Raw genomic sequence first — 57,671 nt, forward strand, 5'->3', positions numbered from 1 at the left:
CGGCGTACGCCAACAGCAGCGTCGCAGCCGGCAGGTAAGGCGAAAGCACGCCGCCCACGGCTTCCCGGACCACGGGCGGCGCAAGCGCCTCGGCGTGGCCGATGATAGGCACGATGCGCTTGCGTGAAGGCGTGGGATCCTGGACGGTGGCGCGCCCAGCCTCGGCTTGCTGAGCGGGCTGCGCCCTCGCATGGCTGGCGCCGGGCTTGATGATTTCATAACTCAGGGTGACCGAGCCCTGCGCCAGCGCGCGGGCGTGGGCATTTTCCACTTCGAAGGCCAAGGTACCGCTGGTTTGCCTCACCTCCTGGGGCCAAGGCCCGGCCGTAGTGGGTCGGCCCTGGGCATCACGGCCCTCCCAGAACAGCCTGACCGTGTCGCCCACGCTCATCCAGAATGCATCCAGCAGCACCATCACCAGCGGGTTGGCCCCGGCCAGTTCATCCACGTCGAGCACATGTTGGTCGTTGGCCTGCTCGATCCACGGCGCCTGGGGCCTGTTGCCTGCTTGCACATCCACGATCTGGGTCGCCGACCACGGTAGGTTATCACCGTCGCGCGACTGGTTTTCCAGCTCATCGGTCACGCTGTAGCGCACCTCCATGCCCGGCTGGTCACCCGCCTGAGCGATGAACTCGCCGGGCACGTGGAACGTCAGTGGCTTGCCGACTTCGTCAGCCTCAACCAAGCGATGCAAGCGGGCAGTGCCCCAGCCCAGGGTGACCATGTCACGCACTCGCATATCGAGGTAGGCCGGCAGGGTCAAGGTCAGGCCGCGCAGCAAGTGGCTGGCATCGATGGGGTCGGGCAGGGGAGGCAGTACCAGCCCCTGGTGCCCAGGCGCGCCCGAAACCGGGTCCCTGCCGCCAGGCCGGGTGCGCTTGACGACCACCTGGATAGGGTCGCTGAGCTCCTCGCCGCCACCGCCTATGCGGGTGACGCCGTGGTGCAGAACCATCACCCCGTCGGTAAGTGCGTTGGCCTGAATGGACAGGCGCACATCATTATCGACCATGGCGGCCGTGACTTCAGCGTTAGCCAGGGCGTTGCCGGTAGCGCTTGCGTAGACCGTCACCTGGTCACCGACCGCCATGTTCAGCCAACTGCCGGCCACTACCTGCAGAAGGCCGTCCTGAATCATCTCGATATTCACGCCAGCGTTGGCCAGGGTGACGTTATCGGGCAGCAATACGCGGATGGTATTGCCCATGGGGACGGCAAGGCGCTGCAGAGCTTGAGGCGCTGTGTCCTGCGGATTGATGGGCAGGGTGGGCATGGTGGTGCTCCGGGAAGGGGACTGGAGACTAGTAGAGCGCGGTGGTGGGACCGGCGAAACTGGTAGTTATGAAAGTGTCGCCGCTAATGGATGCAGTAAAAATCTTGAGATTCAACGGAAAACACTGATAGCACGTTGCCCACTGTCAGGTGTAACAGTTTCGCTGTCCGGCCTTTCAGGCGTCTCATGCAAGCCTCTCCCTTTGCCGAGAACGCGACCATGGCCCGTTTTCCCATCACCTATATCCACCCCCAGCCAGTGCCTCGGGTGCTGCCTGCCATCCCTGACACCAAGCTGCGCATCCTGGTCGGCGACACGTTCAAGGTGCTGGTGCAAGACCCCAACGGCGACTGGATTCCCGGCGATGCCGGCATCAACCACGACATGATCGTGCCGGACCTGGGCCTGCCCGTGGAGCTTAATTACGACCGCAAGCGCGAAGGCGACGTGGTGGCCGTCCGCTGGAAGAACGGGCCCGCCAGTGGCGACCCCAGCGAATACATCCGCGTCCACAGCTACATCGTCAAAGCCAGCGACGTCAATATGGACGATGAGGTCCTCAACAACGCCCATCCCCTGGTGCTGTACCTCACCGAAGGGGTGCCGCAGCCTGCCCAGGCGGCGTTCTTCTTCGAAGTCACGCGGCCGGGTGACAACGAGACGCCGTCGGCAATAGCCACCGCGCTGATCAAGCTGTCGCGCCCGGGGGGCACTGATGAGGACCCGCTGCCGGGCCACCAGAACCTGAAGGCACCGGTCGTGCCCAAGCCCGTGTTCGACAAGCTCGAAGACGTTGTGCTGCAGATCGAGGCCTACCCGCACATTCGCGTGCGCGATGTGGTCGTGATCACCTGGGGCGGCGTGCCAACCGAATTCACCCTCACCGCCGAACAGGCCCAGCCGGGGGGCACGTTGACGTTCGTGATTCCCAAGGACGTCCTGGAACTGGCCGGCGACGCCGAGCGCCTGGAGGTGGTCTACCGGGTGCGCGACGAGGTGTACAACCACTCCGAGGACAGCAACGGCCGGCGTTGGTCGATGCCGACCTGGGTGGAGGTAGACGCCAACGACAACCCGCTGTCTGCACTGTGGATCGAGGAAGCCGAGAGCGGCCAGCCTGGGGAATTTCGCTTGCACCTGGACTGGCTGGGGGGTAATCCCGCCACGGCGGGGATCATGGTCGACGGCGTGTACGTCCGGCTGGGTGACACGATCGAACTCACCTTGCGGGGCACCACCCGCGATGGGGCAGCGGTCCTCGAACACTACTACGATGACGTCAAAGTCGTTGGCCGGCCCCTGACGTTCAAGATCCCTTACGAGGTGCTGGCGCGTCTGGCGCAAAGCAGCGCCGCGGTGTATTACACCGTGGTGGCGCGCGTCCCGGGCCAGCGCGGCAGGGTCCGCAAGGCCTGGCGGGCCTGGATGGCCGCGCTGGCCGACGACGTGCCGCCGATTCGCTCCAAGCGCATCACGTTACGGGTGGACGGTGAGGTGGTGGACCTGGCCGCGCCCGTGGTGGTCGACGCCCCTGGCGGCCAGCTGCCCATTGATGCCCCGGCGCGCATCGATGTCCTGCCCTATGTGCCCATGCACGAAGGCGACCTGGTCATGCTGACCTGGACCGGGACCTCGGCCAGCGGCCAGCCGGTGCTGCGGCAGATCGAACACACCCTGAGCAAGAACGAAGAAAACACCGTTCTGCGCTTCGAGGTGGAAACGCTCTACGTCAACCAACTGGATGGCCGCCTGGCGACCGTGAGCTACACGGTGACTGCCGGCGGCGCCCGGCGGCAGTCGGACGTGGCCGTGGTCAGGGTCGGCACCTGGCAAGCGCTGTACCCCGCGCCGACCTTGCCAGAGGCCCAGGACGGCGTGCTGTTGCCGGAAAACGTGCCGGCCGAAGGCGCGCTGCTGGTGTTGCCGGCGGCGGTGCAGGTGGTGCCCGGGGACGTGGTGTACTACCACTGGCAGGGTAGCATCGCCGGGGTGTATGGCGATCGGAAGATCGTCGACGAGACGGCGGAGAAGCCTGAGTTCAGGATTGCGAAGGCGCAGGTCGAGGCCAACCTGGGCGGCACCGCGACAGTGAACTACAGCATCCAGCGGGGGGCGACGTTCATCGGCTTGTCTGCCGACCTGAGCGTCCAGGTGGGCAAGCAAACGGCGATCGAGCTGCCACCGCCGCGGGTGGAACACCTTAGCGCCAACGGCGAGCTCAAACCCGGCGATGTGCCGCGCGGTACCCAGGTGACGGTGGCGTTTGACGACATGCTATTGGACGACCAGATCGCCCTGTTCTGGACGGGCACCGAGGGTGATGGCACCCCACCTTTGCCTTGGCAGTCGGGTAATGAGGCGAAGACAGTGGTGTTCCAGATCTCGGCGAAAGCGATCGCCGCCAACCTCAACCACGGGGTGCAGGTGATGTATGCGCTGATCCGGGGCTCGACGGTGATCAACTCACCGGTCGTTGCCGTGCGGGTGCTGGATTTCGCCCCAGGTGACCTGCCTACGCCGCTGATGCCCGATGCCGTGGGGGATGTGCTGGATGTGCTGGGGCTGACGGCCGACGCCGACGTCCGGATTCCGGTCTGGCCGCTGATCGGCGTGGGGCAAAAGGTCTGGCTCAAGCTGGTGGGGCAAAACCTGGATGGCTCGGCGCTGACCCTCACTCTGGCCACGGGCGCGGCAGTGAGTGCCAGTGAAACCACGGCCGGGTTTGTGCGCACAGCGTCGCGGACCCAGCTGCAACAACTCAAGGACGGTACGACGTTGCGGGTCGAAGCCAAGGTGAGTGTCGACACCAGCGCCAATGCCAACGAAGCAGAAGCCAAAGTGCTGCCGGTCAAAAGCTATACCGTGAAAACGATCGCGCTGATCCAACCGCTTATCACCTCGGTCAAGGACCCTGCCAATAACGAAATCCCTCAGAACGGCGCGACCTTTGCCACGAGCGTCACGGTGACGGGCACGGCCACGGCCAGCCAGCAGGTGGAAGTTTTCGACCAGGGGGTGAACAAGGGGGCGGCGCCCGTCAATGCCGCAGGCATCTGGAGCCGGGAGGTCAGCGCGTTGGCGACCGGCACACATGTGCTGACGGCGGTGGCCAGCTATGACTCCAGTTTGGTTTCCCCTGCCAGGACATTTACCACACTGGCGGATGTCAGGCCGACTATCACCAGTGTGCAAGGGGCGAGTGGTAATGTTGGCAACGGTGGCACGACCACGGATACGGCGTTGACACTTCGCGGTAATGCTGCCCCGAATTTGCAGGTGCGGGTTGAGGACAATGGCGTGAACCAAGGCACCGTAACCGTTGGTGCGAACGGGGTGTGGAGCCGTCAAGTATCCCCGCTGGCGTTAGGGCAGCATTCGTTTAAGGTGATGGCACTGTACGGCTCGGGCCAGCAATCGGCGGCATGGAGCGTGACGGTGGCCAAACCGCAGCCCGTGGTGGTCTACGAATGGGATTTTCGCAATGGCGCAGGCGGCTGGATCGGCCCGGACTGGAACCCAGTACGCATAGGGTCCAACGGTTCAACCTCTTTCGCCTATGTGGCCACGAATGTGCAGCTCCAGGCTGCGGCCATCTGGCACCCGGATCTCGGTTTACCTGCTGGGGAATATACGCTGGAATGCCAGGCTGGAGGTGATAAACAATTTGTTGTAAGGATAGGATCACTTAGCGTTACTTGTCCTGCGGCCCAATTGACCCCTGTACGCCTGTCAGGCGTTACCACGTCTGGAATAAGCACGCTTGTGCACCTCCCTTCCAGCCCTATCGTTGCGGGTGAGACGGTTCGACTGGCAAACATCAGAATAAGCCGGGGCGTTTGAAACTATCAACCCGCATGCGCTGGCGCCTGCCAGCGCCCGGGCGCCCGGTAGGCGACAAGCGATTGCATCGATTCAGGCACAGGAGTCCGAGCTGCAAAGCCTGGCTGGGCGGGGGGCCATGGCCCCCGTCAGCCATTGCGCCCAACACCAAGCATTGACGCGCAGGCCTGACCGAGAAGCCGCCGCTGCCCGGCACTGTCAGATATTACAGTTTCGCTGCCCCTCACTCTGCCGTGTAATACCCCGACGCGCCCCTCCCCGCGCACCAACGGGTGACACCATGCCCTACCACACCGAATACGACTCCACCCGCCGCCTGCTGTGCGGTTGGCTGACCGCCCAAGCCGAGCCCAGTTTCACCCCGGCGATACTGACCGCGGCCAACCAGTACGACGCCGACCTGCCCGTGGACACGCAGCGGCAGCTGCATACTCCCGACCGCTGGCCGGTGGACTGTTACCTGTGGGCCTCAGCGCACCCCCTGGCGTTCAGCCTGGGCGGTGACCTGGGCCATTTCGTCCGCTGTATCGAACAGCGTGAGTGGGAAGCCTTGATGAACTATGCCCGCCAGTGCGTGAACATCGTCTACCGGCGCCTGAACCACTATGGGGCCAGCGGCCTGCTCACCATCACCCTGGTCCAGGGTGCGGCACTAGGGGGTGGCCTGGAAGCAGCGCTGGCCAGTGACGTGATCATCGCCGAGGAGCAGGCCACCTTCGGCTTTCCGGAGATTCGCTTCAACTTATTCCCCGGCATGGGCGGCTACAGCATGCTCAAGCGACGCATCGGCGACGCTGCCACGATGAAGATGATGACCTCTGGCAAGGTCTATGGCGCCGCGGAATGCCAGGCGCTGGGCTTTGTCGACGAAGTGGTGCCCACCGGCACCGGCCGCCAGGCCGCTGACAGCTACCTGGACAGAATCGAACCCTGGTTCAACGGGCTGTCCGCGCTGTTCACGGCGCGGCGCGAGGCGGTGCGTATTCCGCACCGGGAGCTGCTGAACATCACCACCGAATGGGTCAGAGCAGCGTCTCGGCTTCCCCCCAAGGACCTGGACTACATGCGCGGTCTGGTGCGGGCGCAGCGGCGCTACCGCGACGAGCAATCGCACTGAGCGAGGAGCACGCAACATGGTCGACTATGCCTTTGATAATAACGAAACCGAACTGGCGCGCTTGATGCACCAGGCCCGTGTTCTGGAACCCACCACTGCCAGACTGCTGGACGCCATGGACCTGAAGCCCGGCATGCAGGTGCTGGACCTGGGCTGCGGCGCCGGCGACGTCACCCTACTGGCGGCGCGCAAGGTGGGCCGCCGCGGTCACGTGACAGGCATCGACATCAGCGACGCCGCGCTTGCACTCGCCACCCGGCGGGCCCGTGCGGCGCGGCTGCCGCAGGTGCGGTTCGAGAAAAGCGCTATTGCCGACTTCGCAAGCGGGCACCGCTATGACGCGGTGGTAGGCCGCTACATCATGATCCACCAAGCAGACCCTGTGGCGTTCCTGCGCCAGGCCGCCAGGCTGGTCAAGCCAGGGGGCGTGCTGGGGTTGCATGAGATCGTGCTGGCCCACCCTTTTCTGGAGGTTCACCCGCCGGTCCCGGAATGGAACAAGGTGGGCCGCTGGATCGTCGACGCCCTGACCTATGCGGCGCAGAAGCCCAAGGCAGCCATGCTGATGGTGCAGTATTTCGCCGAAGCAGGCCTGCCGGCGCCGGTGCTGCTGGGTGAACGGCCGATGGGCGGCGACGCTCAATCGCCGCTGTTTCAATGGGCCGTTCAAGGGGTTGGCGGGGTGTTGCCACACTTGGTCAAGCTGGGCAAGGTGGTCGAGGGCGGGGTGGATCTGAACGCGCTGGAAGCTCGGTTGCGCAGGAACACGCTGCGTGCTCAGGCGCAATTGATCGGGCCGTTGCAGGTGACGGCATGGACAAAGATCGCGGGCTGAGGGGCGGGTGGTGCCTGTCGATGGGTGCTGTTGCCGTGACTCCTGTTGCGGCATCCATTAACGGCGACACGCTGGGTCACCCCGACCACAGGCGGTATTCGCAGAGCGCTCCCTGCGAACGCCTACGCCTGCGAGTCCCCGAGCCGTATGGTGGGTTATAGGATCCAGATACCACGAACATAGAATGTATGTAGGTTGGCGTTATTTTCTCCACCTCCATTCAAATCTTTCATCCACCAATTGCCGGCGGAATGGACCTGACCTGACCAGCTCATACCGTCCGAGTTGACGGCTGGACTGGAGGTCCAGCCAATGTTATAGGCCACCGAAGGTTGCTCGGCCGTGTAGTTATTGAATAACAGCCTGAGTTCGTTCAGGGATGGTAAACGAATACCATACTGGTTCAAGACGGCCTGGATATTAGTCATGTTGCTGGCAACACCGGTATTCACCCAAACCGTTACGCCCGATACCGTCAGGGTATGGCTGGCGGTATTGCCTCTACCGTCTCGCACCGTCATTTGAATCTGGCCATTACCTGCCGCTCTGACCTTCCCGTAGGCATCAATGCTGGCCACGTGGGTATTACTGGAGGAGTAAGCGTAGGGCGGTGTGCCACCGGTAGCCGTTCGAGTGTAAGTCGCAAAGCTGGGCGGGTTGGCAGGCGGCCGATTACTGGCCACGTGATAGTTGCTGGTTGATAAGGTGACGTTCGAGCCAAAACTCAACGCCGCCACCGTGATAGTAATGCTCCAAGAGGTCGAGATAAGCCCGGAACCATAGTCGGCTTCTGCAGTAAAAGAGTGGCTGCCGGTGGCCAAGCCTTGGGCTACATAGGACCAACTGCCGGATGAGCTGACCGTAAGCGTGGTCAATCGGGTCCCATTGTCCCGAATATGGATGCGATGATCAGTTACCGCCGTCCCGGATAGCGTGAGGGTCGTCAACGTGGTTGAGCCACCATTGGACACCGCGCCGTTTGCGTCATGCGCGCTGGTGATCACTGGACGTAGATCCGCCACCACCGACAAGGTACGCGGCGGCGATACCAGCCCCGTGCCGTACAGGGCAGTAGCGTTCAACGTGTAGCTGCCCGCCGTCAGACCTTGCACCACACGGCTCCAGCCCCCGGCTTCATCGGTCACGGCTACTCCTTTACTGATGCCATTGGCGTAGATATCCACGTTACCGCCTGCGCTTGCGCTTCCCGACACCGTCACGCTGTTCTCGAAAGTCGTACCGCCGTCAACAATTTCGCTTCGCAAGTCCCGTACACTGGTGATAGTCGGCCTGACATCCGCCAGTGTGGTAAACGTCCTGGCAGGGGAAACCAAACTGGGGTCATAGCTGGCCACCGCCGTCAGCACATGTGCGCCGGTCGCCAACGCGGTGACCTCCCGGCTCCAGATGCCTGCGGCATTGACGGGCGCCGCCCCCTTGTTCACCCCCTGGTCGAAAACTTCCACCTGCTGGCTGGCCGTGGCCGTGCCCGTCACCGTGACGCTCGTGGCAAAGGTCGCGCCGTTCTGAGGGATTTCGTTATTGGCAGGGTCCTTGACCGAGGTGATAAGCGGTTGGATCAGCGCGATCGTTTTCACGGTATAGCTTTTGACCGGCAGCACTTTGGCTTCTGCTTCGTTGGCATTGGCGCTGGTGTCGACGCTCACCTTGGCTTCGACCCGCAACGTCGTACCGTCCTTGAGTTGTTGCAACTGGGTCCGCGACGCCGTGCGCACAAACCCGGCCGTGGTTTCACTGGCACTCACTGCCGCGCCCGTGGCCAGGGTGAGGGTCAGCGCCGAGCCATCCAGGTTTTGCCCCACCAGCTTCAGCCAGACCTTTTGCCCCACGCCGATCAGCGGCCAGACCGGAATCCGGACGTCGGCGTCGGCCGTCAGCCCCAGCACATCCAGCACATCCCCCACGGCATCGGGCATCAGCGGCGTAGGCAGGTCACCTGGGGCGAAATCCAGCACCCGCACGGCAACGACCGGCGAGTTGATCACCGTCGAGCCCCGGATCAGCGCATACACCACCTGCACCCCGTGGTTGAGGTTGGCGGCGATCGCTTTCGCCGAGATCTGGAACACCACTGTCTTCGCCTCATTACCCGACTGCCAAGGCAAAGGTGGGGTGCCATCACCCTCGGTGCCCGTCCAGAACTGGGCGATCTGGTCGTCCAACAGCATGTCGTCGAACGCCACCGTCACCTGGGTCCCGCGCGGCACATCGCCGGGTTTGAGCTCGCCGTTGGCGCTAAGGTGTTCCACCCGAGGCGGTGGCAGCTCGATCGCCGTTTGCTTGCCCACCTGGACGCTCAGGTCGGCAGACAAGCCGATGAACGTTGCCCCCCGCTGGATGCTTTAGTTCACTGTCGCGGTGCCGCCCAGGTTGGCCTCGACCTGCGCCTTCGCAATCCTGAACTCAGGCTTCTCCGCCGTCTCGTCGACGATCTTCCGATCGCCATACACCCCGGCGATGCTACCCTGCCAGTGGTAGTACACCACGTCCCCGGGCACCACCTGCACCGCCGCCGGCAACACCAGCAGCGCGCCTTCGGCCGGCACGTTTTCCGGCAACAGCACGCCGTCCTGGGCCTCTGGCAAGGTCGGCGCGGGGTACAGCGCTTGCCAGGTGCCGACCCTGACCACGGCCACGTCCGACTGCCGCCGGGCGCCGCCGGCAGTCACCGTGTAGCTCACGGTCGCCAGGCGGCCATCCAGTTGGTTGACGTAGAGCGTTTCCACCTCGAAGCGCAGAACGGTGTTTTCTTCGTTCTTGCTCAGGGTGTGTTCGATCTGCCGCAGCACCGGCTGGCCGCTGGCCGAGGTCCCGGTCCAGGTCAGCATGACCAGGTCGCCTTCGTGCATGGGCACATAGGGCAGGACATCGATGCGCGCCGGGGCATCGATCGGCAGCTGGCCGCCAGGGGCGTCGACCACCACGGGCGCGGCCAGGTCCACCACCTCACCGTCCACCCGTAACGTGATGCGCTTGGAGCGAATCGGCGGCACGTCGTCGGCCAGCGCGGCCATCCAGGCCCGCCAGGCCTTGCGGACCCTGCCGCGCTGGCCCGGGACGCGCGCCACCACGGTGTAATACACCGCGGCGCTGCTTTGCGCCAGACGCGCCAGCACCTCGTAAGGGATCTTGAACGTCAGGGGCCGGCCAACGACTTTGACGTCATCGTAGTAGTGTTCGAGGACCGCTGCCCCATCGCGGGTGGTGCCCCGCACGGTGAGTTCGATCGTGTCACCCAGCCGGACGTACACGCCGTCGACCATGATCCCCGCCGTGGCGGGATTACCTCCCAGCGAGTCCAGGTGCAAGCGAAATTCCCCAGGCTGGCCGCTCTCGGCTTCCTCGATCCACAGTGCAGACAGCGGGTTGTCGTTGGCGTCTACCTCCACCCAGGTCGGCATCGACCAACGCCGGCCGTTGCTGTCCTCGGAGTGGTTGTACACCTCGTCGCGCACCCGGTAGACCACCTCCAGGCGCTCGGCGTCGCCGGCCAGTTCCAGGACGTCCTTGGGAATCACGAACGTCAACGTGCCCCCCGGCTGGGCCTGTTCGGCGGTGAGGGTGAATTCGGTTGGCACGCCGCCCCAGGTGATCACGACCACATCGCGCACGCGAATGTGCGGGTAGGCCTCGATCTGCAGCACAACGTCTTCGAGCTTGTCGAACACGGGCTTGGGCACGACCGGTGCCTTCAGGTTCTGGTGGCCCGGCAGCGGGTCCTCATCAGTGCCCCCCGGGCGCGACAGCTTGATCAGCGCGGTGGCTATTGCCGACGGCGTCTCGTTGTCACCCGGCCGCGTGACTTCGAAGAAGAACGCCGCCTGGGCAGGCTGCGGCACCCCTTCGGTGAGGTACAGCACCAGGGGATGGGCGTTGTTGAGGACCTCATCGTCCATATTGACGTCGCTGGCTTTGACGATGTAGCGGTGGACGCGGATGTATTCGCTGGGGTCGCCACTGGCGGGCCCGTTCTTCCAGCGGACGGCCACCACGTCGCCTTCGCGCTTGCGGTCGTAATTAAGCTCCACGGGCAGGCCCAGGTCCGGCACGATCATGTCGTGGTTGATGCCGGCATCGCCGGGAATCCAGTCGCCGTTGGGGTCTTGCACCAACACCTTGAACGTGTCGCCGACCAGGATGCGCAGCTTGGTTTCGGGGATGGCAGGCAGCACCCGAGGCACTGGCTGGGGGTGGATATAGGTGATGGGAAAACGGGCCATGGTCGCGTTCTCGGCAAAGGGAGAGGCTTGCATGAGACGCCTGAAAGGCCGGACGGCGAAACTGTTACATCTGACAGTGGGCAAGGTGCTATCAGTCTTGACTGTCAACTCTGACAGGTGGCGGCTCAGGCGGCTCGGCGTAGCCTGAGTGCTCGCCCAACCCGAGGATTGAACCATGACCAAGCACTTGACCACTGCAGAATACGTTTCCCACCGTCGGCCCATCGCACGCCGTGCCAATGAACTACCCGCGCCGGTGATCGATGAGGCCGTGGACGGTAAGCTGACCCTGGCTGCCTTGAGCAAGGGCCTGACGTTTCGCATACCACCGTTCGAAGGCATGCAGCCGGGGGATCAATTCCAGGCGATGATGTCCAGCATGGATGCCGCCTTTGGTGGGCAGGCGCTGGTTTCCGAGTCGGGGGAGGCCACCTTCCACGTTCCAGCCGAGCGCGCCCTGAAGTTCGCCCATCAGGTCATAGAGGTCTATTACCTTTATCATATGGAAATCAATTCGCCCCCGACCAAGATTGCAGCAGCGGTCGAAACATGGCCTGTGTCCATACCCGAGGCGATTGACGGGCGTCTGCCCTGGCCGGCAGTGATTGGCGGCGTTACCTTGCAGACCCCCGCGTACCCCGAGATGGCTGAAGGCGACGTCGTTTCGCTGTACTGGTTGGGGACAGGCCTGGACGGTAGCTTTGTTCGTCATGCCGAGGTCCAGAACGAAGACGTCGGCAAGCCGCTCGAGTGGACGATACAGAATACCTACACCTACCCCCACGCAGGGGGAGAGGTCCGGGCGTTTTACTCCGTCAATCACCTGGGCCGTGAACGCTTCAGCCCACGGTCCATTTTTACCTTGGCACGGGGCATCTTGAATACCGTGGCCGACGGTCAGGAAGACGGCTATACCGTCCCAGCGTATGCTGAAGCCGTACAAGGTAAACTGGTCATGACCCTGCCCCCTTACGAGTCGATGGCCGAAGGCGACTGGGTCACGTTGCTGGTCGATCTGGCAAATGCCCGTCCCGTCAGCTTGCTGTATCAACTGCAGCACGTGAGCGTTGACAAGGGTTTGGTTGGCCAGCCGTTGACCTGGGGCATCGCCCATGACGGTGATAGCCAGATAACCACCCAGATCACCACCCAGGTGGTCGTCGAGCGGCAAGGAAAAGAGGCGCTGAGCACGGACCCCGTGATGTTGACTGTTGGATGAAACCAGGGCGTGCAGGCGTACCCGTGCGCCTGCCGGCACAAGGCTCAGCAGTTGCGCGTTGGCATCGAGCAGTTCAGCCAATGCACCGCGGTCAGCTGCATCCAACTGCACCCTCCCCAGGAGGCGCCGGGTACGGCCCCCCCCGTTCCACCGCCCACACGATTTGAGGGTAGCGCGTTTCCCCATTGGCCAGCACCGGCTACGCTGTGGGGGTACCTGAACGGGAGCCCCCTGATGCCGCCACACCTGCCCTCGGTCGACAGCCTGCTGCGCCACCCCGCGTGCCACCTGTTGATCGCCCGCTATGGCCGCCCGGCCACCTTGACGGCGCTGCGCCAGTTGCTGGATGACCTGCGCCAGGCCAGCGAGCTGGACGCGGCCGAGCAGGGCGCGGAGTTATTGCTGGGGCGCTTGAGCGAGCGGCTGGCCATGCAGCACCGCAGCCGCGTGCGCCGGGTGTTCAACCTCACCGGCACCGTGTTGCACACCAACCTGGGCCGCGCCTTGCTGCCCGAGGAAGCCGTGGAGGCGGTACAGACGGCTGCGCGTTACCCGTTGAACCTTGAGTTCGACCTGGCCACCGGCAGGCGCGGCGACCGCGACGACCTGATCGAGGGACTGATCCGTGAGCTGACCGGTGCCGAGGCGGTGACGGTGGTGAACAATAACGCCGCCGCCGTGCTGTTGACCCTCAATAGCCTGGGCGCACGCAAGGAAGGAATCATCTCGCGTGGTGAGTTGATCGAGATTGGCGGCGCCTTCCGCATCCCCGACATCATGGCCCGCGCCGGTGTGAAACTGCACGAGGTCGGCACCACCAACCGTACCCACGCCCGCGACTATGAAGCGGCCATCAACCCGCGCACCGGGCTGCTGATGCGCGTTCACCGCAGCAATTACAGCATCGAAGGTTTCACTGCCCAGGTGCCCACCGCCGAGCTGGCGAAGATTGCCCATCAGCAAACCCTGCCGCTGCTGGAGGACCTGGGCAGCGGTAGCCTGCTGGACCTGACCCGCTGGGGCCTGCCCGCCGAGCCCACTGTGCGCCAGGCACTGGCCGACGGGGCTGACGTGGTGACCTTCAGCGGCGACAAGTTATTGGGCGGCCCGCAAGCTGGGCTGATCGTGGGGCGCAAGGCACTGATCGCGAAGATCAAGAAGAACCCTCTCAAGCGTGCCCTGCGCGTCGACAAACTGACCCTGGCGGCACTGGAAGCCGTGCTAGGCCTGTACCGTGACCCCGACCGCTTGGCCGAACGCCTGCCCAGCCTGCGCCTGCTCACCCGGCCCGGCCCGGACATTATCGCCCAGGCCGAGCGCCTGCGCGGCGCCGTGGCCCAGGCGCTGGGGCAGGGCTGGACCGTGTCGGTGCAGCCGGCGCTGGGCATGATCGGCAGCGGCAGCCAGCCGGTGGCACGCCTGCCCAGCGGCGCCCTGTGCCTGCGCCCGCAGGTCAGCAAGCGCTTGCGCGGGCGCCAGTTGCTGGCCTTGGAAAGCGCCTTGCGGCGGTTGCCCATTGCGGTGCTGGGGCGTATCGACGATGACGCATTGTGGCTGGACCTTCGCCAGTTGGATGACGAACCCGCCTTCCTCGCCCAACTGCCAGACCTGACCGTGGAGCCCAGCCCGTGATCATCGGCACCGCCGGCCATATCGACCATGGCAAGACCGCGCTGCTGACGGCCTTGACCGGCCAGGGCGGTGACCGACGCCGCGAGGAGCGCGAACGCGGGATCACCATCGACCTGGGCTATCAGTACGCGGTGCTGGAGCGCGACGCTGCGCCCACCGGTTTCATCGACGTGCCAGGCCATGAACGCTTCATCCACAACATGCTCGCTGGGGCCCAGGGCATCGATCTGGTGCTACTGGTGGTGGCCGCCGACGACGGCGTCATGCCCCAGACCCGCGAACACCTGGCCATTGTCGAGTTGCTGGGCATACCGCAGTTGCTGGTGGTCATCAGCAAAAGCGACCGGGTCACGCCAGCGCGCGTGCGTGAGGTGCAGGGCCAGGTGGCGCGCTTGCTGGCCACCGGGCCGTATGGCGCCGCCCGGCAGATCGCGGTGTCGAGCGTGACCGGCGCCGGCATCGATACCTTGCTCAAGACCCTGGTGATGATCCAGCGCGAAGTGCGTCAGCAGCGCGATGGCGGTGGGTTTCGCCTGGGCATCGACCGCGCCTTCAGCATCGCCGGGGCCGGTGTAGTGGTGACCGGCACAGCGTTGGCCGGTCGCGTGCAGATAGGCGACCATTTGCTGTTGGGCGCTGAAGGCCGGCCGGTGCGGGTGCGTGGGTTGCACGCGCAAAACCAGACCGTGGACACTGCCCATGCCGGGCAACGCGTCGCGCTGAACCTGGCTGGCGAGCGCGTGGCGGTGGAGCAGATCCACCGCGGTGACTGGCTGGTGCCGGATTGGCTGCACGCCCCGACGCGCCGTGTGGACATCGACCTGTACGTACTGGCCAGTGAAACGCGCCCCTTCGAGCACTTCAGCCCGGTGCACGTGCACCTCGGCACCCAGGACGTCACCGCGCGCGTGGCGCTGCTGGAGGGACCATCGGTGGCGCCCGGTGAGCGGATGTTCGCGCAGTTGCTACTCAATGGTCCGGTGCAGGCCGTGCGTGGCGACCGCCTGGTGCTGCGCGACCAGAGTGCCCAGCGTACCCTGGGCGGCGGCAAGGTGCTGGACCCGTTCGGCCCTTCGCGCCAGCGCCGCGGCGCCCCACGGCTGGCGCAGTTGCAGGTGCTCGACAGCGCATTGAGCCTGGAAGGGGCTCTGCCGTTGTTGCTGACCAACAACGGCCAGGGCCTGGACCCGCGGCGCCTGGAACGCCAGTTCAACCGGTTGCGCGACACCTGGCGGCTGCCGCCTGGGGTGCGCGTGGTCGCCACGCGGCAAGGACCCCTGTTGTTCAATGAACACCGCTGGCAGTCGCTGAAGACCGCCTTGCTGGCGCACCTGGAGCGCTTCCACGAACTGGAAGCCGACCAGATGGGCCCCGACCGCGACCGCCTTCGTCGCTTCGCCGCCCTGCCACTGGAGCGCCCGGCGTTCATCAGCCTGGTGGACGAGCTGCTGGCCGAGGGCGCCGTGGCCGCCAGCGGCCCATGGCTGCACTTGCCCGGGCACCAGCCGCAGTTGAACGCCCAGGACGACGCCCTGTGGCAGTCGCTGCGCCCGCTGTTGGCCGAAGGCGCCTTCGACCCGCCCTGGGTGCGGGACCTGGCGGCCGCCACGGGCCGAACCGACGCCGATGTCCGTCTGTTGCTGCGCAAGCTGGCGCGCCTGGGCCACGTGCACCAGGTGGTGCGTGACTTGTTCTACAGTGATGAGGCATTGCGGCAGATGGCGGCTATGCTGAGGCAACTGAGCACTGACGGCGGCGAGATCACCGTGGTGGCGTTTCGTGACCGCGTGGGCGTGGGTCGCAAGCGCAGCATTCAGGTGCTGGAGTTCTTCGACCGCATAGGCGTGACCCGCCGGCTGGGCGAACACCGCCGCCTGCGCCCGGCCAACCCGTTGGCGCAGGACGGCTGAACATATCAAGGAAGGCAATCGCGCCCGGTGGCGCGGCCGGGCTTCAAACCCGGTTGGGGACGGCAGCCGTTCCCGGGCAGGTTCGACTCCGGCTGCCTTCCGCCACTTTTCATAGCGCTGTCGTTGGGGGTGACGTGGAAAACACCCTGGCCCGGTCATCTTTTTTCATAGGGCAAGCTGCTTTCCAGCGCGCGCGCACCGTCCACTCTTTTGAGGGTGGCACCCGTGCTCGTTGAAGTGTCGGCGATAGCAAAATCCCCTCGCAACCGGACTTTGTTTACTTCAGCGTTAATGATTCCAACCCCGAAGCCGCTTCCTGAAATGCGCAAGGTCACGGTGCCTTTAGCAAGGTCCCTGCGCGATCCGTCTGCCGTTTTCGTTAATACGACCAGCGTGGGGTTCTTTTCGTTAGGTACGTGTGGGCCAAGGGTGAACGTGTCATTGAGCCCATCGAAGCCGAGCTCGGCCTCCAAGAGCAAGAGGTGCGGTTCGCCAATCTCGACGCTGGTTTGATCTACTTGCCCGGCAACCCCCCAAGCGGGGGAGATGGCAAAGCTCATGGTCGTGGCATGAAAATGCTTGGCGCCGAATTCCCAGTTGAATCTGCCAGTGGGCCGTTTGGTATGGTTTACTTCGTCGGACATGATGTTTCTCCAGGTAGGTTCGCTATCAAACGACAGCCACCCGAGTATCAGCCTGGCGCCCCCATGCAGCTACTGATAGAAATGACAGTAGCGGGCCCGCTGCCTTGCGCCACGTTTCCCCCGCGCCGGTTTACAAGCGCAAGGCAGGCGTTGGCGGGCCAACGCCACGCGGACAGGCGCAAGTGAGTCTCACGCCTGCCTGGACGACCCGCTGACGCTTACGACGGCTGGGCCAGCGCCGATGACCGCTTGCCATGGGTGTTGGACGGCGCCTGGGTAAACTCGGCATACGGGGCGTCGGGGGTTATGCTGAAGGAACCTTTCAATTCAAGGTCGAGTCCCCGCACGTGGACAGTAAAATCACCGGTACTCACACCGTTTGGAGAGATCTGCACGTTAGCCTGGCCCTCAGTCAAATAAGTATCGAAAACATTAGGCGCAACTTCCTCATAAACGTTCATCCAGCCGGCGTTATTGGGTTCTGTAAACGGTGCTAGCACCAGACTCCCGAAGAACGGCCTGTCATCGGGTGCGTAGATGACCAGTAAGATCATCGCCCGTGAATCGCTATTAATATCGGCGTATGCCTGCAGATACCAGTTGCCGTTGAGGTGGCGGAAGGACATGCGGTTCGCTTTATATTCCGCGCCATTGGTGAACGTCCAGTGGACGTGATTAGCCTGGGCAGTAATGGATTGTGTAGACATGGTGTTTCTCCTGAATAAGGACGATGTATGGGATACAGCGTCCCTAGTCTCCCGAAGTTCCCTGCACCCCAATACTGGGAGAAACCGCAATGCTGCCGTGCCCCTTTCGACAGCGAGCGGTGATCCAACAACCTGTGTGAAAGCATGGCGTGCTGCTGTTGCGCCCGTACAGTGTCCCCTGAGGGCGAGGTTGAACCGGGAAGGTGTGGCCGAACCCTGTGGGACCGGGCGAAGCTCGGGAAAAGAGCGCCGCTTATTCAAGTAATTTCGCGGCGCCCCCTTCCCGAGCTTCGCCCGGTCCCACAGGGGGGTGTATGCAATGCGGGGTGGCTCAATAGCCGCGGGTGCGGTCGGCCAGGTTGTGCAAGGGTTGGCCGGCGAGGAAACGCTCCAGGTTATCCAGCAGGATGTCGGCAATGGCTTCGCCACCCTTGGTGGAAATCGCCGAGGTGTGTGGCGACAGGCGTACCTTGGGGTGGCTGTACAAGCGATGCCCTTCAGGCAGCGGCTCGGGTTCGGTGACGTCCAGCGAGGCGAAGCCCAGCGGGCCATGGTCCAGGGCGTTCAGCAGCGCGTCCTGGTCCACCAGCCCGCCGCGGGCGATATTGATCAGGTGCAGGCCCGGTTTGGCACTGGCCAGCACCTGGGCGTTGACCAGGTGCCGAGTGCCGGGCGTCAGCGGCGCAGCCAGCACCAGGTGGTCCGACTCGGCGAACAGGTGGTGAATGTCGCGCGCGGTCTCCACGCCTTCCACCCCCAGGGGGGTATCGCTCTGGCGCAGGGCAATCACGCGCAGCCCCAGGGCCTTGGCCTTGGTCGCCAGGCTGCTGCCAATGGAACCGAAGCCCAGAATGCCCAGGGTCTGGCCCTTGACCGGGGTGAGGGCAGTAAACTGCCAATCGCTGTTCTGCACCCAGATGTCAGGCAGGTGTTTGTTGTAGGCAAAGATCGCCGCCAGGGCGAACTCGGCGATAGGGTCGCTGGCACTGCCACGCGCCGTGGTCACCGGCAGGCCGTCGAACAGCCACGCGGGGTAGAAGTCGATGCCCGACGAGGCCAGCTGAATCCAGCGCAAACCATAGGGCCAGCCCGGCGGTGGCGTGTCCGGGGCCTGATAGCCGCGCACGTTGATGGGCCGGCCCATGAGAATGCTGGCTTCTGGCGGCAGGTCGCTGGGCACGCCTACCGGCACTTCGACCACCTTCGCGTTGGGGTGGCTGTTCGCCAGGCGCTCGCGCAGGGCGTTGTTGAATGTCGCGTCCAGCTGGCTGGCGATGACCAGTTCACTCATGGCTGTGCTCCTGGGGTGAAGGCGGCGAAAGCGGCCTTGCCGACCCCGGTAAAAATGGCGTCGTTCTGCGGCGTATGCACGCGGCTGCAGAGCACGTCCCGATAGTGCCGTTGCAGCGGGTTATGGCGTGACAGGCCGGGGTTGCCTGAGGCCTGAATGGCCAGTTCCACGGCGCGAATGGCGTTGTCGGTGACCAGGTACTTGATCTGCGCGGCGTGCTGAGGCGGCGTCAGGCCCTGGGCCGCGGCGTCGAGCAGGCTGCGGTTGTTGAACAGCAGGGTATCGATCTGCCCCACGGTTTCCTGGAAGCGCGGCAGGCTCGACAGCGGCGCGCCCAGGTTGGATGGCGTGCGCTCGGTCAGCCACTGCACCAACCAATCGCGGGCCGCCTGGGCGACGCCGTCGTACACCGACGACAGCAGCACCGACATCCACAGCAGGCCTTGCGGGTCCAGTTCGCTGCGCGGGGCGCTGGCCGGGCTGACGCTGACGGCCTGGTCCAGGGGCACCAGCACGTCGTCGAAGATCACCTCGTGGCTGCAGGTGGCGCGCATGCCCAGGTGGTCCCACGCGTCGACAATGCGGATACCGGGGCTGTCCTTGTGCACCAGCCAGGCGCCCACCAGCGGGTCGGCGTCATCGCTGCGTGCCCACACGCTGTACCAGGTCAGGCCATGGCTGCCGGTGGAATAGATCTTGGTGCCGCTCAGGCGCCAACCCTCGGCGGTACGCCGCGCCGTGGTGGCGGGCAGGCCGCCGCGGGCCGGGGTGCCGAGGTCGGGTTCCACGCGCAGGGCGTTGATCAGGGCACCGTTGCACACCGCGTCCTCGCTGACGCGCAGGCGCAACTGCTCGGGCCAGGTGCTGTCCACCAGCCGCGAATGTTGCAGGTACTGCATCACCAGAATCAGCGCCGTAGACGGCTCGCCCCGGGCCACGGCGGCGATGACGTCGCGGGCCTGGGCCAGGGTCGCACCGCCACCGCCCAGGGCCTTGGGCACGGTGTAGGCCAGCAAGCCATGGCGGTGCAGCAGGGCGAAATTATCGGCGGGGAACTCGCCCGTACGGTCATGGTGCTCGGCGCTGGCGGCCAGCTGCGCCGTCAGTTTGGGCAGCAGTGAGCGGAAGCTGAATTCAGTCATGCCAGCGCTTCCTCTGCGGGGGCTTTGGCGGCGGCCGGCGCGGCGTAGCGGTTGACCGGCACGTCTAGGCCCAGGTGCTCGCGCAGGGTGGTGCCGGCGTATTCGGCGCGGAACAGGCCGCGCTGTACCAGTACCGGTACCACCAGCTCGGTGAAGTACTGCAAGCCATCGGGCAGCACCGAGTTGACGATGAAACCATCGGCGGCGCCGGCCTTGAACCAATGTTCGATCTGGTCGGCGACCTGCTCGGCAGTACCGACGAAATCGCGTTTGGGCCGGGAGAAATACAAGGCGGTTTCACGCAAGGTCAGGTTGCGCTCACGGGCCAGTTCGACGATGCGCTCGCTGCTGCCCTTGTGGCTGTTCGCACCCAGGTGGCCAACGTCGGGGAAGGGCGCGTCCAGTGGATATCGAGTGAAGTCGTGGTCATCGAACGAGCGGCCCAGGGCTACGATGGCGTCTTCGATGCTGACCAGGTCCACGGCCTGCTGGTAACGGCTTTCCACTTCGGCTTCATCCTTGCCGACGATGGGCCGGATGCCGGGCAATATCGCCAGTTTCAGCGGGTCACGGCCGGCCTCGGCGGCGCGGCGCTTGAGGTCCTGATAATAGGCACTGGCCTGTTCGAAATTCTCGCCGTGGACGAAAATGGCGTCAGCGTTGCTCGCGGCAAAGTCGCGGCCGTCCGCGGAGGTGCCGGCCTGAAAGATAGGCGGTTGGCCCTGGGGTGAACGGGCGATGTTCAGTGGGCCCTTGACCGAGAAAAACTCGCCCTTGTGGCCCAGGGTGTGGAGCTTGGCCGGGTCGAAGAATTCGCCGGTCTGCTTGTCGTAGGTGAAGGCGTCGTCCTCCCAGCTGTCCCACAGGCCCTTGACCACGCTCACGTGCTCCCGGGCGATGCGGTAGCGGGTGGCGTGGGCTGGGTGTTCGGGTTTGCCGAAGTTGTCGGCGGTGCCGCTGAGCCACGAGGTCACCACGTTCCAACCGGCGCGGCCGCCGCTCAACAGGTCAAGTGAGGCGAACTGCCGGGCTACCTGGAAGGGTTCGGTGTAGCTGACGGTCACCGTGGCCACCAGGCCGATGTGCCGGGTAGTGGCGGCCAGGGCCGAGAGGATGGTCAGCGGTTCGAAGCGGTTGAGGTAGTGAGGGCTGGACTTCTCGTGGATGTGCAGGCTGTCGGCGATGAAAGCGAAGTCCAGTTTCGCGTCTTCGGCCAGGCGTGCCTGTTGCTGATAGAACGCCAGGCTGGTGCTAGCGTTGGGCAGCGCCTTGGGGTGGCGCCATTCGCCCCAGCCATGGCCGACACCGTGGATCATGGCACCGAGTTTGAGTTGGCGTTTCTGGGTCATGGTCATGCTCCTTTGATCATTCACTGGGCGCGGGCGAGGGGGGGGCTGGCGTTGAAGCTGGGGTCAAAGCCCTGGGACACGTCCACGGGGCGGGTGAGGATGCCTTCGCTGCGATACAGGTCGGCGGTCTGCTGCAAGCCGCGCACCACCTGGTCGTCGATGGCCACGCGCTGCATGTGGGTGTTCTGCGCCGCTGCCAGTTGGATCTCCACCGGCAGGCCGGTGACCTTGGCCATGGCCGTGGCGTATTCCTTGGGATGGGCGTTGGCCCACTGCCAGGCTCGGTCGACGCGGGCCACGAAGTCTTCCAGTTGCGGCCGCTTGCCCTCGATGGCCTTGGCGGTGGCGGCCAGGTACAGGTGGTTGCTCAGCAAGGTCGCGCCGCTGACCAGTACGCGCTCCTGCCCACTGGCGGTGGCCACGGTGGTGTAGGGGTCCCAGGTGGACCAGGCATCGACACTGCCGTTTTCCAGCACCACCCGCGATTCGCTGGGCATCAGGAAGGCGAAGCTGACGTCGCTGCTTTTCAGGCCCGCCTGTTGCAGGGCCTTGATGGCCAGCAGGTGGCCGATGGAACCCTTGGTGGTGACGATACGCTTGCCCTTGAGGTCGCTGACCTGCTGGATGGACGAGTCCTTGGGCACCAGCAGGGCAGTGGTGTAGCGACCTTCCATGTGGGTAATGCTCACCACCTTCAGCGGCGCGCCGGCGCCCAGGGCGAACACATAGGGCGCATCGCCCAGGGCGCCGACATCCACGGCCCCGGCATTCAGCGCCTCGCCCAGGGGCGCGGCAGCGGGAAATTCGGAGAAATCGATGGTATAGGGCACGTGGGCCAGTTCGCCGGACACCTGCAGCAGGGTCTTGATCATGGCTTTCTGGTTGGCGACTTTCAGGGGTTGCAGGTCAGCGGCGTGGACGCCAGCGGCGACCAGGCAGAGCAAGGCGGCGGATAACAGACGGGAGATCGGCATCGAGGCGCTCCGGTGATGAGGGGGGGAGGGCCTCCGCCTGGTGTGGGGTCGGTCTGGATGTGAGAATATGACTATAAGAAAGGGCTGTGAAATTCTTTTTGGGTCTATACTAATTATAAAATAAATTGATTTTGAATTTATCCAATATGCACAAATATGCTGGTGGTCTCTGTGGGACCGGGCGAAGCTCGGGAATCAGGCACCGCGGTGTTACAGTCAATCCGCGGCGCGGCCTTCCCGAGCTTCGCCCGGTCCCACAGAGGTGAATCAGTCAGCGCCCCGATCAGATCACGAAGAATCCATGGGTGCCGTCCCGGCCCAGCTGTTCCACCAGGCCAAACTCCCAGTCCAGGTAGGCTTGCATGGCTTCACGTGGCGCATCAGTGCCCTCGTAAGGCCGGCGGTAGCGGTCGATACGCGGTGAGGCCAGGTGGTTCTCTCCGCTTTCAGTCGGCAGACCGGCCTTCAGCCAGCTTGCAGTACCATCCTGCAACACGAACACTGGCTTGCCGGTCAGCGCTTCCACCTGCGCCACGGCAAAGCGCGCCAGCAGGCTGCTGCCACAGGTGAGCACATAGCGCTCAGCGGCCGGGACTTTCTTCACCACGTTGGCCAGGTCCGCCCGCAGTGCCCACCAGGCGCCGGGGATGTGCTGCTTGACGTGGTTGGCGCTGGTGGTGAAATCCAGCAGTTGCGTGTTGCCTTCGGCCAGCCATTGCTGCAAGGTCTGCGGGCTGATGGTCTCGAAGGGCGCGACCGCCGGCACGGCAGGCTTCCACGCGCCGATTTCGCTGAAATCGGCCGCGCTGGCGTCGTCCAGTACATGCACTTCCCAGCCCAGTTGTGCCAGCCACGACGCGCTCATGTTGGCGCGTACGCCATCGTCGTCCACCAGCACGATCCGCGCGCCGCGCACGCTGGCGTAATGGTCGGTTTCCTGCACCAGCTGGCCACCGGGTGTGGAGCGCGCGGCCGGCAAATGCCCGGCCTCGTACTCCTGGGGTGTACGCACGTCGAACAGGTACGTGGTGCGCCCGCTTTCAGCCTGCCACTGCTGCCAGTCCTTGAGCGTCGCGCGGCGTACGCCGGCTTTGTCGGCGACAGCGCGGGCGTCATTGCTGGCCCGTGCGCGGGTGTCTTCACCGGTCTGGGCGAATTGCCGTGACTGGCCGTGGTCAAGGGTCTGCCCGGCCAGCAGCCAGCCAATGGTGCCGTTGCGCAGCGCGGCGATGGGGTTGGGCAGCCCGGCGTTGACCAGCGACTGGGTGCCGATGATGCTGCGGGTACGCCCGGCGCAGTTGACGATGATGCGGGTGGCCGGGTCGGGCGCCAGTTCCCGGGCGCGCAACACCAGTTCGGCGCCGGGCACGCTGATGCCGGTGGGGATGCTCATGGTCTGGTATTCGTCGAAGCGGCGGGCGTCCAGCACCACCACGTCAGCCTTGCTGTCGAGCAGCGCCTTGACTTCCTCGGCGGGCAGCGACGGGGTGTGGCGTTCATGTTCCACCAGTTCACCGAAGGCCTTGCTCGGCACGTTGACGTCGATGAACAGCTCGCCGCCGGCCTCGCGCCAGCCCTGCAGGCCACCTTCGAGCAATGCCACGTCGGTGTAGCCCAGTTGCACCAGGCGCGCGACGGCCTGTTGCGCCAAGCCTTCACCGTCGTCATACACCGTGATGGCGGTGTCCCGGCGCGGGATGCGCGGGTAGACCTCGACCTCCAGCTTCGACAGCGGAAGATTGGCCGCGAACAGCGGGTGCGCCTGGGCGAACGGCGCTTCCTCGCGCACGTCCACCAGGGCGACTTCCCGGCGCTCCAGCAGGGCCTGGCGAATGTCGGCAAAAGAGCGGGTCAGGGGGTGGCTCATAGGCTGCGGTTCTCTTTGGAAAGGTCCCAGATGTTGGGTAGCGTGGTGTTGGAGTAGCCGGAGATGAACAGTTTTTCGCTGCCATCGGCCTGGTACACCGCCCGGTGCACGGCGCCGATGTTGGCCCCGTACACATGGATACTGATCGATACCTGGTCGGCGAAGGCGTTGCTCACCTGGTGGATATCGCCAATGCGCGGCGATACCGCTTCCACATCACCGGGCTCCAGGCGAATGCGCGGGCCGTCGGCCACCAGCGCGTTGTTGTTGCCGCGCACGTAGTTCTGCGAGTACTCGGCGCCGCGCAGCATGCCGATCAGGCCCCAGACCCGGTGGTCGTGGATGGGGGTCTGCTGGCCCGGGCCCCAGACGAAGCTGACGATGGAAAAACGTTGGCGTGAATCGGCGTGCAGCAGAAATTGCTGGTAGCGCTCGGGGTCAGGCTGGGCGTATTCATCCGGCAGCCAGTCATCGAAGCTCACCAGTTGTTGCAGCAGTTGGCCGCCACGGTGCAGCTTGTCGCCTTCGCGCGGGTCGCTGTCGAGCAGTTCCGCCAGGGCGCCGATAAAGGCGCGCAGGCGTTCGGGGTGACGAACCTGGGACATCATTGCTCCTTGGTGTCAGGCGACCTGGGCCTGGCGTTGCGCGACTAGCTGGCGGGTCAGCGGAATCAGCTTGCGGCCATAGTCGATGGCGTCGTCGAGCGGGTCGAAACCACGGATGAGGAAGGTGGTGATACCCAGGTCGTAGTAGTCGAGCAGGGCTTCGGCCACTTGTTCCGGGGTGCCCACCAGCGAGGTCGAGTTGCCCTGGGCCCCCAGCAGCCCGGCGATGCCGGTCCACAGGCGTTTGTCCAGGCGCGAGCCTTGGGCGGCGGCAGCCAGCAGGCGGCGCGAACCTTCGTTCGGGGGCTCGCGGCGCACGAAACCGCGCTGTTCAGCCAGGGCGGTGGCGCGTGCCAGGATGCTGTCGGCGCGGGCCCAGGCCTTTTCCTCGGTCTCGGCCAGAATCGGCCGCAGCGACAGGCTGAAACGCACGGTGCGGCCGTGCTTGGCGGCCTCGGCGCGCACCTGGGTCACCACCTCCTTGACCTGCTCATAGGTCTCGCCCCACAGTGCGTACACGTCCGCATGCTTGCCCGCCACCGCGATGGCCGCTGCCGACGAGCCGCCGAAGTACAGGGGAATGGGCTTGGCGCTCTTGACCGCCGAGTGGGCGCCTTCGAACTGGTAATACTCACCTTTGAAGTTGAACGGCTGGTCGGCGCTCCATTCCTGGCGCAGCACAGTCAGGTATTCGTCGGTGCGAGCATAGCGCTCGTCTTTGCCGATGAAACTGCCGTCGGCGCGCAGCTCTTTGTCGTCCCCGCCGGTGATGATGTGCACCGCCGTACGCCCACCGTTCAGCACATCCAGGGTGGCGAATTGGCGGGCGGCGAGGGTAGGGGCGGCAAAGCCGGGGCGGTGGGCGATCAGGAACTTCAGGTTTTTCGTCACGCTGGCGGCGTGGCTGGCGATCAGGGTGCTGTCCGGGCTGTTGGAGTGGAAGGCCACCAGGGCACGGTCGAAGCCGGCTTCCTCATGGGCGCGGGCTACTTTTTCAATGTGTTCGGGCTGCAGCACGGGGCCGGTGGCAGGGTGTATTTCCGAGGCGTGATGGCCGCCGATGTAGCCGATGAATTCGATGCTCATGGTGCTTCCTTCATGGGTAGAGCTGATCAAGGGCCTCCGCCGGGTGAGGGGTCGGTCGTTGATGAAGAACATAAAGGCAGGGTTGGGCGGTTGTGAAATTCGATTTTGTTCTAACGTAATTATTAATTAATTGAATTTAATGATAGTTAACTATTACGATAATGCATATTAAGCCGATGCTGCGCCTACCACAGGCACCCCGGGGCATCATCATCTAGCCAACCCCCCACCTTTAGTACTATGCTTTTCCCACATTTTGTCACCCCCCAAACATGTGCGGCCCGAATGAAAATTGATGATATCGATGCCTTTGTCGCGGTAATCCGTTGCCAGTCGATCAGCCATGCGGCCGAGTCCTTGCAGTTGACCCAGCCCGCCATCACCCGGCGGGTGCAGAATTTCGAGCAGGCGCTGGGGGTGGAACTGTTCGACCGCAACACCAAGCCGCTCAAGCCGACGCTCATCGGCCACCAGGTGTATGAACAGTGCCGCACCATCCTGCGGGAGATGGATGCCCTGCGCGAACTGGTGGCCAGTGATGCGCCGCCCACGGGTGTGCTGCGCCTGGGCGTGCCGCAGACTATTGGCGACGTGGTGCTGCTCGATGCCCTCAAGCAATTGCGTCAGCAATACCCGGCGCTGCGTGCGCAGGTGGCCACCGGGTGGGGCAGCCACCTGGTGGGCAAGATCGAGAAGGGCGAATTGGACGCAGCCGCCGCGCTGTTCCCGGCCGGCAAGATCTTTCCGGACAACATCATTGGCGAGTCCATTGGCAAGATGGAGCTGGTAGTGGTCTGCGCCAAGGACAAACTGCCCAAGCGCCCCGGCAAACTGGCCGATATCTATGACAGCGGCTGGATCCTCAACCCCGACGGCTGCGGTTTCCGTGCCGGCCTGCAGCGCACGCTGTCGGACCAGGGCCTGGGCTTGAAGATCAACCTGGAAACCTTCGGCACCGAACTGCAACTGGGCCTGGTGGCCGAGGGCATGGGCCTGGGCCTGGTGCCCCGCGACCTGCTCGAGCGCAGTGCCCATCGTGAACGGCTGGCCGCCATACCGCTCAAGGACTTCAAGCCGGTGATGGACCTGTGGCTGATCTTCCCGCGCTTTCTGGGCAACCTGCAGGGGCCGGTGGAGTCTTTCGGCGACCTGGTGGCCCGGTCGCTGAAGAAAGCCAGGGATGCGGCGTGAAGACATAAAAAAATATGATAATTAGCTTAGAATAAAATGTGATTTTTAAATGCTCCCCTGGGCGCTTAGGCTGCGTGCACGACAGTCCAAGGCCCCACAGGGAGCAGTGCCCATGAGCAGCGTCACATCCTTACCGCTACACACCCAGACCAGCAGCGTGCGCGACCGCGTCAGCCCCGAAGAGTGGGAAGTGCGCGTCAAGCTCGCCGCCGCCTACCGCCTGGCCGCGCTGCACCGCTGGACCGACCACATCTACACGCACTTCTCCGCCCGCGTGCCCGGCCCCGACGAACACTTCCTGATCAACGCCTTCGGCCTGCTGTTCGATGAGATCAACGCTTCGAACCTGGTCAAGGTCGACCTGGACGGCACCATCGTCGATGACCCTACCGGCCTTGGCATCAACTACGCCGGTTATGTGATTCACAGTGCGATTCATGGCGCACGCCCGGACTTGAAGGCCGTGCTGCATACCCATACCCGCGATGGCATCGCCGTGTCCGCACAGAAGGACGGCTTGCTGCCGATTTCCCAGCACTCCATTGGCTTCTCTGGCCGTGTGGCCTACCACGGTTACGAAGGCGTAGCGCTAGACCTGGACGAGCGCGAGCGCCTGGTGGCCGACCTGGGCGACAAGAGCGTGATGATCCTGCGCAACCACGGGCTGTTGACCGGTGGCATCAGCGTCGAGCATGCCTTTCAGCAATTGCACGGGCTGGAACGTGCCTGCGCCATTCAGGTGGCCGCCCAGGGGGCGGGTAACGCCGAGCTGGTGTTCCCGCCGCGCGAAGTCGTGGAAAAGGTCGAACAGCAGGCCAAGGCTTTCGCCGCTGGCGACGGCCCGGGCGTGGCGCGGCACTGGAACGCGCTGATCCGCCAGCTGGAACGCACCGACACCGACTATAAACTCTGAGCAGGGAAGCAGCATGAGCCGACAACTGAAACTGGGCGCCATCCTCACGGGCGTGGGCACCGGCCAGGCCGATTGGCTGAGCCCCGAGATTCCCGGTGACGCCAGCGTCAACATCGACTGGTACCGCGAACAGGCGCGCCAGGCCGAAGCCGCCAAGTTCGACCTGGTGTTTATCGTCGACAGCCCCTACATCACCCCGGATTCGGCGCCCCATTACCTCAACCGCCTGGAGCCATTGACACTGCTGTCGGCCATCGCCGGTGCAACCTCGAAGATTGGCCTGGTGGCCACGCTGACCACCTCATACACCGAGCCGTTCAACGTGGCACGGCAGTTCGCCTCCCTGGACCTGATCAGCAAGGGCCGTGCCGGCTGGAATGTGGTGACCACCGGCCTTGAAGGCGCTGCCGGCAATTTCGGCCGCGAAGAGCATATCGACCACACCGAGCGCTACCGCAAGGCCCGGGAACACCTGGAGGTGGTGCAAGGGCTGTGGGACTCCTACGAGGACGATGCTTTCCCGCGTGACAAACAGCACAACCGGTTCCTGGACCCCAGTCGCCAGCACCGTCTGGACCACAAGGGCGAATTCTTTTCGGTGACCGGGCCGCTGAACATCGCACGGTCCAGGCAAGGCCAGCCGGTGATTTTCCAGGCCGGCATTTCCGAGTCGGGCAGGGCGCTGGCGGCAGATTTCGCCGAGGGGATCTTCGCCGGGGTCGACAACTTCGAAGACGCCCAGGCCTATTACCGTGACGTAAAGCGGCGCACCGCCCAGGCCGGGCGCAACCCCGAGCATGTGGTGATCCTGCCCGGCATCGCGCCAATCATCGCCGACACCGACGAAGAGGCGCGGGCCATCGAGCGGCACCTGCACGGTGAACTCGACCTGGACAAGGCCCTGGTGCACCTGGGCCGGCCATTCAATTACCACGATTTCAAGCAGTACCCGCTGGACGCGCCGTTCCCGGAACTGGGTGACCTGGGCAGCAACGGCTACCGGGGGCACGCCGAGCACATCAAGCAGGTGGCGCGCGAGCAGCAGCTCACCTTGCGCCAGGCAGCCCTGCGGTTCGCCACGCCGTTCTCGCATTTTGTCGGCTCGCCGCAGACAGTGGCGGACGAGATCGAACGGTGGTTCGTGGAGGGTGCCTCCGATGGCTTCAATATCCGTGTGACCGCGCCCAGCGAGTTCAAGGCGTTCACCGAGCGGGTACTGCCGCTGTTGCGGGCCAAGGGGTTGTTCCGCGAGGAGTACAGCCATGACACCTTGCGTGGGCACCTGGGGCTGCCGGTGGTGGAGAACCGCCATACCCTAGCCCGTCGCGTCGATGCAGGGCTGAAAATTCCAGCCTGAGCCGAGCTTCCCTACCGCGGCGCCTGGTTCCCAAGCTTCGCCCAGCCCCACAGAGCAGGTACAGATGCCTCTCTGTGGGACCGGGCGCAGCTCGGGAACCAGGCGCCGCGTTCGTTTCAGGTATACCAAAACATTCAAATAGCTGATCTAAAATACAAAAAACAATAAAATAAAATCATATAGTTTTATGTCGAAATAGAATTATACAGCGCTCACTTATTCCCATACCTTAGCTCCCAGACCACCTACCCCCACCCCCGGATGGTATCCATCAGAACAGGCCTGCAGCCTTTCGGTGCCCCGGACGGGCACCCGCTTCGCAGGTGTTGGACGGGAGTCACCCCCAGGTATGGAATTCGTCAGCCAACGCAGTGGACGCAATCCTCTCACCCCGACTGTGAGCCTCAGCCCCCTGGCCGTGGCCGTGACCGGTATCCTCTTTGCCTCGGTCGCCCACGCTGAAGACAGCGCGCTGGACACCGTGGTCGTCACCGGCAACCGCGGTGCCGAGCAGCGCACGGTCACCAGCAGCCCGGTGCCGATCGACGTGGTCAGTGCCAAGCAGTTGCAGGCCACCGGCAAGCCCGGCCTCATGGAGGCCTTGAGCGCCGCGATTCCCTCGCTGACCCTGCCGGAAAAGACCGGCTGGGACGCCAGTGGCATGGCCCGCGCGCCGAACCTGCGCGGGCTCAACGCCGCCGAGGTGCTGGTGCTGGTCAACGGCAAGCGCCGCCACACTGCGGCCACCCTGAACATCAACGGCATCAACACCGGCGCCGCGCCGGTGGACCTGGACATGATCCCCATCGGCGCCATCGACCACGTCGAAGTGCTGCGTGACGGCGCCGCTGCCCAATACGGCTCGGACGCTATCGCCGGGGTGATCAACGTGATCCTCAAGGCCGATTCAAGCGGCACCTCGGTGACCCACGTCGGCCAGGGCTACGACGGCAAGAAACAGACCGTGCAGCAGAGCCTCGACAAGGGATTCGAGATCGGCGACGGCGGCATCGTCCACCTGTCCCTGGACGCGCGCAACCAGAACGATGACAACAAGGCCAGTGACAACGGCTACACCTACGCCCAGGCCTACGACAAGGCCGGCAAGTCCACCTACGGTGGCTACGGCACGCCGAAGATCGACCTGTACAACCTGGCCTACAATGCCGAGTTGCCGCTCAACGATACCCTGAGCCTGTACTCCTTCGGCACCGTGTCGCACCGCGAAGCCGAGCAGGGCCAGAACTTCCGCCTGCCCACCATCACCAACACCATCACCACCGGCCCCAACGGCTACCCGGCCGGCTACACGCCCACCTGGACCATCACCGAGGACGACTACCAGGCCGCCTTCGGCGCCAAGGGCCTGGTAGGCGCATGGGACTGGGACCTGTCCACCACCTACGGGCGCAACGAGGCGGAGCAGGGCTCGTTCCACAACCAGAACCCGTCCCTGGGCGAAGCCACGCCGAACAGCTTCACCAACGGCACCTGGGTGTCCGATGAGCTGACCACCAACCTGGACTTCAAGCGCAACTACGACATCGGCCTGAGCAAGCCGCTGGACGTGTCCTGGGGCCTGGAGCACCGGCGCGACAGCTATGAAGTGAAGAAGGGCGACTATGCGTCCTACGCCGATGGCGGCTACTGCGTGGCCCCGGGCAACTGTGCCTCGTCTGGTGCCCAGGTCACCAACGGCATCTCACCCGCGGACGAGGCCAGTGCCAGCCGCAACAGCGTTGCCAGCTACGTCGACTTCGGCATCAACCCGCTGCCCCAGTGGTACCTGGGCACGGCGCTGCGCTACGAACACTACAACGAAGGCGTGGGCAGCACCCGCAGCGGCAAGATCACCACCCGCTACGAGTTCACCCCGCAACTGGCGATTCGCGGCACGGTCAGCAACGGCTTTCGCGCCCCGTCGCTGGCCAACAGCATCTTCAGTGCGCGTTCCACCACCTATGGCGTGGTCGACGGGGTGTACCAGTCGATCAACTACGGCGTGCTGCCGGTGGACTCGGCCGCGGCCAAGGCGTTGGGCGCCAGTTCGCTCAAGCCTGAGCGCTCGACCAACTTCAGCCTCGGCCTGACCTGGACCCCGGCCGACCGCCTGAGCTTCACCGCCGACGCCTACGTGGTCAACATCCGTGACCGCATCACCCTGACCGGCACGCTCCTGGGCGACGAAGTCACCCAGGTGCTGCAGGCCAATGGCATCAGCTCCACCTCCGGCGGCCAGTACTTCCTCAACGGCGCCGACACCCGCACCAAGGGCCTGGACCTGGTGGGCAACTACAGCCAGGACCTGGGCAACTGGGGCTCGCTGAAATACACCGCGGCCTTCAACTGGAACGAGACCGAGATCCTCAGCGCCACCGGCAGCACCACCATCGGTGGCACCGAATACGAGTTGATGGACCGCAAGGCGCGCAACGTCCTCACCAGTGTGCAACCCAAGACCAAGCTGATCCTGGGGGGCGACTGGAGCATCGGCAAGTTCGACGTCAACCTCGGCCTGACCCGCTACGGCTCGTGGAAGGAAGTCAACGACGCCAGCGACCGCTCCCTGGACCGGGTGTGGAAAGCCCAGTGGATCACCGACCTGGACGTTGGCTACCACCTGACCAAGGACCTCAGCGTGGCCGTGGGCGCCAAGAACCTGTTTGACGTGTACCCGAAAAAACAAGGGGTGCCGTCTTCCACGATGGTCAGCAGTTATGGCGTGTATTCGCCCTATGGCTTCACCGGTGGCTACTACTACACCCGCCTGACCTACGCCTTCTAAGAGGAACCTGCCATGCCGATCGTCTCCGAAGCCGTTCAATACCGCAACGATGCTGCGCCCGTGGCGAAACCGCTGCCCCCGGCCGCGTTGCAGATCGTGCCGGCCCGCCACCCAGGGCGCTGGGTGGGCACGCTGTTTGCCGCCGCCGTGCTGGTGGGCATCGTCCATTCCCTGGCCACCAACCCGCGGTGGGAATGGGGGGTGTTCGCCCAGTGGTTCCTGGCCCCGGCGGTGCTCAAGGGGCTGGGCAAGACCCTGCTGCTGACGCTGCTGGCGACCCTGATCAGCGCCGTGCTGGGCACCGCCCTGGCGCTGGCGCGGCTATCACGATCGCCGCTGCTGGCGTCGCTGGCCTGGGGCTATATCTGGTTCTTCCGCTCCATGCCGGCATTGCTGGTGCTGATCATTCTCTACAACTTCGGCTACCTGTACGACCACCTCTGGCTGGGCGTGCCGTTCACCGACATTGGCTACCAGTGGTCAACGGTAGACGTGCTCAGCCAGTTCACCGTGGCGGTGCTGGGCCTGGGCATGCTGCAAGCCGCCTACACCGCTGAAATCATTCGCGGCGGCGTATTGAGCGTGGACACCGGCCAGCATGAAGCCGCCGCGGCCCTGGGCCTGCCGGCGCGCCGGCGGATCTTTCGCATCATCCTGCCCCAGGCGTTGCGCTCTATCGTGCCCACCGCCTTCAACGAAGTGATCGGCCTGGTCAAGGGCAGTTCCATTGTCTACGTGCTGGCCCTGCCCGAGCTGTTCTACACCGTGCAGGTCATCTACAACCGCACCCAGGCGGTGATTCCGCTGCTGATCGTGGCCACCGTCTGGTACCTGCTGATCACCACCGTGCTGACCAGCGTGCAGTACTACATCGAGCGGTATTTCGCCCGGGGCGCGCTGCGCAATCTACCGCCCACGCCGCTGCAACGCTTGCGTGGCTGGCTGAAGGAGAAGACCCATGGCTGAAGGGCGCATCGAAATCCAGGGCGTGAGCAAGCGTTTTGGCAACCAGTGGGTGCTGGATAATATAGACCTGACGGTCGACCCCGGGCAGGTGACCGTGATCCTCGGGCCATCCGGCTCGGGCAAGTCGACCTTGCTGCGCACCATCAACCACCTGGAGAAAATCGACGCCGGGCACATCACCATCGACGGTGAATACGTGGGCTATCGGCGCAAGGGCAACCAGTTGCACGAGCTCAAGGAACGCGAGGTGCTCAAGCGCCGCCTGGACGTAGGGTTCGTGTTTCAGAACTTCAACCTGTTCGGCCACCTGACGGTGCTGGAGAACATCACCGAAGCACCCTTGGCGCACAAACTGTGGCGCCGTGGCGAAGCCCGTGAGCGTGCCTTGGCACTGCTGGCCAAGGTAGGCCTGCAAGAGAAGGCCGACGCCTACCCCCGGCAATTGTCCGGCGGCCAGCAGCAACGGGTGGCGATTGCCCGCGCGCTGGCCCTGCGGCCCAAAGTGCTGCTGTTCGACGAACCCACCTCGGCCCTGGACCCGGAGCTGGTGGGCGAGGTGCTCGACGTGATTCGCCAGTTGGCCGCTACCGGCACCACCCTGGTGGTGGTCACCCACGAAATCGGGTTTGCCCGTGAAGTGGCCGACCACGTGGTGTTCCTCTGCGACGGCATGCTGGTGGAACAAGGCCCCCCTGAAGTGATTTTCCACCACCCACGCCACCCACGCACCGCTGCCTTCCTGGGCAAGGTGCTGACCGCCCCCCTGTTAAAGGAATGACTGCCATGACACGCCCCCTAGCCTTGCTGGCCCTTGCGGTCGGCGCCGCGTTCGCGCTGCCGGCCCTGGCTGCCGATACCCCAACGGTGTTCGACCTCAGTCCCAACCGAGCGCACATCGACGCGCCCCGCAACCCGGCGGCCATTGCCCAGATTCCTGCTGGTTTCACGTTCGCCGAACCCGGCAAGTTCACCGTGGCGGTGGCCGGCGCCTCGGGCCCGCCCCTGGCGCTGCTGGCCAGTGACGACAAGACCACCATCGGCAGCGAGGCCGACACCGCGCGGTTGATCGCCGACAGCCTGGGCCTGGAGCTCAAGGTGGTGCAGACCAGTTGGGAGGACTGGCCCCTGGGCGTCAGCTCCGGCAAATACGACGCGGTGCTGAGCAACGTCACGGTCACCGAGTCGCGCAAGAAGCGCTTTGACTTCGCCACCTACCGCCAGGACGTTTTGGGCTTCTATGTGAAGGACAGCAGCCGCTTGACCTCGATCAAGGAAGCCAAGGACGTGGCCGGCCTGAAGGTGATCGTCGGTTCGGGCACCAACCAGGAGAAGGTCTTGCTGGCCTGGAACGAGGCCAATGAGAAGGCAGGGCTGGAGCCGGCCACCCTGATGTATTTCGATGACCAGGCCGCGGCCACCCTGGCCGTGCAATCGGGGCGCGTGGACGCCATCTTCGCCCCCAACTCGATATTGGCCTACATCAAGGCCACGCGCGGCAACCTGCGGGAGGTGGGCCTGGTCAACGGTGGCTGGCCGCTGCAGGCCGACATTGCCGTGACCCTGCGCAAGGGCAATGGCCTGGTGCAGCCGATCCACACCGCGCTGGAAGGCGTCATCGCCGGTGGCCAGTACGCCGCCGTGCTCCAACGCTGGGGCTTGGACGCCGAGCGCATCGACCACTCGCAGATCAATCCACCAGGCCTGCCGGACTGAAAGGAGCACCCCCATGGCACTGACACGACGTGAAGCCCTGGCCAGCATCAACGCGGTAGGCGGCGAAAAAGCCGCCCAGGCCGCACTGGCAGCCCTGGGCCTGGGCCCTTCCACCCACCTGCAGTACCAGACACTGGACTACGGACCCCAGGCCGGGCAGGGCGCCAGCGTGCTGATCCTCGGCGCCGGCATCGCTGGCCTGGTGGCCGCTTACGAACTCAAGCGCGCCGGTTTTCGGGTGCGGGTGCTGGAAGCCCGCCAGCGCACCGGCGGGCGCAACTGGACCCTGCGCCATGGCGACCGGGTGGACTACCTGGACGGCCGCCAGCAAACCGCCGCGTTTGCCCCCGGCCTGTACTTCAATGCCGGCCCCGCTCGGCTGCCCAGCCAGCACCGGACCATCCTCGATTATTGCAGGGAATTGGGCGTGCCTATGGAGGTGCTGGTCAACACCAGCCACAGCGCCCAGTTGCGCCCCGACCTGGAACAGCCGGCCTTCAGTGTGCGCCAGGCCCTCAACGACACCCGCGGGCACCTGGCCGGGTTGCTGGCCACTGCGGTCAACCGGGATGCACTGGATGATCAACTGTCGGCCGAGGAACGCACGCGGCTGCTGACCTTCCTGCAAGGGTATGGCGACCTGTCCCAGGAACTGGTTTATGAAGGCAGTGTGCGCGCTGGGCACGGCGTGGCCAAGCCGGCACCCGGCTCGTTACCGGCGTTTGCCGCCCCGGTGCCGCTGGACCGTTTGCTGCACCCAGAGCTATGGGGTGCGTTGCTGCACACCGAATACCCGGAATTTTCCGCCACGATGCTGCAACCGGTGGGCGGGATGGACCGAATCACTCACGCCTTCGAACAACGGCTGCACGACGAGCTGCAACTGGGCGCGGTGGTGCGCCAGGTACGCCAGAACGGGGAGGGCGTCAGCGTCACCTTCGATGACGGCGTGGGTGGCGACCCTCAGGTGGCGCGGGCCGACTACCTGATCTCGACCCTTCCTTTGCCCTTGCTCGCACGCCTGGACACCGACTTCAGCGAGCCCTTCAAGGCAGCCCTGCGCACCACCCGCAATGACCAGGCCACCAAGGTAGCGTGGCAGGCCCCGCGCTTCTGGGAGCGGGAGTACCGCATCTATGGCGGCCTGTCGTGGCTTGAGCACCCGGCGCGCCTGCTGTGGTACCCCAGCAATGAACTCAACAGCCCCGAGGGCTTGCTGGTGGCCGGTTACGTGACGGGCGAGGGCGCGGCGGCGTTTGGCCGCCAGGCGTTCGACGCCCAGTACGCGGCTTCAGCCGAAGCCGTGGAGCTGCTGCACCCCGGCCATTCGGCCAGCCTGCGTCACCCCTTGGCCGTGTCGTGGGAGCAGGTGGCGTACAGCGAAGGCCCGTGGCTGCAACGCGAGCATTTCCCCGCCGATGCCCATGCCCTGCTGGAAGCGCCCCAGGGCCGTGTGTACCTGGCCAGCGATGGCCTGGGCCAGAACGGCATCGGCATCTGGCAGGAATCGGCCGCCAACTCGGCGCGCCGGGTGGTCGGGCAACTGGCCGAGCATGTGATTCGCCAACGCCAGACAGCCTTGGCGTCCTGAATTCATTCCACTTTTTCAGAAAAAGAGAGTATCCACCATGAGCCACGACATTCTGCGTACCGGCCCTGCCACTTCCCCCATTTCCCAGACCGTCAGCGTACCGGCCAGTGCCGAACTGGTCTTCCTCAGCGGCGCCTTGCCCGATGTCGCCGACCCTCAGGCCCCCCAGGGCACCTCGGCGGCCTACGGCGATACCCGCACCCAGACCGAGTCGGTGTTGCGCAAACTGCAGAAGGTGCTGCAGGACCAGGGCCTCGGGTTGGGCGATATCGTCCAGTTGCGGGTGTTTCTGGTGGGCGTGCCGGAACTGGAAGGCCGCCTGGACTTCGCCGGGCTGCAGGCCGGCTACCTGCCGTTCTTCGGTACCGCCGAGCAACCTAACAAGCCGGCGCGCACCGCCATCCAGGTGGCCGGCCTGCCGTTGCCCGGCGCATTGGTGGAAATCGATGGCATCGCCGTGCGCCGTGGCTGACTGTAACGTGGACGCCTGATGCCGCACGACACCTGGGGTCCGGCCTGACGACCGTTCCCCTGTGGGGCGTTGTCTGCCATCCCCCCTCGGTGCGACAATCGTTTTTTCGTCGCACCACTCAGGATCAGGCGGACTGCATGGATCATCAGGGACGGCAGCACCAACAGGATCTACACATCGCCGAACAGGTCCGTACCGACCAGTTGCAACAGTTGTTCCGGCAATCGATGTCAGCACTGTTCGGCAGCTACCTGGCCGCGGTGATGCTCGTCTGGCTTGGCTGGGAGCGCTTCGACCACAACGTGGTCGCCTGCTGGCTGGCACTGCTCGCGGTGTCGATGCTGGTGCGCGGCAGCGTGTTCCTGCGCTACTTTCGCAGCCCCCTGGCCGAACGGACCCCGGCGCGCTGGGAACGCCCCTACTGGCTGACCCTGGTGTCATCGGCGACGATCTGGGGGGTGGGCGCACTGGCGGTCATCCCGGCCAATGACCTGCTGGCCCAGGCCCTGGTGATGCTGTTCGCCGTGGGCATGTCGGTCAGCGCGGTGTCCTGTTATTCGGCCTACCGGCACATGACCGTGGTGTCCATCATCCTGGTGCTGGCGCCCTGCACGGTGTGGCTGCTGTTTCAGCCCAGCACGCTGCAGGTGGGCATTGCCCTGGCGGTGATGGTGTTCGCCTCGTTCGTCTGCCAGGCCACGCACACGCTCTCCAACGCGCTGGAAAAGGCCTACCGGCTGACCCATGAAATCGAGCGCGCCCACACCCTGTCCACTTACGCGGCGCAGACCGACGAACTCACTGGCCTGAAAAACCGCCGGGCGTTCTTCGAACATGCCCAGCAGACATTCAAGTACTGCGAACGCAACCAGATGCCGGTGTGCGCGCTGATGCTGGATATGGACCATTTCAAGTTCATCAACGATACCTTCGGCCACCCCGTGGGCGACGAGGTGCTGCGCCAGATCGGCCGGGTGATCAGTACGTCGTTGCGCGCCGCGGACATTCACGGGCGCCTGGGAGGGGAAGAGTTCGCCGTGCTGCTCCCCAATACGTCCCTGGAGGTGGCTGAAACCCTCGCCGCGCAGTTGCTGCGTGCGATCGCCCGCCTGGAGCTTGAACCGGTGCGGCAGGTGACCGCCAGCGTGGGGCTAGCCCACGCCGACACCGACGGCCAGGACCTGCACAAGCTCATCAACCATGCCGACCAGGCCCTTTACCGCGCCAAGGCCCAGGGCCGCAATCAGGTGGTGGTGGCCGAGGCCGTCTGAAGGCCTGCCTGTCAGATCTGACAGGTTACAGCCCTGCGGCACACGCTTAGACTCGGACCTCTCACTTGGGGGTTCAAGCCCATGACCACCCTCAGCCAGGCCCTGCGTCGCATCACGCTAAGCGAGCAACTACCTGCCACTCCGGACCGCCACGGCGATGTGTCGCCGACATTGCCAGCGCCTATCATGCCCAGCGTGGTGGTGCATGGTGGTTTGAACAACAGCGACCTGTACAACCCGAGAACGGCGGTGCTCGTGCAGGTTGTCGTGCAGCTGGACTGGGGTGTTGGTGATAGCCTGGATCTTTACTGGGACAACGGTGTACTGGATATGGACGCCCTCGGGGGAGCCGACGTGGCCATCCGGGTGGACATCGATGGCAACCTGGACGTGCCGTCCGACGGCTTGTTGACCTGGACGTGCCGTCCGACGGCTTGTTGACCTGGACTGGCCAGCCGGTTATCGGGCCAGCGGTGCTGGTCCAAAAACCCTTCAGTATCAGGCAGGCCGCCCCGCGGATCACGCTGTACGTGCCCAACGACAAAGCCGCCGCGCTGGTGGGCAGCACGGCGACGGTATATTACGATGGCGTCAAAGACGGTGTGTCCAGCCGCTCGCGGCGTGTCACGGTACGCCTCGTCGGCCAACCGGTTATATTGGCCGCGCCACGCCTGACCGGGGTCACCGGCACTACCTATAACCTTGACCTGATCATCGGCAGCCACCAGGAAGTGGTCGTGCCTGCCTATGGCTTCATGGCGGTCGGGCAGAGCGTCACCCTGGTGTGGGAGGGTATCACTGCCAGCGGTAGTAGCGTTTACCAGACATGGACCCGACCTATCGAGCAAGCCTCGCAGATTGGGCTGCCGATCAGCTTTCAGGTGGAAAAAGCCTATGCCACGGCGCTGGTGGGCGGTTCGTTACGGGTCAGCTATCGAGTAGCCTCCCTGGGGCAGGCATACGCTTCTGAAGTATTGTTGCTGGCGGTCAGTGGCCAGGTCAATACCCTGCCAGCGCCGGAAACCGATCCGCATTTCCCGGGAGGCCAGGTCGATCCCGGCCAGGTGGGCAATACCGTGGCCGTCGTGGTCAGGGCCAACCCTGCCTTGCTGCCCGGTGACAGCATCAGCGTGCACTGGCACGGTCGCCCGGATGCAAGCATCAATCTCACGGCTTCCTTTCCGAGCACCGGTGACCTGTCGGTGCAGATCGCCAGGGTGCCCTATATCACCGGCAACGCAAACGGGGCGGTGGACGTGTGGTACGACGCGCGGCGTAATGGGGTGATTGTCGGCAGTTCGCGGTTTCTTACCCTGACCATCGGTGAGGCAGGGCAGCAACCCTGGCCGGCACCCATCGTCAACGACGCCACCGGCGGCCAGGCCAACCCCCTTAGCCCGATCCGCCCCGGCACTTCCAATACCCCCAATACGGCCACAGTGGTGCTGACCGACTCACGCCTGGCTGAAGGGGACACGGTGTCGGTGGTGTGGCGCTACCTGGACGGTACGCCTGCGGCGAACTTTTCAGCGTCGGTGGGCAGCGATCGCACGGGTCTCGTCAGTGTGCCCAGTTCGGTCATCGCCACCAGCCTGGACTCGACGATCGAGGTGGTGTGTGCAGTGTTTCGCAATGGCCAGTTGATCGGTACTTCCCCGGCGCTGCGGTTGCAGGTATTGGGCATGCCCCAAAGCGCGCTGCCGACGCCAGCGATCATCCAGGCCCCGGGGGCTGACCTCGACGTGTCGAACCTCAACGGCGATGCCACGGCCACGGTCGCCGCCTGGCCGCTCATCGCCCTGGGTCAGCGTTATTGGCTGCGGGCGCATGGCAACCTCAGCGACGGTTCGGCGACCACGATCGAACTGGCAAGTGACCGGCCTGTCACGTCGCTCAACGCTGTCACCCATGTCATCCCCCTTGCAAGGCTGCAAGCGTTACGCGATGGCAGTGACCTGACACTGGAAATGCGCGTGGCCTTCGATAGCCCTGCCTAGCAAGCCAAGGCGCCACCCCCCCGGCACGGAGCCAGACCGCCTGTATCAACGGCGCACGCGGTGGGGGATGTCGTCATCTGCGATCAGCACCCGCTCCATGACCCGTGGAAAGTCGCCGTAGTTGTACACCGGATAGTGCAACAGCGCGCGGTTGTCCCAGAAAGCGATGGCACCCTCGGTCCATTTGAACCGTACGTGGTACTCGGGGTTGCTGTACTCGCGCAACAGCAGTGCCACCAGGGCCTGGCTGTCTTCCGGGCTCCAGCCGATGATCTGCGGTGACATGGAGAAGTTGATGAACAGCGCATCCTCGCCCGTCTCGGGGTGGGTGCGCACCAGCGGATGGGCAAGGATAGGGTAGGGGTAGCCCACTCGGTCCAGGGACGACTTGAAGTTGTGGGTGACGAAGGCGTTGTCGATGCGTTCGCGCACCTCGGCTGGCAACCCACGGTACACCAGGCCGCTGTCGGCCCACAGGGTATCACCGCCCACCGCCGGCAGGCTGACAGCCCGCAACACCGCGCCGAAGGTCGGCTTGAGCATCCAGCTGGTGTCGGTGTGCCAGCGGCCCTTGCGCGCATCGCCGTAGCTCAGGCGTGCATCCTCGGCCTGGATCAGGTGCGCTTCGGGCAGCGTGGCATCCTGCTTTTCGGTGGTGGGGTGCACGTACAGTTCGCCAAACTGGCGGGCAAAGGCCACCTGTTGGGCACTGGTGATGTGCTGATCCCGGAAGAAGATGACCTTGTGCTTGAGCAGCAGCGCGTGTACCTGGTCGCGCTGTGCCGCTGTCAGCGGCCGGCTCAGGTCGACGCCGCTGATCTCGGCGCCCAGGGTAGGCTCCAGCGGGGTGACGACAAGGGATTGTTCGAGGTCGATAGCGTGTTCCGCGCCCATGGCGACGACTCCTGTTCAGGCAGTGGCGGGGGTGGGGATGGCACGGGCGAGCAGGGCGTCGACCGCGGCGATGATCGGCTGCGCTTCGGTGCGCACCAGCCAATCGGGGCTGACCTGGGCAAAATGCACCTGCTGGTCGCTGCCGATCACCACCACGGTCGGCTGGGGCAGTTCCCAGGTGCCGGTACCGGTGACGCTGCCGATGGGCGAACCTTTGGCCTCGGCCGCTCGCCGCGAAGCGTCGTCGAAGTGGTAGAGGATGCCCAGGCGGCGAGCCAACTGGTTGTTCAAGTCGCTGGCCACTTGCAGGGTCAGGCCATGGCGCTGCTTGATCTCCACCAGGCGCTCGGGCACTTGTGGGCTCACGGCCACCAGCGGTACGCCACGGGCTCGCAGTGCCGGTTGCAGGTGTTGCTCATAGTAAGGAATGGCCAGGTTGCAGGCCGGGCAGCCGGCGAAGCGGAAGAATACCAGCACCGCGGGGCCGCCGCCGACCAGGCGCTCGAGGCTCAACGCCTCGCCTTCGACGGTGTGCAAGGTGAACGGCGCCACCCGATCGCCCGCCTGGACGAACCTCCTGCCCGGCGCCTCGGCCACCAGGCGTTGACGTTGGTCGATATTGACTTGCAGCACGGCCGGGTCCCAGGTGCGCACGCGTTCGGCGTGCAGGTCGGCCAGTTGTTGATTCAGGGAATGGGGTACAACGGTGCTCATGGGCAACCCTCGTGGCGGAAGTGGGGGACAGTGGGCCTCCGCAGCGTAGGGTCGGACTGTGCAGCAGACGTTATCGGCTATCGGTGGAGTGGGGAAGGTTTGTTTCGTTATAAGTTAATATGCAAAGAATTGATCATGAAGATCATTTTTATGCAGTAAGTAGCGTTTTCCTTCCCCGGTGCCTGGCTTTATGGCCCGCTCAACTGCCTTGCAACGGCTTCGCGTCCACGAAGAAATAGTCCTGCCACGAAGCGGGCTTGTGCTTGATGGCCCCCACCCGGTACATGAACTCGGCCAGCGGGTAGGTATTCTTCGGGTTGATGGTGAACTCGAATCGCGGGTTGTCGATGATCTTCAACAGATCGGCGCGGTCGATGGTGGCGTGGGTCACGCGAATGTAGGTGTCGGCTGCGCCCGCCTTGTCTTTCTGAATGTAGTCGGCGGCCTCGGCCAGGGCCGCCATGAAGGCGTGGTAGGTCTTGGGGTTCTCGTTGCGAAATTTCTCGGTGGCAAACAGCAGCGTGGGCGAATTGGGACCCAGCAGGTCGTAGGTGTCCAGCACCACATGCACGCCGGGCTTGGCCAGCTCCTGCTCCTGGAACGGCGGGTTGGAGAAGTGGCCTGTCACCTCGGTACCGCCCGACGCAATGCTCGCGGCCGCGTCGGGGTGTGGCAGGTTGATGGAGTAGGCGTCCAGGCGCGCGTAGTCCTGGTCACCCCAGCGCTTGGCCGACGCATACTGCAAGTAGCGCGACTGCACCGACACCCCTACGGCCGGCACTGCGATGCGGTCCTTGGCGGTAAAATCGGCGATGGTCTTGACCTGTGGGTTGTTGGAGACCAGCAGGTAGGGGAAGTTGCCCAGCGAGGCCACGGCCTTGACGTTCTGACGGCCATAGGTGCGGTCCCAGACGGTCAGCAACGGGCCCACGCCAGCGCCGGCAATGTCCACCGAGCCCGCGAGCAGCGCGTCATTGACCGCCGACCCGCCGGATAACTGGGTCCAGTCGACCTTGATGTCCAACCCTTGTTGCTGGCCGTATTTTTCCACGAGGTGCTGGTCGCGCACCACATTGAGCAGCAAGTACACCACGCCGAACTGCTCGGCGATGCGCAACTGGCCTTCGGCCTGGGCGGCGGCCGGCGCCATCAGGCTGCCCGCGAGCAACGACAGGCCCAGGCCCAGGGCGGTGGTCAATGTGCTCAAGCGTGAGAAAGGGGGTTTACGAACGTTCATGGCGGTTCTGCCTGACTGTCAGCGAGTGGGTGAAATAGACATTATAGGAATAATTAAATTATTTTAAATAACTCATGAGAATAAGCTAATGCGCCTTTAGCGCCGCTGTCTTTTCCGATCGAATGCACGGAGGCCGTGGCCTAAAGGGCGGGCAGCGGCGGATTGTTATCTTTCTGACGGCGCTGTTTTGAAATGTAAAGGAGCATGGCCGAGTTGGGATGCATTTCGTACAAAGCTTCGCTTTGGTGCAGCAGGCCGACCAGGCCATGTACCGGGCCAAGAGCGCGGGGCGCAACCGGTACGCAGGGTGAGCCGTCCTGTGCGGCCCAGGAACTCGGAGACCTGCTTATAATGGCCGCACACTTCAAGGAGAAACCCATGGAAAACCCTACCTGGCACGCCGACCCGCTGACCTGGGGCCATGGCCCGCGCACCTTCGAGGTATTTCTCGAACCCACCTGCCCGTTCTCGGTCAAGGCCTTCAATAAACTCGATGAGCTGCTGGCGCTGGTTGGCGAAGACCGTGTGACCGTCAAGGTCCGCCTGCAGTCCCAGCCGTGGCACATGTTCTCCGGGGTGATCGTGCGTTGCATCCTGGCGGCGTCGACCTTGCCTGAGGGCAAGCACGCTGCCAAGGCCGTCATGGATGCCGTGGCGCGCCATCGCGAGGCGTTCGAATTCACCCACCACGCCGGCGGCCCGAACCTGGACGCCACGCCCAATGACATCATCGCCCGTATCGAGCAGTACAGCGGCGTCAACCTGGCGCAAGCCTTCGCTATCCCCGACCTGGACAAGGCAGTGAAATGGCATTGCAAGTACGCGCGGCAGAACGGCATCCATGTATCACCGACCTTCATGGTCGATGGCCTGGTGCAAGGCGCGATCAGCAGCGGGGACACTGTCGCCGAGTGGGCCAGGCACCTGGCCTAGCGGGCCGCGGTTGAGTTCACCCTCGACCACTCGCTGGCATGCGCAGGCCGGTAAAGCTGTCGCGCCAGCGCAGGCAGTGTTTTTCCACGCGTGCCAGCGCACCATCGCTGAGCTTGCCCAGCAGGGCTAGAACGATAATCGCCGCCAGCACGATGTCTGGCCGGGAGGTCTCGCGGCCGTCACTGAGCAGGTAGCCCAGGCCACGCGTGGCGGCGATCAATTCGGCGGCGACGAGAAACATCCATGCCAGGCTCAGGCCGCTGCGCAAGCCCGTGAACAGGCCGGGCAGGGCGGCAGGCAGCAGGATCCTGCGTACCAATTGCCAGCGGCTGAAGCCATAGATGCGCCCTACCTCCACCAGCTTGCGATCAATGTCGCGGATGGCCGCCACGCCGTTGTGGTACACCGGGAAAAACGCACCGATGGCGATCAGCACGATCTTCGACGTTTCGTCGATACCCAGCCACAGCAGCAACAGCGGCACCCAGGCCAGGCTGGGTATCGAGCGCAGGCCAGCGAAGGTGGGGGCCAGGTAGGCCTCGGCCTCGCGGCTCAGGCCTACCCAGGCGGCAAACACCAGAGCCAGGCTGGCGCCGATGACAAACCCCAACAGCACCCGGCCCAGGCTGGCACTGATGTGTTTCCACAGGGCGCCCTCGGCCAGGTCACGCAGGGTCAGCACCACCTCGCTGGGGGCGGGCATCTGGTACGCCGGCAGCCAGCCCGCGCGCGCCACGCCCTCCAGCAGCACGATGATTGCCAGTGGCACCACCAGCCCCTTGAACCGCCGGCGCCACGGCACGCCGATACTGAGCCGGGGCGCCGGCCTGGCCAGTGCCTTGAGGCGGCTGATCATTGGCGCGCGACCGTCTGGTCAAAACCCGGGTCGATCAACTGGTCGATCACCTGGTTGACGTCGGTGCCCCGGCGTACCAGTTCTTCCGACACCAGAATCGGCGCGGCAGCCTTGGAGGCGGCCACGTCCTGGGCGGTCAGTCGCGGGCTGGCAAGGTCGGTGCGCGACAATTGCAGCTTGGCCACGTCCAGCGGCAGCCCCGACTCGGTGGCGAGTAACTGGGCCAGTTCCTGCGGGTGCGCCACGGACCATTGGCGCGCCTGTTCATAGGCGCCGATCACGGCCTTGATGGTGCCCGGATGGTCCTTGGCGTACCGCTCCGTGACGCTGACCACGCCATAGCTGTTGAAGTCGCGGTTGCGATACAGCAGGCGGGAACCGGCCTGTACCTGGCTGGCAGCCATGTGCGGGTCCAGGCCGGCCCAGGCATCGACGTCGCCTTTTTCCAGGGCCACCCGGCCATCAGGGTGCTGCAGATGCACCAGTTCCACGTCATCCTTCTTCAAGCCTGCTTGCTGCAGGGCCCGCAGGGTGAACAGGTAGGGGTCGGTGCCCTTGGTGGCGGCAATCTTCTTGCCTTTGAGGTCGGCGACGCGCTGGTATGGCGAGTCCTTGCGCACCACCAGCGCGGTCCACTCGGCCCGGCTGTACACGTACACCGATTTGATCGGTGCGCCATTGGCGCGGCTCAATACCGCAGCAAGACTGGCCGAGGACGCGAAGTCCACGCCACCGCTGTTCAGGTACTCCAGTGAGCGGTTGCTCCCTTGGCTCAGCACCCAGCCTACCTGGGTGTGGGGCAAGGCCTTCTCGAGGAAACCGAAGTGCTTGAGCACCAGGCTGACCGGGGAGTAGTAGGCATAGTCCAGATGCACTTCGGCCGGAGGGGCCTCGGCCGCCTGGGCCTTGGCGTGCACCACCAGGGCCAGGGCACAAGCGCTGACCATTGAGAAAAAGAGGGTTCGTGTCATGCGACGCTCCAAGGCAGCTTTTATGTCTGAAAGGTCGGGTTGAGAGAGACCTTTCCTGCTCGGAGGGAATATTGCAGGCTTTGTGCCAGAGGGTGGTACACCTGTTCCAGCAGGGTGTGGCGGCCATCGGCTGTGGCGGGGGCAGCACACTGTGGAATCGCTGTTGGCCCAGCAACATCGCGTGCGCCGCCGAACCGCTCAGCGCTGTGCGTCGATCAGCTGCCGCGCGACGGTCCAGCTGGTGGCATTGGGGCGTGCGTCGTCCAGCGCCGGGGGCTGAGCATACGCGGGGAAGTCCATGGCGATCGCCTCGCGCAGCACTGGCGGCAATGCGTCGATACCCGGCACTGTCTGGCCCATGGCATTGAACACCATCAGCCCTGGGCGGCTGCCCATGCGCATGAACGGCAGCCACGGCGCGATGCGCACCCAGGCCAGGGCCGCATCGGCGGTGTCGGTATCGTCGCGCAGCAGGGTGTTGCGGTCAGCCACGAAGTCGAAAATTTCCATGGCGTGGTACTGGTTGCCCACGTATTCCTGGTAATCCCCGCCCAGGGGGTTGGGGTAGAACAACGGAATCTCGCTGGCGGCGAACACGCGCTCGCCCTGTACCCGCAAGGGGCACCGCAGCGGCTGCCCCCGCGCATCACGCTCGTGGAAGGGCGGCAGGTTCACGGGGTCATTGGCCACTGGCATCACGGGCACATCGGCCTGGGTCCAGGGGTTGTGCCAGGTCTTGAGGGGCACTCCGGTGACCGGGTCCAGGTACAGCATCAGTTCCCGTGACACCAGGCGGAAACCAGCGCCGCGCAGCGGGTCAGCGAGCGTCGCGCACTGGCGGATGTTCATGCCCTCGACTTTGAACAGCAAGCGGTCGGGTTCCCCTTCACGACGTGCCCAGGCGTGGCCGGACCAGTGAACCACCACGGGTTTGGCGTCCACCGTAGAACCGTGGAGTTTGCGCAGGGCGGTGAGGACACCGAGGGGTTGGTCGAGATCGATCATCGGTCAGCGGGCCTGGAAATGAAGGGACGATAGACTACCGCGGCAAAGCGCAGAAATGATGAAGGGGAAGTATGGCAAAAGGTGTCTTGTGCGCGATGGCCAGGCGGCCACCCCGGCACAAGACAGGGCTGCGGCGACGCCTCAGTGAGGCGCGCGGGGGATGGTTTTCAACAAGTCTTCGGGGGTGATGTGGCCGACCACGCTCTTCTTGCTGCCCGGCGGCGCCAAGTCGAGGATATGGCCCTTCATCTTGCCGATGACGTGCATCTCGCAGGGCTTGCAATCGAACTTCAGGGTCAGCACTTCATCGCCGTGAATCAGCTGCATGGGGGCGACCTTGGTGCGCACGCCAGTCACGCCCTTGGCCTGCTTGGGGCACAGGTTGAAGGAGAAACGCAGGCAGTGCTTGGTGATCATCACCGGCACTTCGCCGGGTTCCTCATGGGCCTCGTAGGCGGCGTCGATCAGTTTCACCCCGTGGCGGTGGTAGAAGTCGCGGGCCTTCTGGTTGTAGACGTTAGCCAGGAACGACAGGTGCGACTCAGGGTATACCGGCGCAGGATCGGTCTCGGGCTTGCGGCCACCGCGAGGGTGGGCGGCCACGCGGGCGGCGGTCAGGGCATCGATCACTTCGCGGCGCAGGGCCTTGAGCTGCGAGTTGGGAATGAAATAGGCCTGGGGCGCGTCCAGCTTGATGTCGGTGGCGTGGTAGGGTGTAGTGCCCAGTTGGCCGAGCAGGTCATGCAGTTGCTCCAGCGCCTGGTCCGGCTTGTTGGCAGTGCCGAATGGGCCATCCAGGGCGACGCTGGCGCAGATGCCTTCTTCGCTGGTGGCGGTCAGTTCCAGGCGCTGTTCGCGCAGCTGTGCCTTCCACGCCAGGCCGATGCGACGCTCGGCAGAGGTTTTCTGCAGGGCTTGCTGCCAGTTGTGGTCCAGGTTGCGGTTCAACGGGTGGTTGGGGCGCGCCTTGTACAGGTCGGCCGGCATCTCGTTGGGTTCCACACGGTAGCGGTAGCGCTTTTCGCCGTCCTCTTCGAACTCGCCCTTGGGCTCGGCGATGTTGGCGCGGAAACCCACCACTTCGCGCTTGATCTGTACGTTGAGGCCGTCACCGTTGGTGAGGGGTTCGTGGGTGACCACCAGCAGGTCACGCTTGCCCACTTTTTCCACCACGCCCACGGCCAGGCCGGTGAAGGTCGGGGTGTCGAAGGCCCCGATATCGACCTTGCGGTCGGTAACGAAGTAGTCGGTGCTGCCGCGGTGGAAGGTCTTGTCCGGGTCGGGCACGAAGAAATGCGCGGTGCGGCCGCTGGAGGCGCGGGCCAGGTCCGGGCGGCCTTCGAGGATGTCGTCCAGGCGCTGGCGGTAATAGGCCGTGATGTTCTTCACGTAGCCCATGTCCTTGTAGCGGCCTTCGATCTTGAACGAACGCACCCCGGCCTCGACCAGGGCGCGCAGGTTTTCGCTCTGGTTGTTGTCTTTCATCGACAGCAGGTGCTTTTCGAAAGCGACCACTCGGCCCTGGTCATCCTTGAGGGTGTACGGCAGGCGGCATGCCTGGGAGCAGTCGCCACGGTTGGCACTGCGGCCGTTCTGGGCATGGGAAATGTTGCACTGCCCGGAGAACGCCACGCACAGGGCACCGTGGATGAAGAACTCGATGGCGGCGTCGGTCTCATCGGCGATGGCGCGGATTTCCTGCAGGTTCAGCTCGCGGGCCAGTACCAGCTGGGAAAACCCGGCCTGGTCGAGGAACTTGGCCCGGGCCAGGGTGCGGATGTCGGTCTGGGTGCTGGCGTGCAGCTCGATCGGTGGAATGTCGAGCTCCATCACGCCCAGGTCCTGGACGATGAGGGCGTCGACACCCGCGTCGTACAGCTGGTGGATCAGCTTGCGCGCCGGTTCCAGCTCGTCATCGTGAAGGATGGTGTTGATGGTGGTGAACACCCGGGCGTGGTAGCGGCGAGCAAACTCCACCAGCTTGGCGATATCGGCCACTTCGTTGCAGGCGTTGTGCCGCGCGCCAAAGCTGGGGCCGCCGATGTAGATGGCGTCGGCGCCGTGCAGGATGGCCTCGCGGGCGATCTCCACATCACGGGCAGGGCTGAGCAATTCCAGGTGGTGCTTGGGTAGGGACATGTTTTTCTGGTCTGGGTGATCACGGTCAAGGCGTGCATTGTAGCGGGCATTGGCCCGCCAGGCACCCAGAGCCTGCCAGGCGGGCCGCACCGATACGGCGCGGCGCTTGTGAAGCGGCCAGGCCCGCTCGCTACAGGTGCTTGTTCAGCCTTGGGCCGCCATCGCGGTCACTTCAACGCGCATGCCTTCCACCGCCAGCGACGCCACGCCAACAGCCGCGCGTACCGGCCAGGGTTTGGCGAAGAAACGCTGGTACACCTGGTTGAACGCCGCGCGGTCAGCCATGTCGGTCAGGTAGATGGTCAGGTGCATCACCCGGTCCAGGGAACTGCCAGCGCGCTCCAGCGCCACTTTCAGCGCCTGCAGGGTGCATTCGCTCTGCGCCGTGATGCTGCCCAGTTCCAGGCTGCCGTCGGCGCGGGTGGGGATCTGGGTAGAGACCAGGATGCCGTTGAAAGCGGCCACGTCGGAAGAAATGGACTCGGCGTCAGGGTCGGGCAGAAAGGTCAGGTCGCTGTTGGCCATGGGGCACTCCGTGTTGGCGTATCGAAGGCCGGCACCATAGCCCCAACGGGCGGGCGGTGCCAAGCCCGAAAACCGGATGAGCGCAGGCCCGTAGCCGCGGACCTGGCCGCGTCAAGGCCGCCACGCACCTCACCGCGCCTACACGTGGACCAGTGCAACGGAAAAGAACAACACCAGAATAGCGGCGAGGGTGAGGTGGACATTCATGTCGGCAGACCGCGTGAGGGAAGAAGTGGGCAGTGTAAGAAAGGCGTCGGCTAAAACGTAATCGAATAAGCAGATTCCGCTTATCACCTTCATTGATGCAAGCCGTCCAGCAAAGGTGAGCAACGTCATTCGCCGAGCGGGACCAGCACGCCGAATCGCTCGGTGTACAGTTCCCGCGCCCAGTCGATGAATACCCTGACCCGCGGTGACAGCTGGCGATGAAAGGGGTACATCGCCGACACGGGCAGGTCCGGGCAGGCCCACTGCGGCAGCACCTGCACCAGGCGGCCAGCCTTGAGGTGGTCTTCCAGCCGGAAGCGTGGTACCTGGATCAACCCGCAACCGGCCAGCGCGGCCGCCAGGTAGCATTCCGAGTCGCTCACGGTGATCCAGCCGCTGGCCTGGAATTCGCTGACAACCCCTTCGATGACGACGGTGAAGGGATACCGGTGCTCGTGTCCCCGGGAAAAGAAGCCGATACCCGCGTGCCCCTCCAGCTCGGCCGGGTGACGGGGTTCGCCGTGCTCACGCAGGTACTGCGGGCTGGCGCAGATGATCTGCGGCATGTCGGCGAGTTTCCGCGCTACCAGCGACGAATCTCCCGGCTGGCCAGCGCGGATCACGCAGTCGATGCCTTCCTTGACCAGATCGACCAGGCGGTCGCCGCTGCTGATCACCAGGTCGATGTGCGGGTAGCGTGCGCGAAACTCACTGATGCACGGCAGGATGATTGCCGTGGCATGGGCGCCGTGAAGGTCCAGGCGCAAGGTGCCGTGCGGGTTGCCGACCTGGGTGCTGAGGGCCGTCTCGGCGTCTTCCAGGTCGGCCAGCAAGCGTTTGCAGCGGTCGTAGAACGCCAGGCCGTCCAGGGTAGGGCTCACGTGGCGGGTGGTGCGGTCCAGCAGCCGCGCGCCCAGACGCTGCTCAAGCTGCTTGATGGCGTGGGTGGCCGTGGCGCGGGGCACGGTCAGGGCGCTGGCCGCTTCGGTGAAACTGCCCAGCTCGACGATGCGGGTGAACAGCTGCATGGCGTCGAAACGGTCCATGGAGGAGGCTTCCGATTGTTGGTGTTCATTGAACAGACAAACCCATCACAGCGCATTTATTCGCCTGGCGTCAATTGCCATGATGGACCGACCCATATCAGAGGATCGCAGCATGAACCAGCCAACCCGTTCCGCCATCGTCACCGGGGCCTCCCGGGGAATAGGCCGCGCCATTGCCATGCGGCTGGCCGCCGACGGTTTCCAGGTGGCCGTCAATTACGCCGGCAATGCGACGAAGGCGCAGGAGGTCGTTGCCGCCATCCAGGCCAGCGGCGGCCGGGCGGTGGCCATACAGGCCGATGTCAGCCAGCCCGATGATGTGCGACGCCTGTTCGCCAGCACCTTGGAGGCGTTCGGTGGCGTCGATGTGGTGGTACACAGTGCCGGCGTAATGGCGATGGCGCCGATCGCCCCTGACAGCCTTGATGCCTTCGACCAGATGCTGAAGGTCAACCTGCGCGGGGCGTTTCTGGTGCTGGCCGAGGCGGGGCGGCATGTGCGCGACGGTGGCCGGGTGATCGCCCTTTCCAGCAGCGTGATCGCCAAATCATTTGCGCAGTATGGGCCCTACATTGCGTCCAAAGCGGGTGTGGAGGGGCTGGTGCGGGTGCTCGCCAACGAGGTGCGGGGCCGGCGCATCAGTGTCAATGCCGTGGCCCCCGGCCCCGTGGGGACCGAATTGTTCCTGGAAGGCAAGAGCGCAGAGCAGATCGCCCAGTTGAGTCGTGCGGCGCCATTGGAGCGGCTGGGTGAACCCGAGGATATCGCCAGCGTGGTAGCGTTTCTGGCGGGAGCCGACGGCGGTTGGGTGAATGGCCAGGTCGTACGGGCCAACGGTGGCTTCGCCTGAATCACCCGAGCCGCAGGGATGCCGGTGCGCGCTCATGGCCGGGCCGGCGCGACGAGGGCCGGGTCGTCGGGGTTGATAGCCGCCAGTTCGGCTTGCAGGCGAGCCGCTTGGTCACTGTGGCCTTGCTCAAGGTGATACTGCACCAGCGTCAGGCGCACTTACCGGTGCTGTAACCGCCCTGGGGGTCGGGGCGGGTACTGATCGGCAGCGTGGCGCGCAGCAATTGCGGAACACCGATGAGATCACCCGGAGCAACGGGCAAAGTGCCACGCAAGAGAGTATCGTTAGTGTGCTTGTCACTGCCGAAAAGTTCGGGGGTGTAATAATCCTGAATATTCAGCCCAGGCGCCAGGTTAAGCGGGTTGTTGCTCTTGTTGGCTGTTTCGGCGTTATCAGCAACGGCGTATTGGCCATTGCACAATGCCCAGCCGAACATGAAGGCAGTGGACGTCGCAAGTTTGTCCATGACGGGCTCCAGGCCGTTATAGAAAATGCGGACGTTCCACTGCTTGAGGTGCCGCGAATAGACACTAGCAGGTGACGCCGAGGTTGCAAGGGGGGGACGAATGGCGCCGGCGCCAGGCGCTCATGCCCCTGGAAGGCTGACGGGCTGGCGCTGCGCGAAAGCGCGAGACTTCGCCCGAGAAAACCCGGATAATGCGCGCCATTTTGTTTCGCTCGCTTATGGTAATCCCCGCATGGAAATCAAGGTCAACTTTCTCGACAACCTCCGGCTTGAAGCCAAGTTTGATGACTTCACGGTGGTGGCCGATCAGCCGATCCGTTATAAGGGCGACGGCTCTGCACCGGGGCCGTTTGATTATTTCCTGGCCTCCTCGGCCCTGTGCGCGGCTTACTTTGTAAAGTTGTATTGTCAGACCCGCAATATTTCTACCGATAATATCCGGTTGTCACAGAACAATATCGTCGACCCGGAAAACCGTTATAACCAGATTTTCAAGATCCAGGTCGAACTGCCGGCCGACATCTCCGCCAAGGACCGCCAGGGTATCTTGCGCTCCATTGACCGCTGCACCGTCAAGAAAGTGGTACAGACGGGCCCGGAATTCGTCATCGAGGACGTGGCGAACCTCGACGCCGATGCCCAGGCGCTGCTGATGCTGAACGCCGATCCCCAGGCCAGCACCTATATCGCTGGCAAGGACCTGCCGCTGGAACAGACCATCGCCAACCTGTCGGGGCTGCTGGCCGACCTGGGCATGAAGATCGAGATCGCCTCCTGGCGCAATATCGTGCCCAACGTATGGTCGCTGCACATCCGCGACGCCCAATCGCCGATGTGCTTCACCAACGGCAAGGGCGCCACCAAGGAAGGTGCGTTGGCATCGGCCCTGGGTGAATTCATCGAACGCCTGAACTGCAACTTTTTCTACAACGACCAGTTCTGGGGTGAAGACATCGCCAACGCGGCGTTCGTGCATTACCCCGACGAGCGCTGGTTCAAGCCGGGCCGCAAGGACGCGCTGCCCCAGGAGATTCTCGACGAGTATTGCCTGGGCATCTACAACCCCGACGGTGAACTGCGCGGCTCGCACCTGATCGACACCAACTCGGGCAACGAGGCGCGGGGTATCTGCTCGCTGCCGTTCGTGCGCCAGTCGGACGGTGAGGTGGTGTATTTCCCCTCCAACCTGATCGAGAACCTGTACCTGAGCAACGGCATGAGCGCCGGCAACACCCTGGCTGAAGCCCAGGTGCAGTGCCTGTCGGAGATTTTCGAACGGGCCGTGAAGCGCGAGATTCTCGAAGGCGAGATCACCCTGCCCGATGTGCCTCAGGAGGTACTGGCCAAGTACCCGGGGATTCTGGCCGGCATCCAGGGCCTGGAAGAGCAGGGCTTCCCGGTGCTGGTAAAGGATGCATCGTTGGGCGGTCAATTCCCGGTGATGTGCGTGACCTTGATGAACCCGCGCACGGGTGGGGTGTTTGCTTCGTTCGGCGCTCACCCAAGCTTCGAAGTGGCGCTGGAGCGCAGCCTCACCGAGCTGCTCCAGGGCCGCAGCTTCGAGGGCCTGAACGACCTGCCGCAGCCGACCTTCGAAAGCCAGGCGTTGATGGAACCGAACAACTTCGTCGAGCACTTCATCGACTCCAGCGGCGTGGTGTCGTGGCGTTTCTTCAGCGCCAGGTCGAACTTCGAATTCGTTGAATGGGATTTCTCCGGCAAAGGCGAAGACTCCAACGCCGAGGAAGTCCAGACGCTGATGGGCATCCTCGAAGGCCTGGGCAAGGAAGTCTACATGGCGGTCTACGACCAGTTGGGCGCCACTGGTTGCCGCATCCTGGTGCCTGACTATTCGGAGATCTACCCGGTCGATGACCTGATCTGGGACAACACCAACAAGGCGCTGTTCTTCCGTGAGGATATCCTCAACCTGCACCGCCTGGACGACGATGAACTGCAGGCGCTGGTTGAACGCCTGGAAGAGAGTGAGCTGGACGAGTACACCGATATCACCACGCTGATCGGTATCGAGTTCGACGACAACACCGCGTGGGGCCAGTTGACTGTCATGGAGCTGAAGCTGCTGATCCACCTGGCGCTCAAGCATTACGATGAAGCCAAGGAACTGGTGGAAATGTTCCTGCAGTACAACGACAACACCGTGGAGCGAGGCTTGTTCTACCAGGCCTTGAACGTGGCGCTGGAAGTGGAACTGGACAGCGACTTGGACATGGCCGACTACGAGGTCAACTTCCGCCGCATGTTCGGTGACGTGCGCATGGATGCAGTGGTGGGTTCGGTGCAAGGCACTGTGCGGTTCTACGGGCTGACGCCCACCAGCATGAAACTGGAAGGGCTGGACCGCCATCAGCGCTTGATCGAAAGCTACCGGAAGCTGCATGCGGCGCGCGCTCGGGCCGCAGGCCTGGCAAGCTGATAGACGCCGTCCCTAGCGCTTCAGCATCGGTAAAGGGTCGAGCGGGTGCGTCAGCAGGCGCTTGGCTGACAGGGCCACCAGGCGCCGGTGAAAGCCGGCGTTGGGGAAGGCGCGGCGCACGGCTCGCACCTGGGCCCTGTCGAGGCCGAACGTGATCAGGCCCAGTGAAACATCAATACAGTCGGCGCGCCGAAAGATCTCCGGTAATTGGTCGGGGGCGCCAGTTGCGCTGATCCGGTGATGGTCATCGATCATCGGTAGCACGTCGTGCGCCCAAGCCGGCTGGCCGTGTTCGGCCAGGAACGCGGTTGCCAGTTGCCGTGACGGCGCCAGGTAATCGAAAGTTCTGGCCGTCCATATACCCAGGTCGTGGAAGGCCGCGGCGATGACTACCTGCTCCTGCTGCGCTGGCGTCAACGGCGCCTGCAGGCAGCACAGGTTGACGACCCGGTAAACGTGGTTGCGGTACCCGTGCAGATCGCTGCCCAGGCAGTCGGCGTGACGCGCCATGATCTGTTCGAGCAGATCGATATCCTTGATCAACTTCAATGCTCCCTGCGGTGGACGGTTCGTTGCAAACCGCTGCCGTTATACAGGTGGGCCAGTCGGCATGGCAATCGTCCAGGGGCTATAGTGGGCAGGTGGCGGTGCCCCCTGGCGGGCCCACCCGGGAGCGATGCATGAACCTTCGATCACTGCGTGCAAGTGTCGTTGCCACCCTGGCGCTCACCGGCGCGCCTGGCCTGGAAGCGGCTGCGTACACCCAGGTCAACCCCGCGGCCAGCACGCTGAGCTTTACCTACCAACAGATGGGTTCGCGCGTCTACGGCACCTTCGCTACCTTCGTTGGCACCCTGGATTTCGACACCGCCCGCCCCCAAGCGGCGCACGCGGCGCTGGCCATCGAACTCAAGAGTATCGACGCGGGCAGTGACGACGCCAATCGCCAACTGCAAACCCCTGCGTGGTTCGACACTGCGGCTTACCCGGTAGCGACGTTTGAATCCAGCCGAGTGGACGCGTTGGGCGATGATCGTTATCAGATCACGGGCAACCTCACCGTACGCGGCGTCACCCGTGAAGTCAGCGTACCGGTGCAGCTCAAGTCGCAAGGCGGCATCGGCATCTTCGAGGGTGAGCTGGTGGTCCAGCGCAGCGCGTTCAGCGTGGGCACGGGGGAGTGGGCCGACACAGTCGTGTCGGACGACATCGAGATCCGTTTTCGCATGGTGGCGCCGGAACATTGATCACAAGCAACGCCGCAGGCCCAGCCACGGCGCGCCCCTGTGGGACCGGGCGCCAGCTCGGGAAGCGGGCGGCGCGGTAGGCAGGGATATACGCGGTGCTACCTTCCCGAGCTTCGCCCGGTCCCACAGTGGACCGCGCACGGCCAGGCGCCACGTTGCCCCTGTGGGACCGGGCGCCAGCTCGGGAAGCGGGCGGCGCGGTAGGCAGGGATATACGCGGTGCTACCTTCCCGAGCTTCGCCCGGTCCCACAGTGGACCGCGCACGGCCAGGCGCCAGTTGCCCCTGTGGGACCGGGCGCCAGCTCGGGAAGCGGGCGGCGCGGTGGGCAGGGATATACGCGGTGCTGCCTTCCCGAGCTTCGCCCGGTCCCACAGTGGACCGCGCACGGCCAAGCGCCACGTTGCCCCTGTGGGACCGGGCGCAAGCTCGGGAAGCGGGCAGCGCGGTGGGCAGGGATATACGCGGTGCTGCCTTCCCGAGCTTCGCCCGGTCCCACAGTGGACCGCGCACGGCCAAGCGCCACGTTGCCCCTGTGGGACCGGGCGCCAGCTCGGGAAGCGGGCAGCGTGGTAAGCAGGGATATACGCGGTGCTGCCTTCCCGAGCTTCGTCCGGTCCCACAGTGGATCGCGCACGGCCAGGCGCCGCGTTGCGCCTGTGGGACCGGGCGCCAGCTCGGGAAGCGGGCGGCGCGGTGGGCAGGATATACGCGGTGCTGCCTTCCCGAGCTTCGCCCGGTCCCACAGTGGACCGCGCACGGCCAGGCGCCACGTTGCCAACTCGGGAAGCGGGTAGCGCGGGGGCAGGGCGGTGCGCGGTGTCGCTTTCGCAAGCCCGGCCCTGTGGAAGGCGTCAGGCTTGCGCCAACCTCGCCAACGCCGCGGCACAGCACGCTTGCAGGATTTCATCAGCCAGCGGCGAATCGTCCGGGCACGCCCTTGACAGCATCACCGCACCCACCAACTGCGCCATGGCGTCGATCCGCCTGGCGCGTGCTTGCGGCCCGCCCGTTTCGGCCACCGCCGCCAGCTGGCGTTCAATGCCGTCGGCAAACACTTGCCTGACCTCGTCTGGCTGGCGACCGGCATCAGCGGACAGCGCGGCCATCACGCAACCACCCCCCGGAGCATCACGGTGCTCGCGCGACAGGTACTGGCGCACCAGGGCGCTGCGTTCGGCCTGTGAGGTGCGGGCCTCCATCTGCGCGATGCCACAGGCAGCGGCCTCGGTCATCAAGGCCGCCTTGGAGGTAAAGTGCTTGTAGAAACCACCGTGGGTGAAACCGGCCGCGTTCATCAAGTCGGCCACACTCACACCGTCGTAGCCACGTTCGCGGAACAGGGCGGCGGCGGTTTCGACGATATGGGCGCGGTTCGCCTGCACCTGCGCTTTGCTGACCTTCATGTTCACACCCACGAAATTAGTGCCTGGAAGTGCTCATCATACATTGATGTCGGTCAGCATCAAAATGCTTGACGCTTTAGATTTCGGTCATCATCATAAGGTCCTCCCGTCCCCCATGGTCCATTCGGAGCACTACCTATGAGCAAGCTTCCCGCGGTTCTGATCACCGGCGCTTCAAGCGGCATTGGCGCCACCTATGCCGAGCGGTTCGCCGCAAGGGGCCATGACCTGGTGTTGGTGGCCCGTGACCAGACGCGCCTCGATGAGCTCGCCGCGCGACTGCGTGAAGCAAATGGCATCCGCGTCGACGTCGTCCAGGCCGACCTCACCCAACCCGACGACTTGGCCAGGGTGGAGCAGCGCCTGCGCGAGGACACGCGTATCGGCGTGCTGGTCAACAACGCTGGCGTGGGCCAGCCCGGTGGCTTCCTGCAACAGACCGCCGCCAGCATCGATGGCCTGGTCGGCCTCAACATCACGGCGTTGACGCGTCTGGCAGCGGCGATCGCCCCTCGGCTTGCCGAAGCGGGCAAGGGTGCCATCGTCAACATTGGTTCGGTGGTGGGCTTGGCCCCGGAGCTGAACATGGCCGTGTATGGGGCGAGCAAGGCTTACGTGCTCTTCCTCTCTCAAGGCTTGCACCTGGAACTGGGGCCCAGGGGGGTCTATGTCCAGGCGGTGCTGCCAGCGGCTACCCGCACCGAGATCTGGGAACGCTCGGGCATGGACATCGATGCACTGCCGGAAG

47 protein-coding genes, 1 tRNA gene and 1 pseudogene (2 of these 49 cut by a window edge) are annotated in these 57,671 nt (G+C 64.5%); 24 read left to right on the forward strand and 25 right to left on the reverse strand.

Annotation, left to right across the window (positions count from 1 at the left end):
• A protein-coding gene (locus HWQ56_RS13255) for a SprB repeat-containing protein (protein WP_176570774.1) crosses the window boundary here: on the reverse strand, positions 1–1,276 show its 5' portion. 3,104 nt of this gene lie to the left of the window's left edge; 1,276 of the gene's 4,380 nt are visible here — the first part of the coding sequence; it begins with the start codon at positions 1,274–1,276; its stop codon lies off the left edge, out of view.
• 186 nt (positions 1,277–1,462) lie between these two features.
• On the opposite strand from HWQ56_RS13255, the gene HWQ56_RS13260 reads away from it, so the two are divergent.
• The 3 genes from HWQ56_RS13260 (at position 1,463) to HWQ56_RS13270 (ending at position 7,068) form a co-directional block, all read left to right on the forward strand.
• Entirely contained in the window at positions 1,463–5,116 is a 3,654-nt protein-coding gene (locus HWQ56_RS13260; protein WP_176570775.1) for an Ig-like domain repeat protein, read from the forward strand.
• Between the two features lie 280 nt (positions 5,117–5,396).
• Positions 5,397–6,233, forward strand: coding sequence for a crotonase/enoyl-CoA hydratase family protein (locus HWQ56_RS13265; protein ID WP_176570776.1), 837 nt, complete (start codon positions 5,397–5,399; stop codon positions 6,231–6,233).
• A 16-nt stretch (positions 6,234–6,249) separates the two neighbouring features.
• Positions 6,250–7,068 carry an SAM-dependent methyltransferase gene (locus tag HWQ56_RS13270; RefSeq protein WP_176570777.1) on the forward strand — a complete coding sequence of 273 codons (819 nt, stop codon included), beginning with the start codon at positions 6,250–6,252 and terminating at the stop codon, positions 7,066–7,068.
• Between the two features lie 155 nt (positions 7,069–7,223).
• Here the strand turns inward: HWQ56_RS13270 and HWQ56_RS13275 are convergent, their stop codons facing one another.
• A complete protein-coding gene (locus HWQ56_RS13275; protein WP_176570778.1) occupies positions 7,224–9,401 on the reverse strand; it encodes a hypothetical protein in 2,178 nt (725 codons plus the stop codon).
• Between the two features lie 30 nt (positions 9,402–9,431).
• On the reverse strand, positions 9,432–11,342 hold the full coding sequence (locus HWQ56_RS13280) for a hypothetical protein (RefSeq protein ID WP_176570779.1): 1,911 nt from the start codon (positions 11,340–11,342) through the stop codon (positions 9,432–9,434).
• A gap of 142 nt (positions 11,343–11,484) precedes the next feature.
• Between HWQ56_RS13280 and HWQ56_RS13285 the strand changes: the two genes are divergently transcribed.
• From HWQ56_RS13285 to HWQ56_RS13300, 4 genes are all read left to right on the forward strand, one after another.
• On the forward strand, positions 11,485–12,528 hold the full coding sequence (locus HWQ56_RS13285) for a hypothetical protein (RefSeq protein ID WP_176570780.1): 1,044 nt from the start codon (positions 11,485–11,487) through the stop codon (positions 12,526–12,528).
• A 234-nt stretch (positions 12,529–12,762) separates the two neighbouring features.
• Positions 12,763–14,160: an L-seryl-tRNA(Sec) selenium transferase gene (gene selA / locus HWQ56_RS13290; RefSeq protein ID WP_176570781.1), complete on the forward strand. Its 1,398-nt coding sequence runs from the start codon at positions 12,763–12,765 to the stop codon at positions 14,158–14,160.
• On the forward strand, positions 14,157–16,070 hold the full coding sequence (gene selB / locus HWQ56_RS13295; protein WP_176570782.1) for a selenocysteine-specific translation elongation factor: 1,914 nt from the start codon (positions 14,157–14,159) through the stop codon (positions 16,068–16,070). Before selA ends, selB begins: the two co-directional genes overlap by 4 nt.
• A 9-nt stretch (positions 16,071–16,079) precedes the next feature.
• A tRNA-Sec gene (locus HWQ56_RS13300) sits at positions 16,080–16,175 on the forward strand.
• 50 nt (positions 16,176–16,225) lie between these two features.
• On the opposite strand, the gene HWQ56_RS13305 is transcribed toward HWQ56_RS13300, so the two are convergent.
• From HWQ56_RS13305 to HWQ56_RS13345, 9 genes are all read right to left on the reverse strand, one after another.
• On the reverse strand, positions 16,226–16,714 hold the full coding sequence (locus HWQ56_RS13305; protein WP_176570783.1) for a hypothetical protein: 489 nt from the start codon (positions 16,712–16,714) through the stop codon (positions 16,226–16,228).
• 218 nt (positions 16,715–16,932) lie between these two features.
• Positions 16,933–17,421, reverse strand: coding sequence for a hypothetical protein (locus tag HWQ56_RS13310; RefSeq protein WP_158157757.1), 489 nt, complete (start codon positions 17,419–17,421; stop codon positions 16,933–16,935).
• A gap of 331 nt (positions 17,422–17,752) precedes the next feature.
• Complete coding sequence (locus HWQ56_RS13315) at positions 17,753–18,712, reverse strand: D-isomer specific 2-hydroxyacid dehydrogenase family protein (RefSeq protein WP_176570784.1); 960 nt, start codon at positions 18,710–18,712, stop codon at positions 17,753–17,755.
• The gene (locus tag HWQ56_RS13320) at positions 18,709–19,854 is read right to left on the reverse strand and encodes an acyl-CoA dehydrogenase family protein (protein WP_176570785.1); all 1,146 of its coding nucleotides are present in this window, start codon (positions 19,852–19,854) and stop codon (positions 18,709–18,711) included. The genes HWQ56_RS13315 and HWQ56_RS13320 overlap by 4 nt, the downstream gene beginning before the upstream one ends.
• Positions 19,851–21,203 carry an LLM class flavin-dependent oxidoreductase gene (locus HWQ56_RS13325; protein ID WP_176570786.1) on the reverse strand — a complete coding sequence of 451 codons (1,353 nt, stop codon included), beginning with the start codon at positions 21,201–21,203 and terminating at the stop codon, positions 19,851–19,853. The genes HWQ56_RS13320 and HWQ56_RS13325 overlap by 4 nt, the downstream gene beginning before the upstream one ends.
• Before the next feature lie 20 nt (positions 21,204–21,223).
• The gene (locus tag HWQ56_RS13330; RefSeq protein ID WP_158157761.1) at positions 21,224–22,177 is read right to left on the reverse strand and encodes an ABC transporter substrate-binding protein; all 954 of its coding nucleotides are present in this window, start codon (positions 22,175–22,177) and stop codon (positions 21,224–21,226) included.
• Positions 22,178–22,460: 283 nt separating this feature from the next.
• Positions 22,461–24,044 (reverse strand): rhodanese-related sulfurtransferase, encoded by a 1,584-nt coding sequence (locus tag HWQ56_RS13335; protein WP_176570787.1) that lies wholly within the window; start codon positions 24,042–24,044, stop codon positions 22,461–22,463.
• Positions 24,041–24,649 carry a cysteine dioxygenase family protein gene (locus HWQ56_RS13340; protein WP_176570788.1) on the reverse strand — a complete coding sequence of 203 codons (609 nt, stop codon included), beginning with the start codon at positions 24,647–24,649 and terminating at the stop codon, positions 24,041–24,043. Before HWQ56_RS13340 ends, HWQ56_RS13335 begins: the two co-directional genes overlap by 4 nt.
• A 15-nt stretch (positions 24,650–24,664) precedes the next feature.
• Positions 24,665–25,735, reverse strand: coding sequence for an LLM class flavin-dependent oxidoreductase (locus HWQ56_RS13345; RefSeq protein WP_176570789.1), 1,071 nt, complete (start codon positions 25,733–25,735; stop codon positions 24,665–24,667).
• Between the two features lie 285 nt (positions 25,736–26,020).
• Here HWQ56_RS13345 and HWQ56_RS13350 point away from each other — a divergent pair, with 285 nt between their 5' ends.
• The 12 genes from HWQ56_RS13350 to HWQ56_RS13405 all read left to right on the forward strand — a co-directional run bounded on the left by HWQ56_RS13350 (position 26,021) and on the right by HWQ56_RS13405 (position 39,991).
• Positions 26,021–26,926 carry a LysR family transcriptional regulator gene (locus tag HWQ56_RS13350; RefSeq protein WP_176570790.1) on the forward strand — a complete coding sequence of 302 codons (906 nt, stop codon included), beginning with the start codon at positions 26,021–26,023 and terminating at the stop codon, positions 26,924–26,926.
• 112 nt (positions 26,927–27,038) lie between these two features.
• Positions 27,039–27,839 (forward strand): class II aldolase/adducin family protein, encoded by an 801-nt coding sequence (locus HWQ56_RS13355; protein WP_158158518.1) that lies wholly within the window; start codon positions 27,039–27,041, stop codon positions 27,837–27,839.
• Positions 27,840–27,852: 13 nt separating this feature from the next.
• Positions 27,853–29,196: an LLM class flavin-dependent oxidoreductase gene (locus tag HWQ56_RS13360; protein WP_158158519.1), complete on the forward strand. Its 1,344-nt coding sequence runs from the start codon at positions 27,853–27,855 to the stop codon at positions 29,194–29,196.
• A gap of 349 nt (positions 29,197–29,545) precedes the next feature.
• Entirely contained in the window at positions 29,546–31,981 is a 2,436-nt protein-coding gene (locus HWQ56_RS13365; protein ID WP_176570791.1) for a TonB-dependent receptor plug domain-containing protein, read from the forward strand.
• 12 nt (positions 31,982–31,993) lie between these two features.
• Positions 31,994–32,947 (forward strand): amino acid ABC transporter permease, encoded by a 954-nt coding sequence (locus HWQ56_RS13370; RefSeq protein WP_176570792.1) that lies wholly within the window; start codon positions 31,994–31,996, stop codon positions 32,945–32,947.
• Entirely contained in the window at positions 32,940–33,725 is a 786-nt protein-coding gene (locus HWQ56_RS13375) for an amino acid ABC transporter ATP-binding protein (protein WP_176570793.1), read from the forward strand. Before HWQ56_RS13370 ends, HWQ56_RS13375 begins: the two co-directional genes overlap by 8 nt.
• Positions 33,726–33,730: 5 nt before the next feature.
• The gene (locus tag HWQ56_RS13380; protein WP_425331943.1) at positions 33,731–34,660 is read left to right on the forward strand and encodes an ABC transporter substrate-binding protein; all 930 of its coding nucleotides are present in this window, start codon (positions 33,731–33,733) and stop codon (positions 34,658–34,660) included.
• 13 nt (positions 34,661–34,673) lie between these two features.
• Complete coding sequence (locus HWQ56_RS13385; protein WP_176570795.1) at positions 34,674–36,251, forward strand: flavin monoamine oxidase family protein; 1,578 nt, start codon at positions 34,674–34,676, stop codon at positions 36,249–36,251.
• A gap of 37 nt (positions 36,252–36,288) precedes the next feature.
• The gene (locus HWQ56_RS13390) at positions 36,289–36,723 is read left to right on the forward strand and encodes a RidA family protein (RefSeq protein ID WP_176570796.1); all 435 of its coding nucleotides are present in this window, start codon (positions 36,289–36,291) and stop codon (positions 36,721–36,723) included.
• 137 nt (positions 36,724–36,860) lie between these two features.
• Positions 36,861–37,994: a GGDEF domain-containing protein gene (locus HWQ56_RS13395; RefSeq protein WP_176570797.1), complete on the forward strand. Its 1,134-nt coding sequence runs from the start codon at positions 36,861–36,863 to the stop codon at positions 37,992–37,994.
• An 81-nt stretch (positions 37,995–38,075) separates the two neighbouring features.
• On the forward strand, positions 38,076–38,435 hold the full coding sequence (locus HWQ56_RS13400) for a hypothetical protein (RefSeq protein WP_176570798.1): 360 nt from the start codon (positions 38,076–38,078) through the stop codon (positions 38,433–38,435).
• Positions 38,436–38,524: 89 nt separating this feature from the next.
• On the forward strand, positions 38,525–39,991 hold the full coding sequence (locus tag HWQ56_RS13405; protein ID WP_176570799.1) for a hypothetical protein: 1,467 nt from the start codon (positions 38,525–38,527) through the stop codon (positions 39,989–39,991).
• Between the two features lie 45 nt (positions 39,992–40,036).
• Here HWQ56_RS13405 and HWQ56_RS13410 read toward each other — a convergent pair whose 3' ends face one another.
• From HWQ56_RS13410 to HWQ56_RS13420, 3 genes are all read right to left on the reverse strand, one after another.
• The gene (locus HWQ56_RS13410) at positions 40,037–40,885 is read right to left on the reverse strand and encodes a TauD/TfdA dioxygenase family protein (protein ID WP_176570800.1); all 849 of its coding nucleotides are present in this window, start codon (positions 40,883–40,885) and stop codon (positions 40,037–40,039) included.
• A 15-nt stretch (positions 40,886–40,900) separates the two neighbouring features.
• Positions 40,901–41,599: a peroxiredoxin-like family protein gene (locus tag HWQ56_RS13415; protein WP_176570801.1), complete on the reverse strand. Its 699-nt coding sequence runs from the start codon at positions 41,597–41,599 to the stop codon at positions 40,901–40,903.
• A 199-nt stretch (positions 41,600–41,798) separates the two neighbouring features.
• The gene (locus tag HWQ56_RS13420) at positions 41,799–42,836 is read right to left on the reverse strand and encodes an ABC transporter substrate-binding protein (RefSeq protein ID WP_176570802.1); all 1,038 of its coding nucleotides are present in this window, start codon (positions 42,834–42,836) and stop codon (positions 41,799–41,801) included.
• Positions 42,837–43,214: 378 nt separating this feature from the next.
• Here HWQ56_RS13420 and HWQ56_RS13425 point away from each other — a divergent pair, with 378 nt between their 5' ends.
• A complete protein-coding gene (locus tag HWQ56_RS13425; RefSeq protein ID WP_158158531.1) occupies positions 43,215–43,769 on the forward strand; it encodes a DsbA family protein in 555 nt (184 codons plus the stop codon).
• 16 nt (positions 43,770–43,785) lie between these two features.
• Here the strand turns inward: HWQ56_RS13425 and HWQ56_RS13430 are convergent, their stop codons facing one another.
• The 6 genes from HWQ56_RS13430 to HWQ56_RS13455 form a co-directional block, all read right to left on the reverse strand.
• A complete protein-coding gene (locus tag HWQ56_RS13430) occupies positions 43,786–44,625 on the reverse strand; it encodes an ABC transporter permease (protein WP_158158532.1) in 840 nt (279 codons plus the stop codon).
• Positions 44,622–45,596, reverse strand: a complete 975-nt coding sequence (locus HWQ56_RS13435; protein WP_176570803.1) for an aliphatic sulfonate ABC transporter substrate-binding protein — start codon at positions 45,594–45,596, stop codon at positions 44,622–44,624. The genes HWQ56_RS13430 and HWQ56_RS13435 overlap by 4 nt, the downstream gene beginning before the upstream one ends.
• A 198-nt stretch (positions 45,597–45,794) precedes the next feature.
• A complete protein-coding gene (locus HWQ56_RS13440) occupies positions 45,795–46,601 on the reverse strand; it encodes a DUF1838 family protein (protein WP_176570804.1) in 807 nt (268 codons plus the stop codon).
• Positions 46,602–46,742: 141 nt separating this feature from the next.
• A complete protein-coding gene (locus HWQ56_RS13445) occupies positions 46,743–48,740 on the reverse strand; it encodes a peptidase U32 family protein (protein ID WP_176570805.1) in 1,998 nt (665 codons plus the stop codon).
• Positions 48,741–48,884: 144 nt separating this feature from the next.
• Complete coding sequence (locus HWQ56_RS13450; RefSeq protein ID WP_158158536.1) at positions 48,885–49,265, reverse strand: RidA family protein; 381 nt, start codon at positions 49,263–49,265, stop codon at positions 48,885–48,887.
• Between the two features lie 332 nt (positions 49,266–49,597).
• Positions 49,598–50,518 (reverse strand): LysR family transcriptional regulator, encoded by a 921-nt coding sequence (locus HWQ56_RS13455; protein WP_176570806.1) that lies wholly within the window; start codon positions 50,516–50,518, stop codon positions 49,598–49,600.
• 112 nt (positions 50,519–50,630) lie between these two features.
• On the opposite strand from HWQ56_RS13455, the gene HWQ56_RS13460 reads away from it, so the two are divergent.
• The gene (locus HWQ56_RS13460) at positions 50,631–51,368 is read left to right on the forward strand and encodes an SDR family oxidoreductase (RefSeq protein WP_176570807.1); all 738 of its coding nucleotides are present in this window, start codon (positions 50,631–50,633) and stop codon (positions 51,366–51,368) included.
• A 32-nt stretch (positions 51,369–51,400) separates the two neighbouring features.
• Here the strand turns inward: HWQ56_RS13460 and HWQ56_RS29245 are convergent, their stop codons facing one another.
• Together HWQ56_RS29245 and HWQ56_RS13465 are read right to left on the reverse strand one after the other, a co-directional pair.
• Positions 51,401–51,526 (reverse strand): hypothetical protein, encoded by a 126-nt coding sequence (locus tag HWQ56_RS29245; protein ID WP_280634427.1) that lies wholly within the window; start codon positions 51,524–51,526, stop codon positions 51,401–51,403.
• 2 nt (positions 51,527–51,528) lie between these two features.
• Positions 51,529–51,804 (reverse strand): annotated as a pseudogene (locus tag HWQ56_RS13465) (hypothetical protein); the annotation flags it as partial.
• A gap of 262 nt (positions 51,805–52,066) precedes the next feature.
• Here HWQ56_RS13465 and HWQ56_RS13470 point away from each other — a divergent pair.
• Positions 52,067–54,271, forward strand: coding sequence for an OsmC domain/YcaO domain-containing protein (locus HWQ56_RS13470; RefSeq protein ID WP_176570808.1), 2,205 nt, complete (start codon positions 52,067–52,069; stop codon positions 54,269–54,271).
• A 12-nt stretch (positions 54,272–54,283) separates the two neighbouring features.
• Here the strand turns inward: HWQ56_RS13470 and HWQ56_RS13475 are convergent, their stop codons facing one another.
• Positions 54,284–54,814, reverse strand: a complete 531-nt coding sequence (locus tag HWQ56_RS13475; protein ID WP_245217856.1) for a hypothetical protein — start codon at positions 54,812–54,814, stop codon at positions 54,284–54,286.
• A 137-nt stretch (positions 54,815–54,951) separates the two neighbouring features.
• On the opposite strand from HWQ56_RS13475, the gene HWQ56_RS13480 reads away from it, so the two are divergent.
• Complete coding sequence (locus HWQ56_RS13480) at positions 54,952–55,518, forward strand: YceI family protein (protein ID WP_176570809.1); 567 nt, start codon at positions 54,952–54,954, stop codon at positions 55,516–55,518.
• Positions 55,519–56,371: 853 nt separating this feature from the next.
• Here HWQ56_RS13480 and HWQ56_RS13485 read toward each other — a convergent pair.
• Entirely contained in the window at positions 56,372–56,923 is a 552-nt protein-coding gene (locus tag HWQ56_RS13485) for a TetR/AcrR family transcriptional regulator (RefSeq protein ID WP_176570810.1), read from the reverse strand.
• A 138-nt stretch (positions 56,924–57,061) separates the two neighbouring features.
• Here HWQ56_RS13485 and HWQ56_RS13490 point away from each other — a divergent pair, with 138 nt between their 5' ends.
• A protein-coding gene (locus HWQ56_RS13490) for an SDR family NAD(P)-dependent oxidoreductase (RefSeq protein WP_176570811.1) crosses the window boundary here: on the forward strand, positions 57,062–57,671 show its 5' portion. 179 nt of this gene lie beyond the right edge of the window; 610 of the gene's 789 nt are visible here — the first part of the coding sequence; its start codon is at positions 57,062–57,064; its stop codon lies beyond the right edge, outside the window.

Source organism: Pseudomonas eucalypticola (assembly GCF_013374995.1).
GTDB lineage: Bacteria > Pseudomonadota > Gammaproteobacteria > Pseudomonadales > Pseudomonadaceae > Aquipseudomonas > Aquipseudomonas eucalypticola.

Coding starts and splice junctions, on each gene's coding strand:
- HWQ56_RS13425 (WP_158158531.1), top strand. CDS start 43,215: ATGGAAAACCCTACCTGGCACGCCGACCCGCTGACCTGGGGCCATGGC.
- HWQ56_RS13400 (WP_176570798.1), top strand. CDS start 38,076: ATGACCACCCTCAGCCAGGCCCTGCGTCGCATCACGCTAAGCGAGCAA.
- HWQ56_RS13340 (WP_176570788.1), bottom strand. CDS start 24,649: ATGTCCCAGGTTCGTCACCCCGAACGCCTGCGCGCCTTTATCGGCGCC.
- HWQ56_RS13305 (WP_176570783.1), bottom strand. CDS start 16,714: ATGTCCGACGAAGTAAACCATACCAAACGGCCCACTGGCAGATTCAAC.
- HWQ56_RS13285 (WP_176570780.1), top strand. CDS start 11,485: ATGACCAAGCACTTGACCACTGCAGAATACGTTTCCCACCGTCGGCCC.
- HWQ56_RS13440 (WP_176570804.1), bottom strand. CDS start 46,601: ATGATCGATCTCGACCAACCCCTCGGTGTCCTCACCGCCCTGCGCAAA.
- HWQ56_RS13310 (WP_158157757.1), bottom strand. CDS start 17,421: ATGTCTACACAATCCATTACTGCCCAGGCTAATCACGTCCACTGGACG.
- HWQ56_RS13315 (WP_176570784.1), bottom strand. CDS start 18,712: ATGAGTGAACTGGTCATCGCCAGCCAGCTGGACGCGACATTCAACAAC.
- HWQ56_RS13320 (WP_176570785.1), bottom strand. CDS start 19,854: ATGACTGAATTCAGCTTCCGCTCACTGCTGCCCAAACTGACGGCGCAG.
- HWQ56_RS13460 (WP_176570807.1), top strand. CDS start 50,631: ATGAACCAGCCAACCCGTTCCGCCATCGTCACCGGGGCCTCCCGGGGA.
- selA (WP_176570781.1), top strand. CDS start 12,763: ATGCCGCCACACCTGCCCTCGGTCGACAGCCTGCTGCGCCACCCCGCG.
- HWQ56_RS13480 (WP_176570809.1), top strand. CDS start 54,952: ATGAACCTTCGATCACTGCGTGCAAGTGTCGTTGCCACCCTGGCGCTC.
- HWQ56_RS13370 (WP_176570792.1), top strand. CDS start 31,994: ATGCCGATCGTCTCCGAAGCCGTTCAATACCGCAACGATGCTGCGCCC.
- HWQ56_RS13360 (WP_158158519.1), top strand. CDS start 27,853: ATGAGCCGACAACTGAAACTGGGCGCCATCCTCACGGGCGTGGGCACC.
- HWQ56_RS13485 (WP_176570810.1), bottom strand. CDS start 56,923: ATGAAGGTCAGCAAAGCGCAGGTGCAGGCGAACCGCGCCCATATCGTC.
- HWQ56_RS13415 (WP_176570801.1), bottom strand. CDS start 41,599: ATGAGCACCGTTGTACCCCATTCCCTGAATCAACAACTGGCCGACCTG.
- HWQ56_RS13270 (WP_176570777.1), top strand. CDS start 6,250: ATGGTCGACTATGCCTTTGATAATAACGAAACCGAACTGGCGCGCTTG.
- HWQ56_RS13390 (WP_176570796.1), top strand. CDS start 36,289: ATGAGCCACGACATTCTGCGTACCGGCCCTGCCACTTCCCCCATTTCC.
- HWQ56_RS13395 (WP_176570797.1), top strand. CDS start 36,861: ATGGATCATCAGGGACGGCAGCACCAACAGGATCTACACATCGCCGAA.
- HWQ56_RS13470 (WP_176570808.1), top strand. CDS start 52,067: ATGGAAATCAAGGTCAACTTTCTCGACAACCTCCGGCTTGAAGCCAAG.
- HWQ56_RS13330 (WP_158157761.1), bottom strand. CDS start 22,177: ATGCCGATCTCCCGTCTGTTATCCGCCGCCTTGCTCTGCCTGGTCGCC.
- HWQ56_RS13380 (WP_425331943.1), top strand. CDS start 33,731: ATGACACGCCCCCTAGCCTTGCTGGCCCTTGCGGTCGGCGCCGCGTTC.
- HWQ56_RS13455 (WP_176570806.1), bottom strand. CDS start 50,518: ATGGACCGTTTCGACGCCATGCAGCTGTTCACCCGCATCGTCGAGCTG.
- HWQ56_RS13420 (WP_176570802.1), bottom strand. CDS start 42,836: ATGAACGTTCGTAAACCCCCTTTCTCACGCTTGAGCACATTGACCACC.
- HWQ56_RS13350 (WP_176570790.1), top strand. CDS start 26,021: ATGAAAATTGATGATATCGATGCCTTTGTCGCGGTAATCCGTTGCCAG.
- HWQ56_RS13335 (WP_176570787.1), bottom strand. CDS start 24,044: ATGAGCCACCCCCTGACCCGCTCTTTTGCCGACATTCGCCAGGCCCTG.
- HWQ56_RS13385 (WP_176570795.1), top strand. CDS start 34,674: ATGGCACTGACACGACGTGAAGCCCTGGCCAGCATCAACGCGGTAGGC.
- HWQ56_RS13410 (WP_176570800.1), bottom strand. CDS start 40,885: ATGGGCGCGGAACACGCTATCGACCTCGAACAATCCCTTGTCGTCACC.
- HWQ56_RS13260 (WP_176570775.1), top strand. CDS start 1,463: ATGCAAGCCTCTCCCTTTGCCGAGAACGCGACCATGGCCCGTTTTCCC.
- HWQ56_RS13450 (WP_158158536.1), bottom strand. CDS start 49,265: ATGGCCAACAGCGACCTGACCTTTCTGCCCGACCCTGACGCCGAGTCC.
- HWQ56_RS13365 (WP_176570791.1), top strand. CDS start 29,546: ATGGAATTCGTCAGCCAACGCAGTGGACGCAATCCTCTCACCCCGACT.
- HWQ56_RS13355 (WP_158158518.1), top strand. CDS start 27,039: ATGAGCAGCGTCACATCCTTACCGCTACACACCCAGACCAGCAGCGTG.
- HWQ56_RS13430 (WP_158158532.1), bottom strand. CDS start 44,625: ATGATCAGCCGCCTCAAGGCACTGGCCAGGCCGGCGCCCCGGCTCAGT.
- HWQ56_RS13325 (WP_176570786.1), bottom strand. CDS start 21,203: ATGACCCAGAAACGCCAACTCAAACTCGGTGCCATGATCCACGGTGTC.
- HWQ56_RS13445 (WP_176570805.1), bottom strand. CDS start 48,740: ATGTCCCTACCCAAGCACCACCTGGAATTGCTCAGCCCTGCCCGTGAT.
- HWQ56_RS13345 (WP_176570789.1), bottom strand. CDS start 25,735: ATGAGCATCGAATTCATCGGCTACATCGGCGGCCATCACGCCTCGGAA.
- HWQ56_RS13280 (WP_176570779.1), bottom strand. CDS start 11,342: ATGCAAGCCTCTCCCTTTGCCGAGAACGCGACCATGGCCCGTTTTCCC.
- HWQ56_RS13435 (WP_176570803.1), bottom strand. CDS start 45,596: ATGACACGAACCCTCTTTTTCTCAATGGTCAGCGCTTGTGCCCTGGCC.
- HWQ56_RS13265 (WP_176570776.1), top strand. CDS start 5,397: ATGCCCTACCACACCGAATACGACTCCACCCGCCGCCTGCTGTGCGGT.
- HWQ56_RS13375 (WP_176570793.1), top strand. CDS start 32,940: ATGGCTGAAGGGCGCATCGAAATCCAGGGCGTGAGCAAGCGTTTTGGC.